The organism is Acidisarcina polymorpha (assembly GCF_003330725.1).
GTDB classification, from domain to species: Bacteria; Acidobacteriota; Terriglobia; order Terriglobales; family Acidobacteriaceae; genus Acidisarcina; species Acidisarcina polymorpha.
In genome coordinates this window covers 57,672-113,706 of sequence record NZ_CP030844.1, presented here as the reverse complement: position 1 = coordinate 113,706, position 56,035 = coordinate 57,672, and the positions used below count along the sequence as shown (strand labels likewise).

The window sequence follows — 56,035 nt, the reverse complement described above, 5'->3', positions numbered from 1 at the left end:
TCAGAAGAGAAAATCGTTCCGCTACCCGGGACCATGCACACGCGGTTTTGGAGCACATCACACCAAACGCGAACGCAGCGCAGAAGCACCAGCGCCACTGACACGTCAGCCCTGAACACGTAGCCAGAACTCACCCACGATGAAGGCGAAGTCTGGACCTTCATGATGGGGTCGCTACACCAAACGTCATAAACTGTACGCCAACGATCAAGCGGCTTTGTGTTTACAAATACTTACACCGAAGTCATGAAGTGCAGATGGACGCGGTTACACGAATTCTGAAGTCTTTTGGAATCAACGAAGTTTTTCCACTAACGTACGATTTTCTGCATTTGGTGTGGTGAGCCCTCTCAGAGCGCGATTGCCGATAATGTCTAGCTACAACTGTTTGTTGCTACTGATAGCGTCGTGTAGCTACAGGTCTTTGTTGCTACTGATAGCGTCGTGTAGCTACATGTCTTTGTTGCTACTGACAGCGTTGTGTAGCTACAGCTCTTTGTTGCTACTGGTAGCGGGGTGTAGCTACAACTTCTTGTTGCTACTGATAGCATGGTGTAGCATTATGTAGCTACCGAACGCCAAGTCGCGTTTTGTGGTTGGCTGAAGTAAAGGAGGCTGTGTGCCGGTAATCGTAACCGCAAGCTCAAAAGGCGGGGCGGGGAAGAGCACTTTGACGTTAGTTCTTGCCCAGGCACTCGATGCGATGGGTGCCTCGGTCACAATTATCGACGCCGACCCGAACCGGCCGATCCTACGATGGCGGTCCGGAAAATCGTCGTCCAAGATCGACGTTGTGGGCGACGTGACTGAGGGTAGCATCGTGCGGTGTATTCGGGAGCATAGCGCAGTTCGTCAATTCGTTCTGGTGGATTTGGAGGGAACCGCGAACCGGCTTGTGTCGCGAGCTATTACTCAGGCTGACTTGGTTCTGATTCCACTACAGGCAAGCGCTCTTGACTCGAATGAAGCGAGCCGCGCCGTGAACCTGATCCAGGAGGAAGAGGAGACCTTGGAAGGACGCCGAATCCCTTTCCGAATCATTATGACCAGAACCAATCCGTTGATTACGACAAAGATCGAGGGGGGAATCATCGACGCTCTTGCGAAAGCGGAGATCCCGATGATGCGCACGCGGCTGCATGAAAGGCAGGCTTACAAGGCCATCTTTGTGCGGCGAGAGTCTATCGGGGAACTCGACGATAGCATTAACGGTCTGCCAGCGGCCCTCGCGAATGCGGAGCGTCTGGCAGAGGAAGTCGTGGAATTGGTTGCGGTTGGGAGCTCGACAGCGGAACTTGGAGGAGGTAGAGATGGCGGAGAATGAGGGTGACGCGGTTGACGCGTACGGCTTTGGCCGGAGCAAAATCAGGGAGATGATTAAAGAGATTCGGCCGGCTGCACCCCCGGATGTGCCTAGGGATATGGCAGTCGTCGATGCGGCTGCGGAGAGTGCCGGTTTTGTAAGCAGAGAAGCAACTTTTGGGAGCGAGGGTCTCGGGTACCGGCCTTTGCGGGTTCAGCGGGTAGAGCCGAGAATACCCCTGAATATGCGGGTACCTATATCTATCGGTGAAGCCTTTCAGCGGTTTTGCGAGGAAAACCGCTATAGCTACCCGGAGGGTCTGGCTGAGGTGATGCGAAGAGCAGGGTTACCGTTGCGATGAGACTTTGAACGGTAATCGCCTGGGTGGAGACAAGAGTATGTTTTGGATTTCGTATCTCTTTACGGTAGTAATAGGCGGTTTCTGTGTACTGGTTTGGAAACTGTTGAGAGGATTGGCCAGATGGCTGTGATAGTTTGCATGACAGAGTCTCCCCCAGGGTCGCTTATGTGTCGGTGCGACTGTCGGCACTCTTCTCACGGGCTCTGTACACCAAACGTGTAGAGTCATCCGACCACGTGTGACACCGCCCGTCAATGCGCAAACGCTGGGAACTGTGATCGAAGAGTAGCGGACCCGCCACCGCATCACAGATGAGTCTTCATCTGTGAATGGCTCTGCAGGTTAAGGTGGCCGGACCAAAAGCCGGAAGCGTTTTGGGGAGTACTTCACACAAATGATCAAGACGTCGTCACAGAGGATCTCAACCTCAAGAATCAGACCTTACTGGCAATCTTGAACCACATCGCTCAGATAACGAGCGACACCTCGTGGGTCGTACCTCCCCCGCCCCCTCGTTGGCAAACGTGCCTCCGGATAAGCTTTTGGGGGATCTTACGATATCGCAGTGTACCGTCAGGAGCGCCGATACGAGCCCTATGTTGTTTGAACTGGCAGTATCTTAAGCCCGTAGCCGATGTCGGCGCTGGCCGGGCTAAGCAGTCATAGGCTTTCACCATGTCATAAAAGCATGACTCCTCTCCTCTCTTTCGAAACGACTCTATCTCTTAAACCGCATCACGGCTCCTTCGACGCCGAAGACAGATTCGGACTCAGACTCCGAAACATTGAACCTATACCCGTAGTCGTCGTCATGATGACGCCCCGACGTGGAAACCCTCCAACAGCTTTTCCTTCACTTCATCCAATTCCTGAATCATTGAAGCTAGTTCGGAGTGTCGCGTCCCTTGCAACTCAATGGTGATTCGCTTTAATGGGTAGGCGTGTTCTCTCCATGCCGTTTCGCTCATCGCGTTGTTTTTTCGCTCCTCTCACAAACAACGGTTACTTATCGTCACTGCTCGTTTCCGTGCGTGTCTTCATATGGCACACACTGCGGGTTCAGTGGTGACGCTCTCGCCCAATAGCGGGCTTTGCCGATTGTGCGCTGGATGTAAGCGTTCCTTCTGGCAGGATTGGGATCTCGAGAGAGATAGTTGTGGTCAAGAGCTCTGGCTATCTCGTATTCCGGCATGCCGAGCGAAAGAGCGGCGACGCAAAAGGAGATGTCGGCCGCAGCTGGACGTTCTCTATACCGAGGTGATTCGCGGAACTTTTGCAGAGACAAATGCGAGTACCTCACTGCGCCAGCTTTGCTTGGGGAAAAGGAGGTGCGGCGAGCCGCGAGCGCCGCGTGGCGGGCTTGCTCCTGAATTTGAAAGTCTCTGATTATTTCGATGCGAAACTGGGCTGCCCTGGTGTATTGGCGCCCTGAATGGGCGCGTAAGAGGACGAACGGAAAAAACCCGTTCGGCATTCGGTGCTTGGGTTTGCAATTGGTGAATCCAGGGAGGCGGCCAAAACGCCGCCAGTCCGCAGCGTTCGGGTCACCATGATAGCGGCGGGCCAGCGTCTGCGCGATGTAGCTCGAGAGTCTGGGCTCATATTCGGTGTCATGCTTGAGCCAGGCCTGGTAGTTGTTGGGGCTCGTCTCGACGACGGCGCAAGGCTCGTAGCCGTCAGCAGATAACCTGGCGAGGTGGTCGGGGGCGAGGTCATCGAGGACCGTGAACTGATGATGTCCCGCAGGTCGGATATAGATGTGTGATCCATGCGAGTTGTGCGCTTTCATCGTCGGAATTCGGGCGAGCACGGTCTCCGGGGTTAGATGGTTGAAACCTGGGAGCGCTCCTCTCTCACTCAGGATGCCAACATCGTAGGTGGGCGCGGAAAGAGCGTTGAGCATGTTGAGCACCGCGCGATGCGTCCGGTCGATGGGAGATGCGTGATGCGAGCTGTTTTTTATGGAAGTGTCGCCCTGCGGCATTGCTTTCCTCGGATGTGCATGGTACTTTTCACAGTGTACTGTGACTTGTGCATTTCACAGTGACACCAACTATAAGCGTGCCTGATGCTGGGCGGCAAGTGCGGACGGAAGCTCTATGGGTCACGAAGGGAACACGGAGGAAAGGCAGGGCCGGTTGCGAGACAAGCTCCGTGATGAACTTGGTCCGGTCATCGTCTCGTTGCTTGATCGATCCAGCGGTCTGGAAGACATCATCGTCAACGAAGATTCCCGAATTTGGGTAAAGAGGACAGGGTCGGCTTTCGAGCAGGTGGGTGAGTTGAAGATGGAGCAGGCGCGCGGCGCGATGATGACGATCGCCTCCATGCAGAAGACCACGGTAACCGAAACAAGGCCGGTCCTAGAAACGCAGTTGCCCATCTGGAGGTTTCGTTTCGCTGGGCTGATCGAACCGGTCGTTCCGTCGCCGTCTTTTGCGATCAGGATTAAACCGGATAGGAAGAGAAGCCTGGTGGATTTAGAGAATCAGGGAGTATTGAGCCGTCGCGATGATCCCCGAAATCGTCGAGCAAGCCAAGAAGATTTTCTTGCGGAGGTCTCGAATCTGGGACATCGGGAGGTGATTCAGAAAGCGATTCTGGCGCGGAAGAATATGTTGGTCGTGGGCGGAACGGGCGCGGGAAAGACAACGATCGCCAACGCGATTTTGGAAGAGATTGGGGTACTCACTCCGGGCGACCGCGTTTTGGTTATAGAGGACACGCAAGAGTTGATTCTGGATTCGGCGAACAGCTTGAGCATGTTGGCCACCACGGAGTTTGACCAATTGAAGTGCTTGAAGGTGGCGTTGCGATTGAAGCCGGACCGCATTGTGGTGGGTGAGGTGCGGGATGGGGCTGCGGCGCTGCCGCTTCTGAAGTCCTGGAATACCGGCCATCCCGGTGGCCTGTCGACGCTTCATGCGAATAGCGCGGCGGAAGCCTTGGTTCGTTTGGAAGACTTGGTGAGAGAAGCGACAGAGGCTCCTCAGCAGAGAATGATCGGCGCGGCGGTAGATATTGTGATTGCCGTTGTGAACGATCCGATAGAGGGCCGTAAGGTTCGGGAGATCGCGGTTGTGTCGGGATATGACAACAATCGCTATTCGGTAACGCATGTTTGAGAAAGGAGGTTGCAGCAGATCTACGCAGGACTATGACGCGAGGCAGCGGACAGGAATGGGCATCGACGAGTCTTGTGACTCAACTGATGAAGTTTTGTTTGTGGTCGCCAGTGTCGTATGCGTCGGTTACCTCGGTTTATGTGTGCTGGTTGTCAGACTGATTTGGAGAGCTTTTTGAGGAAGTAGGCGGTTCTGGTAGGTCCGTACAGAACTATAACCGTGAGCAGCGAACCGAGGTTCGCGCAAACTGAGTGCCAGAGCGCACTAGGAGGTAGGTAAAGGATGAATCGTATGGGTGCTTTGCTTGTGAACCGCCGGGCCATACTCCGGACAGGTTTGTTGATGTTCGCTGTCGCGGTGGTTTTCTCCACTGGGGCTTTTGCTGCGGAGAACGGAAACAATCTTCCGTGGGAAGGTCCGCTTACGACACTGGTCACATCCTTGACAGGTCCGGTCGCCTACGCGATTTCGGTGGTGGCGATCGTCGCGCTCGGAGCTACGCTGGCATTTCGCGGCGGAGAGATGGGCGAGAGCATGGCGGGGCTTCTGAAAGTAGGGATTGCGGTGTGCTGCGTTGTGTTCGCGGCACAGGTGATGGCCAGTTTCATTGGGCAAGCCGCAGAGATCGCGGGCGCGAATCCTGTAAGGGACCTGGGCTCGCAGATGATCGGAATTCTGCGGAGTTAAGCGGTCTATATGCCTAACGGAGGTTGGTCGATTTTAACCAGCCTCCATTCTTTTGTGAGGTGATATGCAGGAGCCGGAACACACAATCATGCGAACGTCGTTGAGCCGACCGCAGCAGCTTCTCGGAGGCGACCGGGAGATGGTCATCATGGCCGGCTTGTTGGCCGCTTTGATGGCTGTGTGCGTTATGACATTTACGTCCTTTCTTCTAGCGGTGCTTGGGTTTGGAGCCGCTGTAGCTTTGTTTGCCCGCATTGGAAAGGTCGATCCGCTGATGAGGAGGGTCTACTCGCGGCATTTGCAGTACAAGGATTTTTATCCCGCGAAGGGCTCGATTGTAATTTACGCCAAGCCTGCAAAACGTAGTTGGAGGTAAAGCATGTTCGGCGAGACAAGGAAACAGGCGCAGGGGCTGGGAGACCTGCTTTTGTGGTTCGGGTTGGTCGATGACGGCATCGTGTTGCAACGGGACGGCTCGCTTTTGGCGACGTGGGAATATCGTGGCCCGGATTTGCTCGCTGCGACTCACGCTGAGATGGCCGCGGTGGCAAAGCGGCTGAATCGTATCTTTCGGCTGGGAAGCGGCTGGATGATTCAGGTGGATGCGTTTCGGAGTTTTTCGAGCGGTTATGCGCCTGCAGGCGCTTTCCCGGATCATGTGACAGCGCTGATAGATCGAGAGCGAAGGGAACAGTTTGCGCAAGAGGGAGCGCATTTCGAGAATGAATATTTCCTAACTCTCTCCTATATGCCTCCCGTCGCCGCGGTTGAGAAGATCCGGGGGTTCATGGTGTCCGGAGGGCCGGACGGGGATGAGAGAGACCGCGCGGGGTCGAGGGCTGGCGATGAGGCAATTCGGTTCTTTAAGGCGAAGACTGGGCAGTTTGAAGATGTGTTTGCTTCTCAGTTTCCGGTCAATCGTCTGAAGACGAAGACGACTCCCTTTGGGGACGGCTATGAGCGTGTTGACGATGAGTTGCTTACTTTTTTGAGGAGATGTGTGACTGGTGTGAAAGCGCCGGTGTTGCAGCCGGAAATTCCGGTCTTTCTGAATGATCTGCTCGCGATGGAGGACTTTCGGGGTGGCATGGAGACGATGATGGGAGATCGCCATCTTCGTACGTTGTCGATCGACGGATTCCCGCGGTCCACTTATCCAGGTGCACTTTCGATCATCGATACGGTGGGGTGCGAGTATCGCTGGAACACAAGGGCGATCCTGATGGATCCCGCCGAAGCGCAAGGGTTGATTGGAAAGATTGGAAGGAAATGGCAGTTCCAGCAACGAGGGTTGAAGGACCAGATATTCAAATCGAAAGGAGGAGGTCAGGTAAATCAGTTCGCGATGACGATGGCGGCTGATTCCGATGGTGCGTTGGCCGAAGCGACCTCGGGCGAGGTGCAATTTTGCTATTTCTCTTCTTCGATTGTGTTGCAGCAAAAGGACAAACGTTTGCTAGAAAATCAGATCGGCGAGTTTCGAAAGGTTCTGGTGAATCGCGGCTTCGGGGTGCGGGTGGAGGACATTAACGCCGTCGATGCATTCCTTGGTACGCTGCCGGGGAACGGGGTTGCACAGGTGCGGCGGGTGATAGCGCACACCCGGAATTACGTCGACTTGATGCCGATTTCAGCGGTGTATGCCGGAGAGAAGGTCAATCCTTCGCCCTTGATGCCTCCAAATTCTCCACCTTTGCTTTTCGCGGCGACCCAAGGAGGAACGCCATATCGGTTCAATCTTCACGACAATGACGTTGCGCATACCCTAATCGTCGGGCCTACGGGCGCGGGGAAGTCGGTGCAATTGGCGCTTACGGTGGCGCAATGGTTTCGGTATCCGAAGGCGCGGGTCTTCGCCTTTGACAAGGGCCACTCTTTGTTCGCTCTGTGTACGGCGGCGGGTGGGCGTTTTTATGACATTGGGGAGGGTGGATTATCCTTCCAACCGCTGCGCGATATTGACGATGACGCAGAATTCGGGTGGGGGCAAGAGTGGGTAGAGACGGTGCTGCGGATGCAAGGCTTAGAGGTCGGCCCACGGGAACGGAACCTGGTACATAGCGCTTTGCGCCAGCTTGCGACTGCGCCGCGTGAGCGCCGGACACTGACGGAACTGGAAGCCAACCTTCAAGACGCCGACTTGAAAGCGGCTATCGAGCCGTATGTCATCGACGGCGCCTTGGGCGGGATGCTCGACTCAAAGAACGACGGCCTGAGAGATTCACGGTTCGTTGTTTGCGAGATGGAGACGCTTTTGAGCGGATCTTATGGCGAGGCGACGGTGATGGCGGTCCTTCTTTACTTGTTTCGGCGAATGGAAAGAATGCTGGATGGAAGCCCGACATTGGTGCCGATCGACGAAGCGTGGTTGTTTCTGAAGCATCCGGCCTGGCGCGACAAGATTCAAGATTGGTTGAAGACTCTGCGAAAGAAGAACGCGGCAGTCGTCTTGGCAACACAGAGCATCTCGGATGTTAAAGATTCTCCGATCGCAGCGACTATTCTGCAGAGTACCGCAACGAAGATCTACTTACCGAACAGTGAAGCTGGCAACGAGGGGATGCGGCAGTTCTATGAGTTTGCAGGGCTTAACAGTCGGGAGATCGAGCTTCTTCAGGGAGCGACGCCGAAAAGGGACTATTACGTCGTTCAGCGGCTTGGCCGGAGGATGATTTCGTTTCGTCTGGGTCCTGTCGCGTTGGCGTTCCTTGGAGTGTCCGGACAGCGCGACCGAAAGCGGATCGAGGAGCTGGTGGCCGAGCATGGATCCGACTGGGTTCGTGTATGGATGCTTGAACGCCGCGTAAGCAAAGGTTGGGTCGATTACTACAAAGGAGAGGTGACTTATGAATTGCAAATGGCTGTATAAGGCGACAGGCGCTTTCACGGCTGGCGCGCTGTTAGGAACGTCGGCCTTTTTCCCCTCGCGGGCTCACGCCGCTGCGGGTCTGTTCGCGACCGAGTACACGCAGATCCTCAATTATGTACAGCTCTTCGGGCAGTTGGAGAAGCAGGTTACGATGGTCGAAAATCAGTTGAAAGAGCTGACTAACATGGCTACGCAGGGCGTGACGATAACCGATCAATTGTTCGGCTCCGTGGTGAATGACATTAGCAGCCTGCGGCAGATCGTGAGCACTGGGCAATCGTTGGCGTACACCTTGACGAACATGGACGCGCAGTTCAAGGTTCGATTTCCAGGGTATGCTCCGTCGACAAACTATGGTCAGTCCTATCAGCAGTGGAGCCAGACGAGCCTCGATAGTATTCTTGGCGCTTTGAAGGCTGCCGGTCTGCAGAATACCCAGTTCGACAGCGAGGCAGCGACGTTGAATTCGCTCCAGGCGCAGAGCCAGAGCGCGGTAGGGCGGATGCAAGCGCTTGAGGTGGGTAATGAGATCGCGGACAACGAGGCCCAGCAGCTTCTGAAGCTGCGCCAACTCATGATGGCGGACATTCAGAGCAAGGCGGCCTTCCAGAGCGCGATGATCCAGCAACAGGCAACCGATCAAGCAAATTCGGACGCATTTTTCGCCCCGAACCAGGTGACCAGCGACGGAGTCAGTTTTTAGTAGTGGGGCGTTGATGACTTTTTCAGATATCTAACTGGGTTAGAGACTTAGCAGGCTGGAGTACTTATGTGTGGCAGTCCTTTACATGAATTGCTTCAATCGTTGTTCGGCCCTTTCGCTCTTTTGCTGGCAATAGTTGGCGTTGTTTCAACCGGGTTGTGTCTCTTGCTTGGCTGGAGAAAACTGGATAAATGGAACAGACAGCTAGTATGTGTGGTATTCGGCGAATTCTCGTGTTTTCTGATGCTTGAAATCATGAATATGCTTTTTAAGTGGGTTGTAATAGACAACAACTTCGGGGCGTTGTGCTAGGAGTGAAATGGGCAGGCCAAGGGTGTTCTTACGTTCGCTTAACTAGAAAAGGGGGAGTATGCGTATCTTGCGTGTGCATCTGGCGTTGGCGATGTGCGTAGTGGGAGTGGGCTGCCGCCATGTCGAGGGAAGTCCGATTGTGACGGCTTATCACCGTGCGGGCGGGGGAGATATCGATCGTTCAACTGTGGCTGGAATAGGGTCGTTTTTGTCCAGCCACGATCAGTTGAGGACCGAACTGACGCCATTGTGCGAGAAGCGGCGCGCGACCGCGCCCGGCGATTGGTCGACCACGGACGAAGGGAAGGTTTGCGATGCTAACGCGCAGGCCAATTTCTTCGGCAAGAATGCAGTGAAGTCGGACGGGAAGGCTTTTTAGGGTTTATCGGCGCGAAGGGGGACGATGGGCAAGCGGGCGTTGTTCTGGGGCGTGTGTCTGGCGATGGTGTGGACGGCGAGTGCCCACGCCCAGAGCCAAGTGGACATTGGAACGACGTTCGGGGAGATCCAGAACGCCGCCAACGCATGGATCCCTACGATGGTAAGGGAGGCGAGTTTCTTGTTTTACGCTTTGGCTTCTCTCGACTTCGCCTGGTCCGCGCCATCTTTTTTGCGCGAGGGGGATTTCATGGGATTGTTCTTGAGCCTTATCAAGAAGCTCCTGGTGATCTCCTTTTTCTACGCGGTTTTGATTAATGGGCAGGTGTGGATCCCGGCTATTGTGAATAGTTTCGCTGAGCTGGGCGCAAACTCGGCGGGAGTATCGCTTGTCCAAAATCCTTCAGACATTATGGCCCAGGGCATCAACCTGGTCGCGAAATTATTCGCGCAGATCAGTGCGGTGAATTTGGTCACCCAGCCACTCGGGGCTCTGACTACCGTTCTTGCGGCCTGCATTATTCTTCTGTCCTACGTCATTATCACGCTGCATTATGTCGTGACGAAGCTCGAAGCGGTGATTGTGATGAGCGCCGGGTACATATTCCTCGGGTTCGGGGGCAGCCGATGGACTGCGCCCTACTTTGAAAGGTACGTGTCACTCGCGGTGAGCACCGGAGTTCGGCTGATGCTGATCTACCTAATGCTGGGCGTGTACACGACCATTTCGGGAAACTGGGTCGCGGCGATGAACGGCTACTCCGGGGCGCAGCCCATTACGCAGATATTCCCTACGCTGATGTCGATGCTGTTGTTCGCGTTCGCGTCCTGGATGATCCCGAAGATGGCGGGTTCTATAGCGTCGGGCACATTGGGAACGGGAGCGGCCGATCTGGTCGGGATCGGCGCTGAAATTGGGAAGGGAGCTGCGTTAGGGGCCGCGACCGTGGCCGCGGCAGTAGCGACAGGAGGTGCGGGGGCCGTCGTCGAGGGAGCGATGGCGGCGACAGAGACGGCAGGAATGGCGGCTGAGGCGGGGGTCTCCTCTTCTGTTTCTGGGAGCGCTGCCTCTGGAGCGGCGGCGACGGCAGATTCTGCGGGCGCGTCCGGCGGGAGTGTCCCGGCTCCGCCACTGACATCCGTCGATGGCGGTGAGGCGGCAGTTTCAGCGCCGCCAGCACCTCCCGCGCGCGCGGAGTCGGGAGGAGGTTCATCCTCGAGCAGTTCAGGGACTCCTGCAGGGAACAAAGCCGATATCCAAATTCCGGACGATGGGAGCGGGCACGTTTCGTCTCCGAGAATTCAGATTGAGAGAGAGGAGTAAAGAGTGGCAAACGAGACGACGAGGGTTTTGACACCATACATTCGCGCCCGCCAGGAATGGGATGAGCGCTTTGGCGACCAAATCAAGAGCAGGAACAACTGGAGGCTGGCAGCTTTTCTTTCGATGGGAACGACGTTCTTCTGCGTCGTTGGGATGGTGGCGATTGGCTACCGCTCGAATACAGTGCCGTATGTGGTTGCTTTGGACGAAGTGGGGCGCTCGGTTCCCGTTATGCCGGCCAAACAAGTTGCGGTCAAGGATGTGCGCTTGCAGGAAGCTGTCGTGGCGAGGTGGGTGACAGACCTGCGGACGGTTGTGGCTGATCCGGTGGCGCAACGTCGTCTGATCGATGATGTGTACGCGCACACTGGGCAGTCTTCGGCCGCCTCCGGAGCGATCACCGATTTCTTTTCGAAGACTTCACCGTTTGAGCTCTTGAAGAAGCAGACGGTGGATATCTCAGTGGAGTCAATCGTGCAAGAGTCACCACGAAGCTATGAGGTGGTCTGGTCGGAAGTGACAAGGGACCTGTCCGGAAACTTTGTGGCGAGCAGGAAATTTAGGGCGTTTGTGACGGTCGTGACGCAGGAAGTGACAGATGCGCGTCAGGCCTTGGTCAATCCATTGGGACTCTACGTGACAAACCTCACGCTAGGGGAAGTGGTGAGTCCGAATGCGGGCAGCTCGGCTGGCACCGGACACGACAACTATGCGAACGGAGGGTCGCGATGATCGGAACATTCTTTTTGGCGGCGCAGATAGCGGTGACGGCGGGACAGGCGTCGTCATCGCCTGGTCTCGATCAACAGCATAAGCAGGAGTTATCACAGTATCCCCTCAAGAGCGCGGTGGGGGCGCTCTCTGCAACCGGAGGGTCAACGGCGGCAAAGCCAAACGCGAGCGCTCCGCTTGCCCCTATACCGCCGCTTCAGGTGCCTCCTTTAGTGAAGGCGTCTCCTCCATCGAGCCAAGGAACAGGTGCGCGAGCTAACGATAAGGGGAGCGCAGTCCCCCTGGGATGGAAGCCGCCTCACTCGGAGTTGACGGAAACCGCGTTGAAGGCCGCGGTGGTGTCGGAGAACTGGCAGAATACGTTGGCGTCGGCGACCGCAGGCTCCGACGGGAGGGTTCTCTATATTTTCGGACAAGGCATGCCTGTTTTGGTCTGCGCCCCGCTGCGAGTTTGTGCGGTGGAGTTGCAGGCGGGAGAGCACCTGCAGAGCCCTCCGCAGCTCGGTGATACACGGCGCTGGGAAATTACTCCTGTGATGTCGGGAGGCGGCTTGGATACGACTCCGCTTTTAGTGGTTAAGCCTGTTGAGCCTGGACTCGAGACTGATCTGATTATTCCGACCGATCGAAGGACGTACGTCATCAAGCTGATATCGGATTCGGAGCGCTTCGTTTCAAGGATGGCTTTTGAATATCCTAGCGACGTGAAGGAAAAGTGGGCCTCGTTTCAAGCTCAACAGGATGCCGCGAAGCATGAGGCGGAGATCCTCGCGGAGCAAGAGAAGGCCAAACAGGAAGCGAAAGACAAGGCGGCGGGTGTTGTGCCGCTGGCCGATAACGCGATCGACAATCTCTACTTCGACTATAAGGTGAGCGGAGATCCGGCCTATGCCCCTGAGCGGATTCTGGATGATGGTCAGCACACGTATTTGATCTATCCAGACGATCATCGCTTCCGCGAGCTGCCCACTCTGTTGATGGTGGTACATGGGAAGACGGAGCTATTAAATTTCCGCGTCGACGGTTCTCGATACATTGTCGATCGGCTATTCGACAAAGCGCTGCTTGTCGTCGGAGTGGGGAAAAAGCAAGCGAAAGTGACGATCACCAGAGGAGTCCCATATAGGCAGGGCAACGGCAACGATGGGGCGAAGAGGAGCTGACCTGTGGAGATGGAAGAGCAGAGAAAAGCTGTGGATCTGGAAGCACCTGAAGCGGATCCCACGCAGGAAGAGATACGAGCCAGGGCACAAACCGACAAGGTAGTAAACGGCGCGAACGGGGGTATGGCACCTCCGGCCAAACGCTTGAGGCGGTGGGCGATCTTCGCCGGATTACTCATCATAGCTGGGGTTTCTCTATATATGCGTCACGGGATGAGTAATCGCAGCAACAAGCAAAAGAAGGCAGAGGATACTTTAAAGGTCGGCACAGGCCCCGCGACGATCGTCGAGAAAGGACTGCTTTCCAATCAAGCGAGAAATGGCTTGGATACTGGGGAATCGCATCTTCCGGAGGGCATCGGCTCTCGATCCAGTATTGTAGCGGGCAGGGACGCTGGGGCGGGCTCTGCTACAGGAGTACCTCCGATCGAGTACAAGCAAACGCCGGTCGGGGTCGCGGCGGACGGTTCTCTTTCTTACGCGGAGCAGCGTCGTCTTGAAGAATACAAGCGGGAGCGGGAGGCGATGGAAGCGCCGACGGCGGCGAAAGGAGTCAACGTTAGCGAGGCGAAGACGGAGGAGCGGCAAGACGATCCGATGAAGACGCTGCAAAATGCGCTTATAAATACCCGCTTCGGGCAGGGCGCTGGATCGTCGAGCGGCAATCCACTGACTGCGCTTCAGGTGGCAGCGGGGACAAGCCCGGCGTCGGCCCAATTGTCTGAGCAGCGCAGCGATTTCGAGCGCCAGAACGATCAAAGGGACAAAGAAAACTTTTCGTCTCGGAAACAGGATGTGGAGTATTTACAACGCGACCGGACGGCAGCAAAAGGAGTTTTCGAAGTAAAAACGGGATGGCTGATTCCGGCGGTGCTGGAGCAGGAGCTTAATTCGGACTTGCCTGGCCTGATCCGAGCCCTCGTCCGGGAAAGTGTCTACGATTCGGTGAGTGGCAAATACATTTTGATCCCCGCAGGTAGCACCTTGATCGGCATCTACAACTCTCACGTGGGGTACGGGCAAAAGGCGCTGCAGGCGATCTGGCAGCGCGTGATCTTCCCGGACGGCAGCTCGATCTCGCTTGGAGGTTTCGAGGGGGACGACGCGCAAGGCGCGGCGGGTTTTCGAGACAAGGTGGATAATCATTGGGCCCGCTTAATTTCCGGAGCGCTATTGACTTCCGCCTTTGCGTCCGGAATACAGTTGAGCCAAGGCACGAAGTTCGTCGGTTTTTCAGACGCAGAGCCTCTCGCAAGAAATCGGCCAACAGGTTGGCCAGCAGGTCGGCCAGCTCGGGACCGAGGTAACGCGGAGGAACCTTAACATTCAACCTACCATTATCGTCCGGGCGGGTTACCGCTTTTTTGTGAGAGTCGAGAAGGATATGCTATTCGCGGGGCCATACGCACCAATGGTGGCCACCCCATGAGAAAGATATTTCTGGGTCGGATAGTTCTTGACGGTCAAAAAAAGGAAAGTAAACCGAGAGGGGCAACGGTGGACGCCGGAGAGCAAAGCGTTGACACTGAGGCTCCCGGAGGATTTAAAAGACGCGATCATTGCCGAATCGCATATGAGGGGCGACTTGGCCAAAGTACTTTTGTTCGCATTGCGTCATGTGAATCGCGGCGATATCCAGGTCTCAGATGCCCGCCGAGCGGATGGATTGGCTTTGGCTGCTCCCCAGATGATTTACATCGGGGCGAAGGCCAGGGGGGAACTGAAGCAGTGGGCGGAAGAGGAAGGCGTGAGCCTGAATTTGTTGATGATCGAAATCTTGACGATTTTTTTCCGCGATTTCCGGCGAAGCAAGCAGCTTCGCGATGAGCTTCGCTCGGAGATAAAGCTGCTCCGGGGAAAACCTATCCTTGAGTGACTTTTCTTAGGGCAGTCTCCAGCTCGTCGACAGTTTGAAAATATCCAGATTGCGGGTTTCGTCCGTCTTCAGGCTAAAGAGAGCTTCCAGCTCCCATAAAGCATTCTTAAACTCACATTGAAGGACCTGCGCTTTGGCGAAGGCGGTATCTTTCTGCCCAAGAGCTGTGGTCAATATGTCGGAAGCGCAAGCGGGCATGGTTGAATATCCTCGCCCCCTGTGGGGAAAGCAATGTTATGGTCGGCTGCGTGATTCCAAGCCATTTATGTGAAAAGTACCATCCAAATAACATTTTATGCAATGTACTATTCATAGCATGATTGTGTTTGGGCAGGCCCTTCGACGCGGGGGGCATGCAAATTTCGATTCGATCTCGAAAAACCGGAAATAAAGATAGCGGCCCGGATTTGTTTAGGCGCCACGCGCCTGATCCCCTCTTTCTGGGGGAGCCGTCCTGTATCTTTTGGACGGCGTGGGGGTCACCCACCGACAGCTTCCCGATTGGACAGTCGGTAGAGTTCCCGTAAATGCGAGACCGTGACTGGAATCTAGATGGAACGAAGATGGAATCGAGAAGGTCAAAGGTGGGCGGAAGGCATTCGTTCGTTGACGGTGAGGCTTCCGGATGATGTGCGGGCGGAGTTGCTCGAGGAGTCTCGGGTCAAGGGGGATCTCACTGCTTCTCTCAACGCTGGGTCATCAAGGATAAAAAAGGTCAGGAAAGGCCGCAGGAGCCTTTTGGATGCGCAAAATGGTTGTAGAGGGCACAGAGCGGTCAGGGGCCGCGCAGCGGCCTTGCTGGTAGCCTAGAGCGGTATTTGGTAGAGCAAAGTCAACGTGGTTCAAGAACCCCACCCTCATTAGGAAAGGTTTTTCCATCCGCCTTTTTGTTGCTTTTCCATCCGCCTTTTGGGTTATTGGGGCGAAGTTGATTTTTGTTCACAACCGGAAGTTGCTACTACAGGTTAGATATAGGTAAAGAAATACAGGTTTAAAAGCTACAGGAGGACGTATATCTCTTCTGAAATGAAAACGATACGGAGATATTGTCGACCATTTATGCGTGGAAAATCGGGGTTTGTCGACCAATTATGCGTAAAGAGGACAAGTTGTGTCGACCAGTTATGCGTAGGGACGTCGATCATTTATGCGTGGAAAACGCGATCTTCCACCTGGGGCGGTGCAAAGTTTCCGTGGTGTGTGGGTTAATGCGGACATGAGCTGGAGCTTGCGTCGACCATTTATGCGTAGACTACGGAGGGCGGAACTGGGACTTGCGTCGACTATTTATGCGTAGACTGCGGAGGGCGGAACTGACTTGCGTCGACCATTTATGCGTAGACTGCGGAGGGCGGAACTGACTTGCGTCGACCATTTATGCGTAGACTGCGGAGGGCGGAACTGACTTGCGTCGACCATTTATGCGTAGACTACGGAGGGCGAAACTGGACTTGCGTCGACCATTTATGCGTAGGTTGCGGAGGGTGAACTAGACTTGCGTCGACCATTTATGCGTAAGGGACTTAGGATGAGCTGGAGACGCTGGTGGGACTGGGGAAGAGATTAAGATACTCGCCGTCATCGCTTGCGTGAACATGCAAGGAAGGCCAATAAAACTTGATTTCTTCGAGCTGCGTCAGCGTCTTTTTCTTGAAGGCGTATCGACCGCTGCGGGTATTCGCGTAGCCGCATCCAAGCTGTTCATAAATGCTGTTCTCTCCGAAGAAGCGGATGGGAGTTTTTTTGTCGTTCGTCTTCATTCGATAGGTGAGCCAGAAATAGAGATCGAGGGCGAGGGGTGAATTCTGGATGCCGTTTACGATCCGCCAGTCGATCGGTACGGCTGCGCGGACTGTGGCCTGATAAAACCTATCGTCCAAAACGATCGTCGACTGCCATATCTCGTCGGGGTTTTTCCCGGTTTGCGGCTCCCACATGTCGATGGTGTCGGCGATGTTCATCATGCCGACCATTCGGCGAGTGCCGGTGGTTGTTCCTACTGTATCTTTTCCTTTTCTGATGATCGTGATGCTGGAAGTGAAGAGGCGATATGCTTGCTCTTTCATCCGGGTCACTGTGCCGTTCTTGCCGCCGGTCACGGCCATTCCGAGCTCATCCCGCAGGAAGGTGCTGAGATTGGTTCCGAGATGGATAGTCTTGGTCTTCTTCAAGACCGCTTGGCTGCTGACGTAAGCTAGAATGAGTCTCGGAAGAATGCCCCAGGGAACTCCTCCATCTTCTACCAATGAATTGATTCGGATGGTCAGGTCGCCGTTCTCACGTTTGTAGGAAGTTATTCCCTCGCCGGGATTGGAGTGAGGCAAGCCGAACTGCGCCAGCAGTCGCGCTATGTGGCCCATGCTGCCGATGTCCTGGGAGGGGAAGTCGAGAATGTCTTGACGAAGAGCGAGCCGTTTGTCGAGCTTGGTTGCCATCTCAGGGAAAAGCGAGTCTTGGCGTTTGATGTGCCGGGCCATTTTAGTCGCCGATTTCGGTTCCTTTCTGGCTGCGGTACTCCGCGATCCTGTATGCATTCATTGCCTCCTTTTCATTTGGGTAAGGCTACATCATTCGTAAACGTTTCATTTAGGAAATGTGAAGGTGGTGCGCCAGTTGGTGTTCGATGAGCACATAAGGATGGCGTCGAAAGGCTTGCCCTGCTTATTGACGAAGCCCTTGATGATGCCCGTTTCTCCCTTAGTACATAGGGTCTCAATCTGTTTGTCCGTCAACTTTTTCTTGGCGATGGTGCGGTTGATAGAAAAGGTGCAACCGTCTCGGTAGCGAGTACAGCTGAAGAACTCTCTGTCATTGGGACGGCGGAGCTGGCCGCTCTTGCACTTGGGACAAGGGATGCCGCTTTCGGCGGCTTCCGCGCCTCCTGTGGGCCTTTGCAAAGCTGGTTGCGGTTGGATATTGAGAGCGCCGAGTTCGGTCTTGAGACGGGTGTCAAGCGTCGAGACAACTGAAAGGTAACTTGTCTTGCCTGCGGCGATATCGTCAAGTTCCTGTTCCAACGATCGGGTGTAGTCATATTCCACGAAGGCGAAACGGCCAGTTAGAGAGTCGATGAGCAGTTTAGCGAGGTCTGTGGCCACGAGAATCTTCTTGCTGTCGTCCAGATAACCGCGGGCGATGATGTTCTTGAGAATCAAGGGGTAAGTTGATGGCCTACCGATGCCCTCGCTTTCTAGTTTCTTGATGAGGCTGGCTTGGGTGTAACCGTTGGGGGGTTTGGTCTGTTTATTGAGGACCGTGGTGCTCGTCGACGTGATGGAGGTGCCGATCGGCAAGGCGGGAACGTTACCGTTCTCGTCTCCTTGCGTTTCTCGTTCTTCGGCGGTGTGTTGGTCGGCCTCCTCTGCGGCGTCGATAGCGGTTAGAATGCGCCAGCCGGGGGCGGTGAGAGTGCGGCCGGTCGCTTTGAAGACGAAGATCTTGCCGCCGTGTTGGGCCTCAAGACGCAAAGTGTTGACGGAGTATTCGGCGTCGGCGAGTTGCGAGGCGACGGCGCGAGTCCAGATGAGCGAGTAAAGCTTCTTTTGATCGTCGCCCTCGCCGGCGTTGCGGTGCTCCAGGTGCGTCGGGCGTATGGCTTCATGGGCCTCCTGCGCGGTCTCTTTGGTTTTCCATGTCCGGGGGTTGGGCGGAAGGGGCCAATGATTGGCCGCCACGTGGTCTCTGATTTCGGAGAGGGCTTCTGTGGAGAGATTTTGGCTGTCTGTTCTGTGGTACGTGATAAGCCCTTGCTCGAAGAGTTTTTGGGCAAGCATCGCCGTGAGGTCGGGCTTGAAGTTGAGAGTGACGCTGGCGGCTTGCAGCAGAGTGGCTGTGGTGAAGGGGGCAGGCGGCGCCTGAGTGGCCGGCTTGGTGGCCGCGTCCGCAACGCGAAAGGTCCGGCAGGCGGCGGCTTGTCTCGCTAAGTCGCCATCAAAAACATATTTGCTACCGCTTTGCAGGAACGGTTGGGTATCCCATTGGGCTTTCCACTTTCCGTCCTCGAATATGGCCTCGGCCCCAAAGTGCTTTGTAACCGTGAAGTTCTCGATCTCACGCTGGCGGTCGACTACAAAGCGGACGGCAGGAGTTTGGACGCGGCCCGCGCTCAGGCCAGCTATCCCAGTCTGACGGGAAAGTATTGGCGATACCTGGTAGCCCACGAGCCGATCTGCGCCGCGCCGCGCTTCCTGGGCACGGACCAGGTTCATATCGATCTGACGGGGGCGTGTAAGTGCTGTTTTGATGACTGTTTCTGTAATGGCGTCGAAGGTGACGCGGTGGTAGCTTTTGAGGGCCAAGGCTTCTTTGAGATGCCACGCGATTGCCTCGCCTTCACGGTCGGGGTCGGTTGCGAGGTAGATGGCATTGGCACGGGCAGCGCGGGGTTTCAAGCCGTCTACGACATTTTTGCCTGTCGTCCCGGTCCGCTCGACGAAGTGGTATTCAAGTTTGTAGTCGGGTGGGGCGAGGCCGAGGCCCTTCGCTGGAAGATCGCGGATATGGCCGATGCTTGCGGCGACATCCCATCCGGAGCCAAGAAGAGCTTTGATTTTCTTGACCTTGTTCGGACTCTCTACAATCATTAAATTCATGTTCGACCCAAGATAGTTCTTTCTGGGGAAAGTGTATGTGAAAGGTGCATTGCATACAAGGGGCCAGAGAGGTCCTTAAAAGGGAGAGGCGAGGGGAAGATGAGACAATTTGCGACGCAGCTTCCGCAGAAGTCTGTCCAACGGGCTTTCGCTTGCCCTTGTGGACGGATGGATATCGTTGCGCGAGGTTTGTGCGCGGTATGTTACGCGCTGAAACGGAGGGACAAAGAGTATTTTGGGGGCCTTCGCGAGGAAGTGCTTCGCAGGGATGGACGATGCTGTCAGGTATGCGGCCGGCCAGGATTTTCGAGGCGATCGATAGTGGTACACCATCGAAAACCTCGACACTCGGTGGCCAGATGGATGATTGCGCTGTGCCCAGCATGTCATGCGATGGTGCATCGGCTTAGATTGGTGCGGAGACTAATGCCTGCTCTCCTTCTGACGCTATGGCGTGAGCAGCATCCGAACGGAGTGGAGCAACTGGCGTTAGATTTCAGCGGCAACAAGAGTGCTCTCACTGAGCGGACGCTTTTTTGAGGAAATGAAGCGAGTCAATGCAGAAGTGAGTGTGATTGGTTGCATAGCATTGCAATGTGTCCTAATTGGATTGGGATTTAGAAGAATGATCGAGCGTCGCTTTTCCACTTGCCGCCTGCCGATATACGGGTTTGCCGCCACTGAACTCGACTGGTATCTCCGTCACAGTTGAACTCTCAAACCGCAACGCAGTCTGAGGCGGTAGTTCGATCTGCCTTCCAAGCTGAAGAGTTCCAGTGCCTTTCACCCTGGTAGAGAGAGGGATGGTGCTTATCGGAACGTCTACAGCTTCGTTGTTCGACCCGTTGACCCGGACGGCCATGAGGCTAATGGTGAGCATAGGCAAACCATGCAGCTTACTTGCGGACTTGGCTTCGATGACGTGGCCGAGGACGGGTGTGCCTGCCGGAAGCAAGGGGTAGCCAGAGCAATAGACTGCAGAGCTAACAACCCCGTGGAACGTATCGCCCACTTTCGCTGTCTCAGTACTGACATAGTCGTCTAGTCGGATGGCGAGAATGGAGTGATTGGGAAGGCTGAGTGTTCTCGTCTCGCGGGGAAGGGGAGCGGGTGGCTCTTGAGTCAGCATCGAGCCGACAATAAGGTTATTGAGGACGGTTTTTACGCCTTCAAGTTGGTCCGTTTCGGTTGACGCGAGAATGCGCGCCGCGGAGTTGGGGACGCTCCCGGTTAGAGTGACCGTGCCGTTGTGCGCCGTCGCCTGGATAGTCGCGTCTTGAAAGGCAGCTTCGGCGAATAGCGTCTGATTGACCTTGGCGGCGAGAGCGTCATCACTGATGGACTGCGCGGCGAGAGGGGTTGTTATTGCAGTAGGCGCCGAGATAATGAAAGAGGCAGCGACTGCGAAGTGAAGACTGGAGAAACGAAGCGGCATCGAAAGGGAGTCTCCTTGGTTGAATTTGATGACAATGGCGTGGCTTAGGTGGTTATAAAAATAATCCCGGCAAATCGCGATCTAGGCTGCGACGGTGATGGAACAAATCTCCCCTTGATGTGCTGTGCCGGGCTCGATCATCGTCGGAGGCGAGCATGACAATTCGCCTGAAGTAGCCGCCCGAGCCTTCCGCTTCGGCGCTGCGTTCAGGGGCGAGCTCGGGACCTTCATCTTCTCGGGCAGCCCAGCTTAGGCTCAGGTTGTTCTTGCGGGCGAGCTGGTTGGCGAATTCATGAAGAGTGAGCGGAGTTCCGGTGTCGAATGGTTCAAGTTCGGCTATGTCGTGGATGAGGGTGGAAGCGCGTTCTGACCAGTCTTCGGGGGATTTCCCTTGCAAATAATTGACGGGTGGAAGCGTATCGAGAATGGCGCTGACTGAGCTTTCGACGTCGTTTCGGTAGCTAGGCGCACTGTGAGGTACGTCACCGAAAAGAGAAGAGTGGATGCGCTCGAGATGGCAGGAATCGAATCCTCCGACAAGAGGAGTGGTTTGGAGGATGACGAACTGGATTAGTGTGAGATCATCTTGCGCTGTGTGTGGATCGTCTGGGACGGCTGATGGCGGGCGCGGTGCGACGGCGTCCGCGTCGGTGTTATTGTCGAGGCGAGGACGAGAATGGTAACGTTCGTAAATCTCGTCGAGCGTCATCTCGCCGTTTTCGTAGGCGGAGAGATTTGCTAACAGAGCTGGCGACGGGTGTTGCCCCAAGAGATGAACTACGTTCATGCAGGAGGCTACCATCTGAAGGCGGAGATTTTGTTCGATGGGAAGTATCATGAGTCTCTCTTTCGGTGGGTTAAGTGCGCTCGAATCCTTGTTGTTGGTATGGTTGGCAGTCTGGCTGATTGCGGTCGTCAGTTATGGGGTTCCGATATGGTGGGTGATCGCGTTTTGCGGTCTGAGTTTTTGTGCGTTGACGTGGAGAATGGCGCATGTGGGTGCGTTGGCAAAAATTGGCTTGAAGCCAGCCGACGTAATGTTCTCGTGGATCGCTGTAGCTGCTGCGGTCGGAGTCTTCCTCGGCTTCTGGCTGTACGTGAAGATGTGGCATTTGCCTGTCTACGGACCGGTACCTCTTATTAGGTTCGTGTGGAGCGTGGGAGTAGCGCCCTTGAACGAGGAGCTGGTCTTTCGAGGACTGCTGTTTTCGTTTTTGGAGAAGCAACTGCTCCGGTTGGGTGACGGCGTTTTTGCTGGGATTGCAGCAGTTCTGATTGCCGGGCTTATATTCGGCGTCATGCATAGTCGTAGCGGCGTCTATCTAGCGTTCACGGTGACGGCGGGATGCGTCTACGGACTGCTCCGATGGCGGAGCGGCAGCGTTTTGCCGGCGGTGATCTGCCACGCTTGTTTGAATGTTTTGGTTCTGAGCGCCTTCAGGCGAGGGTGAAGGTACCGAGGATTGGTGAGCGCGTAAGGCGGCCAGGAGATGGGACACGTAACCGTTATCGATGCCGAGTTCAGAATCGCCGGTATTGTAGCGGGAGAGCGCGTGAAGTAGAGCGATACGGCCTTCCCCTCTACGCCTGGCTTCGAGGGCATAATCCTCTTCGAGAATCGACCAGCCAACTTTGAGGTTCGTGCATGGATCTAGCAGCCTGGCTGGTTCGATTCCTCGCGCGCGAGCCTTTTTGCTGCTCACTTGCATCAAGCCGATGTCAACAAAGATGTGGTAGTCGGCGAAGAAGGACAACCACTGTCGGGCTTCAATAGCGGTAGCGGGTTGTCGGGCCAAACGGAGGGTTCCGGAGGGCAGGCCCCAGATACGCAGGAGATGCTTCGGGAAATCTATTTGAAGGGCATTGGGATTACCGGATGATTCTGTATGTATAAGCGGCAAGAGAGTTGAAGGCTGGGCCTCTGGGACGCACTCGGCGCGGATGCGCTCGATGTCGAGGGCCTGTGAGACAGCCGCGCCTGCAGAGCCGACACTCAAGAGGAGCACGAGTATCAGTTTCACTGGTTAACGGCCTCATAAAGCGGAAGGGACCAAAGATCGGCCCAGCTTTGAGCGTTGTTGTGTTGGATGGCGGGCACGGCGGTCCCGTTCGCCCAGCGGATATTGGATGGAGCGATTAAGGCAACTGGATCGCGGGCGAGGGTTTTTAGAACGATCCACGGAATGTCTTGCTCGTAGCAGGTAAGGATGCCGACGGTGTGGCCCCAAAGACGGATCGCGGAGGGATACGAGAGACGAAGCGGAAAGCCGTGAGTCGTGTCGAAGGGGAACCACATGCCGATCGGGATGGGTAGGCGTTGGACGTACGAGAGATGCTCTGAGTAGCCTCGGGAAAGCAGGATGTTGACGTTGGCGTCGGTGTTGGGGATTGGCGCAGTGGTGCCGATCAAGAGCGCGGTTTGAGTTTTTGCGAGCTGCGCGAAGAGCACGGACCAGCGTTTTTCATAAGTGGGTATCCAAACAGGAATGACAGATTCGGGCAGGATTACGATGCTTTTGGGGTGCTCTTGCGCGATCCTCTGCAATTCGAGGTCTTCAGTTGGAAGCACGGATAGAGATCGGAGGTCTCCGATTGGTAGGTCGAAATGCGTTCGTGCCGCATAGATGCGCGGATCTAGCACCGGTGGCTTGAAGGTCAAATGCGTGACGAGGGTGCACCCGGCGAGAAAAGAGAGCGCCAGGAGAACGTTCTTTTCGCGCGTCAGGAATATAACAATTGGCAATATTGCGATACCGATCCAGCGAGAACCGGGGAACCACATTCCGCAGGCATTGAGGGGATTGAGCGGATTGAAGAAGCCCAGCGGCGGCGACGTAGTAACGAGCACAATTCCTACGGTTGACAGGCCTTGATGCCGGGGATGGAAGAGGACTGTCCAGGGCAGAGCATTGAGAAAAGCTAACGATGCCCAGAGCACAATTGCCGTAGGGTGGGGGGGTCCCGCCCAATGATAGTTGTTTGCGGCAGAAAGCAGGCTGCGGGAGGCCAACCCGTAGTACGCGAGGGCGCTAAGAGTATCGATTCGGCAACGAGAGGCGAGGTAGAGGAGCGGGTAGAGAAACATGCCGTAGGCGGCAAGGCGGTCGCCAGTTCCGACGGCAGCTCCAAGGGCTGCACCACCGAACAACAACAGGACCGTGCATATGCGGGAATCGAGTCGCGGCGACCTCATAAGGAGGGGAGGAGAACCAGGTATGGTGAAGGCGGTTGTCATTTGCTCCCCGGATAGTGACGTTCGACGAGAAGGGGCGATAGCCACTGGCGAACAGATCGTATGGGTATGGGGCCGAAGTATCGGGAATCGAAGCTGCGCGGGCTGAAGTTGCTGACGGCCCAGAGTTCGCCGGGCACGACACGATACGACCCTTGCGGATAGGGGCGCAATAATTGGCCCTGCGAATCGCGCGTTATCGGCGCTGTCTTTGGGATCAAGGCACCGTTCACGGAGACCCCTGCGTCTGAGGTGGTTACAAGGTCTCCTGGCCAAGCGATGACCGGTTTGATGAGAGGCGCGAAGCCGTCCGGGCAAGAACGCATTGGCTCCCTGTAATTGGGCTCGCCCTTCATGGCCGGCCAGCGTATATCGGGGCAAAAGAAAACATAGATGTTGTGCGCATGAGCATCGATCTGTCGTTGGGAGACCTCCGAGTACCAGCCGAGCGGCGAGGAGTGCGTAAAGTTGAAGACGAGGCCGAACGCCAAGGTGCCGAGCAGAGACACTGCCGCGGTTCCGCCAAAAAGAATGGCGGCATAATGAAGGCTTCGATTGATACGAGAGGGAAAAGACACGCTTCTAAACAGGCCATTCATTGATGCTCTCCGTTAAGAACGCCGGGGTTTGTTTACTGTCGTTAGTTTGGCGAATTACGTTCTGGTGAATAGTCCGTTGCGCTTCGCGACTGGGGCGAGCTATGAGGAAAGCGCGAATGACATGGATCTCGAAGATGGTCGTATTTGAGGAGGCATCCGAGGCGGGAATCCTGCGAATGAGCTGCCCTGTGATATGGATGTTGTCGCCTTTGTCGAATGTCTTGGCGGTCGCCTGGCTGTCTCCGAAGAAGGTGAGAGGAATGAATTGCCGGTGCTCGACAGTCTTGCCTCTCGTGTCGTACTGCCAGCTTTGGGCCAGCCGTGCGCGGACGAACTGCCGCCCACCCGTCTCATCGACTGACGGTTTATCGGTTAGGTTGCCGGCCAGAATCACCTGGTTAAGAATTTCCATTATGTTGCCTCCTGCTGTATGGGAAGGGCGGCGGTCGCCGCCGCTACGATTGACTTGATGTTCACGCCGGGTGACTCGACCGGTTTAAAAGGGCGGCTTCGATCTTCGGCGGTTTGGAAGACGGGCGGCGATAGCTGGGTTCGCGCCAGCAAAGTGTCGTTGAGAAAGTAAAGGCTCTGGACGCCATAGATGGGCGCGACGCCGTTGATAAAGATCAACATGTCGCCAGGAGCAGTGATTTTGCTGTTTGGGTCGTTCGAGGCCTTCTGGGGTGGCTTGATTCTGCGGATTTCGTCGACAGTGATGAGCGGGCGAGATACTTGCTCGACGCTGCGAAAGATGTGTTTCAGGTAGAAGTCGGTGCGCGCTCCGCTGTAGTTAACCGTCTCTTTCTCGACTGTCATGTTCCCGCTTAACTCGGAGAGGTTTTTGCAGGTCTGGAGATTGTCGGTTTGGAAGGCCGCTTTGATGTAGCAGTTATCGGTGATCGATTCGTTCGGTCCGTATTCCTCGACGATCTGTGTGAGTGTCTGGGCTATAAGGTAGGGCTTGATTTTGTATCCGGCCATTAAGCTCATGGCGGACGCGAGGTTCGGTATTTTTTTCAACTCGGGAAACTCGTCAAGCATAAGAAGCAAGTGTTTTCGATTGGAGTCGAGTTGTTCCATGAGGCGGTTGAAAATGAGCTGGAGCATGAGGCGAACGAGGGGGCGCAGCCGGTCTCGATCCGGTTGCGGGACCTTAAAATAAAGGCTCATGGGCTTTTCGCCATACACGAGGTCGCGGATCTGGAAGTCGGAGTGCGAGACAGTCTTCATCACGATAGGGTCGTCATAGATAGTCATGGGAGTGACCACGCTCGATTGAATACTCGATGCCTCGCGGTCGGCCCGATTGAGCTGGCGTTGGACTGCCTTGCCTACAAAGGGATGGGTGTAGGTCAGCCGTCCATTCAAGTCCAGCCAGCGCAAGCGAGGGTTTGTCTTCCCGCCTGGCATGTGAATGGTGTTTTGCATCGTCGTGAGAACGCTCTTAAAATCCTCTCCGGGAGACGAGTAGAGGGCGAGTACATCGGGCAAGGTGACCTCTCGTGGAGTTTCGAGATTCCGGTATAGGTAGCCGAGATGGACAATGCCGGCGGAAACGAGGTCGACGGCTGCATCTTCAAAGTGTTTGTACATCGTCTCGTCGTTGCCGTGACGGACGACCGCGTTTGCGATGGTTTGCACGTCCGAAATCTCATAGTCGGTCTCCCAGCGGATTTCGGAGAGGGGGTTGTAGCAGCAACTCTCAGCGGGAAGAGTAGGAGCGAATTTCAGGACGCGCTGGCCGATCGCTGCTCTGAAGCCGGAAGTCTTGTCCCAGTTTTCTCCCTTGAGATCGTAGACAAAAACGCTTTGCCGCCATTGGCAAAGCGTCGGGATGATTGCGGAGACGCCTTTGCCGCTGCGACTGGGAGCAAAGAGCAAGACTGGTTCGGCTCCGGAGTGGATCAGATAATGGACCTGATTGGTTTTTGGATTCCGCCACCCACCGATGTAGACGCCATCTTGAGCGTCGAAAAGGCCCAATTTTTTAATGTCGTCTTGAGTGGCCCAAGCGGCGGAGCCGTGAATGTTCTGGAGGCTATCAGTACTTCTCCTGTCACGGAGGAGAGAAAGTACCCAATACCCAAGATAGGCTGCGAAGATCCCGCCGACAAAAGTGATACCGAAGGCTTCCCAAATCTCGCGGCGGACAACGGAGCCGATGAAACGGCTGCCTGCGTATTTTTTCCAGAGAACTAAACCAGCGTAGGGAGGGAAGATGCCGATGCCTTGATGCCATCCGAGCGGCTGGCCCATCTCGAGCGGGTTGCCGAGAGTGAAGGCGAGCCACTCGGTAGCCGCCCATGCGACCGTGGCAAATGCGAGCAGGGCTCCAAAAAGCGAGCTAAGATTGATACCGCCCTGCCATCGGGGGCGGGAGGGAAGTACGTAACCGGGAGGTGCTTGACGCGTCTTGCTCATTTCGTAGATATCCCTTTTCACTAAATTGTGAAGTGTACATTTCACACCAACTATAACCCTAATTTGTTTTGCCGCTCATAAAGCGCGGTCTCGGGGGCGGCTGCGGGCGCGTTCGGAGAGGGCCTTGCGAAATTGGCCCATCCATCCCTTCTCGAGCTCCGGCTTGGCAAGCTCCCGCAAATCGATTTTTCGCAGAACGACATCTAAGGCCTTCTTGTCGGTGAGCACGGTTTGGTCGGCACCGAGAGAGACGGCGTAGAGCCGTTCGGGCGAGCTCTTGAGGAAATCGATGGACACGAGATTGCCCGGCCTGAGGTCTCCGCGCTCCCAGGCGGCGCGCAACGTGCTGTCGTGGCGAATGATTTGAATGCGGCCGTCGATGGTTTCGAAGATTGTCTGCATGGCCCCTGTCCGTTCATCCTCGCTGTTCAGGAGCACGCGGCCAATAAACTTGCGGGATCCCGAGAGAAACTCCATTGGCGCATGGGGATCGCTGATGGCGACGCCGGAGCGGAAGAGAGTCCTGGCGCGATCTTGGAGGTCTTTCATCTGCGTCAGTTGAGCCACGAAGTCGGTGCGAAGAAGCCAGAGTTCGCTCGTCTCCTGCCGGGCGAGACCGATGGTTTTCAGATAGTTGAGGCGTCTCTGCTCCTCAACATTGTTGGTTCTCAAAAGGCGTTGGAATGCGCCATCGGAGGAGTGGTCCCGGACGCGACGGGCCAACGACCGGTCGAGGCTAGTCACACGGGCCGTTGTTAGTTCGCCCGTCTTCTGACGCTCAATGTCGGCGATGGTCCTTGGTCCTAGTTGGTGGGTAAGGTCAAGGCGCACCGCTTCCCGAAGTCCTTGCCGTATAACAGTGCGCGGAAGGTCGAGCGGTTTGCCATCTGGGCTACGACCCCGGATTACCAAGTGAGCATGAGCGTGGTCCGTGTTGCGATGCACTATTCCAGCCCACTCTACCGGATGTCCCGTCTCGCGTTCGATTGCGGAAATAACGGTCTTCGCCGTCCGCTCGAAGTCGACGCCTGAATCTTCCGGAGAAACAATAATCTTCCATATTCGAGCATCTCCGTCGCGCTGCCACCGGTCGGCGATCGCGGCAAGAGACTCTTCCTTGGCAACGCCCAATCGGTCTTTAGAGGGATCGTGTTCGCGACCATGTTCAGTTTCGACGGGCCGAGTAGCGCTCTCTCGCTCCAGATAGGCGCCATGGGCCTTCCAGGATCGAGGGCTCTTTGAAGTCTTGTAACGGACGTTGACGACAGCTCGCCGCATATAGTTGGAAAGGCGGGATGATCCGCCTTGGCCGCCTACCCTTCCTGGGGCACGAGGAGACCGGCTAACCAGGCGCACAAGACGAAACAGATTCTTGGCTGCTGCGGACGATCGGACACGAGGTGTAGTGTTAACAGCACGCTGCCTGCCGGGGCGCAGCCGTACTGACCGCTCTCTTTCGGAGCTCTTTGGTTTCGTCGTGGCTGGAATTTTGCCAAGGGGCTTAGACATCTCCGGTTTCCGCCGAAGGCGTCATGTCCTCGTGTCGGGATGCGGGATCCCCCGTAAGAAGGCTTTCGTTTTCATACACGCGTTCTTCGCGGCGCCGCTGAAACTGCCTGGCCGCGCTCAAATTGATTTGCTCATACAGACGTTTGCCTCGAACACGCGCGCTGCTCAAGAGGCCTGTCGGGATCTCCGGCATAGCCGTGAGCATGTACTTAACGTAGGTATCGAAGAACGACAGTTGCAACTGCGTTAGCGTCTCCACGGCCCTCAGCCGCCGCACCATTGTGGTCGAAAAGTCTTCGAGGATCGAATAGAGCATTGCCTCCTGAGCTTCAAGAGGAGCCGTCTCTGTGCGAACGAGGTGGCGGAAAACATCTGTCGCGCTCTTAGCTTGCAATTCTTTGCGAAGTTGTTCGAGCCGCTTCGTGTCTGCCTGATTCAGCCGAATATAGAAACGCGTTAATTCTTGAGCCTTTTTCGCCATGCCGACGACTGTAACTCATGTGCATTGTACTTTTCAAATTCGAGCGGCCGTGACTTTCCTATATGAGGCCGTGAGCGGCGCATCTAACTTGTTAAAGGTCCACGGAGATAGAAGGAAATAGGTCACAAAAGCGGCAGCGGCTTTATGTTCCACTACCTCTCTCTCCTCAAAGACGAAGGCTCAGAGAGCCTACCTCGTGGCCGCCAGAAGCCGCGGAAAGTAGCGGGTGACACTTAGTGATACGTTCTCAGACTCCGAGGCACATTGTGACAGAGAGTGACACTACGACGACACATAAAGACACTTGGGGACACAATAGAGGCCTTGCCAGATCACCACGCTCTGTGGAATACTCCCGAATGTGCATAGTACATTTCACAGCAATGCTCCCCCCGAAGTGACTGCCCTCGTAGAGCTGTTTGAGCGGCGCTGCGGAGCACAGTGGACCAGCGCTCGTCCTCTCAAGGGGCTCGCGCCCCAATTATGGGCGGCACATGCGCTAGGCCTAACGTGGAAGGAAATTTGGATGGAGCTCGTGAACCACGGCTATCGAGGTCAGTACCACCAATTTGCGCGAATGACTCGGAGGCTCTTCGTCCACGGCGTGGCGAAAGCACAAACGAGGACCTCACCCCCTCCTGTCTCTTCTTTGGCTGATAGCTTGGCAACGGCGAGGTTATCTCGGGCAGAAGGGCATGTTGCGGAAGAAAGTATGGACTGGCGAGCCCAGCGGGAAAGCATTCGGGCCAAGGCTCGGGGGGATGCGGAGTTGTATCGTCAAGCGGAGGAAGAGCGAAAAAAGAAGGTTTTCACTCTCCCGGAATTTATAGGCCGCCAGGAGTCATAATCGGGGGGGGGGCGAGGGGGTTGCTTCCAATCTGGAGGCCACCATTTATTGTGAAGCGTACTTTTCACATTTTACTAGCAGCGGGGAACTGTCGATGGCGGAAAAGAAGAGCGGTGCGGCAAGTGCGATAGGGGTGGCGGAGGGGTTAGACATAAAACCGAAGCGGGTAGTGTTTCCGATGGCCGGCAAAGGGGGGGTAGGGAAGACAACCGTAATGGCGACCCTTGCCGAATGGTATCAATCCCTGGGGCTCAGGATCGAGATGTTCGATATGGACCCGGAGAACAAGACGGAGGGTTCGCTTAAAGCCTTTTTCCCGTCGGCGCAGAAGATGCCGGCGATGGAAGAGCGGGCTTATGACCGGCTTCTCGGGGTCTCGATGGAGGCTGACGCGGATGTGATTCTGGCCGACATGGGCGCGGCGCAGGGTCATCGAATGATTCCGTGGTTCGAGGAGTTCTATACGGTGATGCAGGGTTCCGGCATACCGCTTCGCTGGACTGCGATCGGGGTGGTGGATGAGGACATCGCGTCGGCCCGTTCCGTACTGGAGTGGGCGCTGGAACTGCAAGGCACAGTTGATTACGTCGTCGTTGAGAATTTCGCGGCTTCGGGAAGCGTCTCCGGATGGCGTAACGCCAAGCTGACGGCTGAAGTTGCGGCGTTCAGGGAGGCGTTCAATCCTGCCGAGATTCGCTTCGATGCGAGGCGGGAGGATCTTCAGCAACTGATGCGTACACGCTGCGTAACGCTGGGGGATGTAGGCGACCGCAAAACGGACATCGCGGAACTGCGGCGGGCCGAGATGATGCTGCGCGCGCGGACATATCGCTTTCGGGCATTTGCCGAATTCTCGAAGGCGCAGGAGGTGTTGCTGCCATGAGCGCAATCGAAAACGGAACATCCGCGACATCTGTAAAAGGTTTGTGGATTCGAGACCTGGTTGCCTACGCGTTTCCAGAAGGCGAAGAGCGGGAGCGGTTTCTAGTCGACTTGGTAGACCATTTTGCCAAGATCGATCCTGACGATCCTGAATGGCTGCGATATAAGCTGACTGTCGTCGAGTGCAGGGCCCTCGAGAGGATGGGGGAGGGGCTGGCCCAGGCGACGGAGGAGATGGGCAAGATGCGCGGCTCGTTTCGAGAGATCGCGGATTTTTCGGCGCTTCAACTGAGGAGGAATATTACGGACGCGGGCGCGTCCACTCGGGAACTGCTGGAAGATGTACAAGCAAGCATGAGGAATGCGATCGCCGGCGAAAGCATCATGAAGAGCTACACCGATGAGACGAGACAACGGTTTTCAGCGGTTATCAAAGAGATTATAGAAACGTCGCTTGAACGCGCCCTGACGCAGGCGCAGGTCCATATGGATGTCTGGGTGAAAACCGAGCTTGATCGGTCGGTGCGAGAGGCCAGACTTGTCTTGACCGGAGTGACTCGCGATTTCCGGGTGAAGCTTTTTGGCGGGTGGGGGAGATTGCTGTTCGGGTGCATAGCTATTGGCGTTTTGGTTAGCGGCGGCCTGCTATGGCTCGGGATGTTTTTGGCGAAGCATGGCGTTATTTAGGTGATGCTGCGGGAAGATCGTGCTCTTGGGAGCGGCAAGGAATGAGTTGGGCTGCATTGAAGGAAATAGTTACGGGGCTTTTGGGCATTGGCTGGTCGGCGTATTTGCTGACGCGGGCCGCAAGGGCTGAGACGAGGCGAATAGGGAGGTAGATAAGGGTGACAAAGCGAGCGTCTTTTGGCCGTGGGAGGGAGGAATGTGGATGGAGAGGATTGATGGTTGGGGTCAAACGAGGAAGCGGCGCCGTCTGATTCGGCATTGGATGGAGACGACTCCTGAATCAACGGCACTGGATCGTGGCACTTTGCAAGGATTGTTAGCAAGTGTCATGACTGCGTTCATCCTCTTCATGGCAGTGACCCTTTCAGCTAGCCGCGCACACGCGAGTGAATCGTCGATCGCGGAAACGTTGAAGGCTCAGTATCCTCTAACGAAGGTCGGCGTGACGATGTTGAAGTTTGACTATAACCGGATCACTCAGCCGGGGGCAGTGTTGACTGTTCGAGTTCCGGGGATTTATGCCGATGTGGCCAACACGACACAGGCGATTGTGAACACTTCGATAGTGGACGGCCAAGCCATTCAGCAGAAGGGATTCTTGGCGTCCCTCAGCGATACGCATGAATCGCGCACTTTGACTCCTGGCGAAACGGTCTACGTCACCAAGCTAGACGTAAAGGGGGATCAGGTTCGTTTCGAGCTCCTAACCGTAAATGTGACCACGCTGGGCTCTGGAATTGGGACTCGATATCGGGCCGAGGTAACATTCCATATCCCGAACCTCGACACCTTAAAGGCCGATGAAGTCCAAAAGACCATCGATGCCGTGATCGCCGATTCTGCGACTGCAAACGCGGTCGAAAGTAAGACAATCAAGGTCGGGATGAGCACAGAAGAGGTAAAGAAGGTGCTGGGCAACCCCGAGAAGATCGTGGATCTGGGCGAGAAGCAGATTTACATCTACAAGGACATGAAGGTGATCTTCAAGGATTCGCAGGTCTCCGACGTGGAGTAGCTTCCGGGAGTGTCTTAATTGGAGTTTTCGGGTTGGTTGGGTGACAAAGAAAAACTCCGGCCTTCGCAGCCGGAGTTTTTTCAACCAGAGTTTATATTTAGTGGCGGCCCGCTTCAAGGACTGCAACGCGTTCAGACAGGGCGGAGACAAGCCGCATCGATTCAAGCTCGCTCTTGGCGTTGGCCTCACCGATCGCTGACATGATCGCCTTGTACTGAGCTTCAGCTTTCCCGCTCTGAGCTTCCATTTGTCGGGTCATAGCTGCAAGCTGATCTTGAAGGGCTTTGTACTCGGTTTCGCGCTGCTTCTCGGCAGCAGCGGCCTTAACCTGCAATTCGCGCACTCCGGGGGCGATCACGTCTTGAATGAGCTTCTGGAGTGTTTCTAGAATGTTGTCGGACATAGTCGTCTTCTCCTTGTGATTGTAGCCTTGTTTGGCTTGATTAATTGCATTTTTCGTCCCGGTCTTTCGGGAGTGCTCCGGTCAGTGGGACGGAGCGGTAAAGGCGACGAGAACGCAGCGCACGGCGGTTCCTGCGCTGCGGAAGGTGTCGGCGGCCAATTCCTCCCATAAACCGCCGCGAGCGGTTACCAGTGGCTTTAGAACGTCGTTTTGACGCGGCCCATTGGCGCAGAGTGCAACGATACGGCCTCCGGGCTTCAGCATCTTCAGCGCATGGGTAATGTGCTTGATATCGGCGGCATTAACGAACGGGGAATCCCGACGGGATTTCCAAAGAGTGTGGGAAGATTCTCTCTTGTAGTGCAAGCATTTTCGGTGGGGATGGAATGGATTTTCAAGGCATGGTGGGTCTTTCCCTCCGATGCCTGTCTGGGCCGAGCGAGGATATCCCCGCTCGGCTGTTGGTTCATCGTCGGGATGAGCCCACCAAGTTATCCCTCGGCATGGTTGCTTCCCAGCAGAGCCCGCTTCCGTTTCACTTGATGAGGCGATTGTAGCGTTTATATGGTCAGCAGATGCGGGAAGAGCTTGCTTCCGTCGTAGGGAGTTTGGCTGCCGAAGATGCCGTAGATGGCGTGAAGCAGTTTGCGAGCGACCGCGATCAGTGCCTGCAGTTTGCGTTTGTGCCGCGCAAGCAAGGCTTCATAGAACGCCTTTAGATGTGGGTCCCAACGCACTGCGGCCAGAGCCGGCATATAAAGCGCCCGGCGCAGGTGGCGACTGCCAGCGCGACTGATGCGCGATGGTTTATGCACCGAAGTGCCAGAGTCTTGGTGTACCGGATCGAGCCCGCTGCGCGCGACCCATTGACGCACCTTCATGTCTGGGGCCAGCAGGACCAGTTCGCCCAGGATCTGCAACGCGCTGACGGCCGCGATGCCCGGAACGCTTGTTAACAGCCTGAAACGCTGGCTCAAGTGGGCATCAGCGGCGATCAACGTCAGGGCCTCACGGCGCAGCTTCACGATGCGCCGGTCAACTCCGGCCAGCGAACGCTTCAGGTCCGCGATCACACAGCGCGGCGTGGCTAACGATCTTTCGGCGGCGTGCAGGCGATTACCTTCCCGCCTTTGCTGGACCACCAACGCCTCCAGATGCCGGCTGATGGCGCGCAGAGCGAGGGCGCTTTGACTGGGCTTTTGCCAGGCTGCAAAGGGCATGCGCAGACTGAACTCTGCCAGCACCTGAGCATCTGCTGAGTCCGTTTTGGACCGGCGAAGTGTCCGCGCAAAGTCGTGAACCCTTTTTGGGTTCAGCACCGCTACCTCCACAAACTCGGTCGCATCCAGGGCCAAGGCCAGGTCCATCGAATAAATGCCGGTGGCCTCCAGCGATACCCGCACCGGCGCCTTCATCTTTCCCAGCCAGTTGAGCAGCGCCTTGTGTCCCGCAACGGTGTTGGCAAACTCGCGTTGCACCCACGGATGGTCCACCTCCATCACTGCAATCGCCAGAGTTTCCGCGCCTATATCAATACCGCAAAACAACTTCTTCACTTGGCGATCTGGGTATTTCTCGGTTGAAACTGCGGGCTTACCAAGAGCAACGATCTGCTTGCTCATAGACCTCCTTCGGCACTAGGATGGGCTTCAGCAGCCGTCCCTGTCCGCGTCCACGGGCTTCCTCTTTCTGCTGACCTTGAACATGCAGGCTCCAAAGGCCTCCGATTCTCCACAGCATAAAAAGAGAGGGACGGCGGCCGATCTTCGCATCAGGCTCAGCAAGGCTGGCCTCGGGTGGGAACGGCCTCTCCGCCGAAACGTAACCTATCGTCACGCCTCTGAACGCAACATACAAGGGTGGGAAGCCGGCTTCATGGCTTTCCATGCTTTCCATACTCTGTCATTTCCATGGCCTGCACTCCGCGCGGCAAACGACGCGCATTCGGCGGCTCCTGCTCGCGCCCGATCACCTAGAACTCCATCTCGTCGATCGATGGCCTTGATCGATATGCCGCCACCGAGCGCAATTTGCCGGACTCGCCCGAAGATGCTCATCGGAACTCATCACTTGTTAATGAGTGGATTGGCGATTTGTACTAAACCCGCTTCGCGGGTAGGTCGAAGCGTATTACCATTTGGCAGGACAATTGCGAAGTGAATACCGCCGCCGCTGCGATCAGAACGCTTCCAAACGAGTCAAGGTCAGTGCGAAATAGCAACGCATTGAATCCCCATAAAGCAATTGTCCTGCCAAATCCCCTCACGGTTTAGTACAAATCGCCGTACCCACAATGCTCCACCTCGGCAGCGTCGGTGGCCGCGCACTTCTGTACGTGGAGCACTGTCGATACGGCGCTAGAGATTTGTCACCAGCTGACGTAGCGACGCAGTTGAACGCGGTCTGTGCACAATTCTCTCGTCATTTCCGAAAACCCCGATTTATCGGAGGTGTGCACGATCATGGAATGCCTTGTGATCCGCCGAATGGTCCCGCTGCGCTAGTTGGCGAGGGATATAGCTGGTTTGCCAGCCAATCTCTGGCTAATGTGTTCGCCCAGCCGATCTGCAAAGCTGCCGGTACTTCCTAGAGTGGTATTGAGCAGCACAACGGCGGCGTAATCTGCCTTGGGATTGAAGAATGCGTAGGAGCTGTATCCACCGGTGGCTCCATTGTGCCAATAGTCTCCAGTTTTATCTACAAAGAGCCACGCGAGAGCGATGCGCGTTCCAGGCATCGCATCTGCTCGAAGCTGATGCGACTGGACGAGAGCTGCAGACAGCGTGGCCCCAGCAGAAGAACCGGCAACGCGCGTGAGCTTTTCAGGATGCAGGTTTGCCTCCAGATAGGTAAGCATGTCAGCCGCAGTCGAGCGGATTGCTCCGGCTCCCGCTAGGGCATCCAGATCCCAGGCGTGTGCGGGGTGATGATGTTCGTCATGACCTTCAACGAAGCGGATCTGTTGCGCGGGGGAGAGGGATACGGTTGTGTCTTTCAGCCCCAGCGGATCAATTACCTCTTTCTTTAGAAGGGCTGGATATGACAGGCCACTATGAACCGACAGCGCCTGGCCAAGCAGACCGAAGCCGAGGTTGCTGTAAAGAAAACCGGCGTCCACAGGCTTTGCCACACCGTGCTGAGCCACAAATGCGTATAGATTGGGTGCGCCGTAGTCGGCATAGGGATTGCTTGGATCGGCGGGCTTGAAGTTGTCCGGTATGCGCGGAAGGCCGGAATGCTGCGTGGCCAGATCGAGCAGCGTTATTTCATTTCCGGCGGGCTTGGCAACCGTACCCGGCGGCAGCAGTTCGCGCACCGGCTCATCGAACTTTACCTTGCCCTGTTCCACCATCTGCGAGAGCACAAGGCCGGTGAAGGTCTTGGTGATGGAGCCGATTTCGAAGATCGAATCCTGCTTGGCGGCGCCGTAACTGAAGACACGCCTGACACCGTGTTCGACAACAGCAATGGATATCCCGACGCCGGTCCCAGGCGCAAGTTCTCCACTTTTGAGCGCTTCGGCCAAATCGCGGTCCAGCACGGATTGCAAATCGGCTGCCGCAACCGGGGCGAGTGCCGCATCGTAGGTGGGTGCAGCAATGGGCGCGGCGGCTATCGCGACAGATCGCCGGGTAAAGTTCAGCGGCAACGGGCTGCCCTGGCTCCAGACACCCGAGAGAATGTTGCCATCGGCTGAAAGCGTGCCTTTCCAGTTTCCATGGACAGCCGGAACATCGAATGAAAAGTCGTTGGCTGAGAGGACGACCTTTGCGCATTCCAGGCCCATGGCGTGTTGGTCGAGGCTATCCATGGCGCAGAACTCGCGACCAGCGGTATCGCTCTTTACACTAAGTTGAAGACGAAGAGGCGTGCTTCCAACTTGCAGCGTCCCCAGCCAGATACCATCGACCGGCGAGGGTTTGGCCGCTGCCACAAAGTTGTCGCGCGCGAAGTTCAAGGGCGTCGGACTTCCTTGGTCCCATGTTCCGGAGAGCGACGCACCATCGTTGGCCACGGTTCCCTTCCATGAGCCGTGGACCGCCGGGACTGTAAAGCTCATGGCTTCACCATCCAGACGGAAGTCAGCGCAGGAAATACCGTTGGCTCCTTGATCGGGGCTGTCGAGAGTGCCAGTGACCAACCCTGAAGAGTCCACTTTCAGATGCAGCCTGACGTGCAGGGGACCGAGGGTTCCCAAGTAGTCTCCAGCAATGTTCGGCTTGGCTTGCGCTCGGGCTCTGAATGGCATTGTCGCGATTATGCAAACACCAAGGAGCACGAAGAACGTGACTGCTTTTTGACGATGAGAGAAAAATCGAGGTCTGAGTCTTAACATAGGCGCTCACCACTTTCCGGATGACTGCGGAGTGCGGTCATCTCATCGATCTGAACTTGAAGCCTATCGGCCCCCCGCTGATTCAGCTTCCAGACAGCAAAGAAAACCACGCCTACCAGGGCCACCACGATACCGTAGCCCATGACTAGATGACCCATGCCCACAGGGTGGGCAGTCCACTGATTTATCGCCGTTCCAACCATGATGACTGCAAGGCCGGGAACGAGCGGCAGCAGATACCATGACCCGACACCGCGCAATGCGTCACGCTGACGTTCGAGCGTTTGGCGGTGGAACTCGATGCATGTGCTCAAACCCAAGTCGCCCGGCGCCGGACGGACCGATGCTCGTCGATGAGCTGAAACATCACGTAAAGTGCGCCGGCAATGGCCAGTCCCGAACCCAAGCGAAAAAGCGGCGCTGGGAGCTTCCACTCGCAAAAACCGAAGGCGACTACAACAAGTATTCCGCCAGCATATTCCCTGATATTTCGCCGAAATATCCTGTGCTCGAATTTCTGCATCTTGCGGCGAATATCTTCGGGAGAGATGCTCGGGGGCTGGGTAGGCTGGCTTTGCCAAAGGCTCCGAATATCGGGCGAAGAACTTTCATTGGTCATGATTGCCTCCTGCTTGAAAGCGGCGAGTGAGAATGTTTTTCAGGCGATGGATCTTTGTGGCGACGTTGCCGCTGGAGATGCCCGTCACCTCCGCGATTCCGGCAGCGTCTACGCCTTCGAGATAAAGTAGGACCACTTGCCGATCGAGTGGTTTTAGCTCGCGAATCAATACCATGAGCCGCGCAAGGGCGATCTGTCGATCGGCGATGTTGGCGGCACCGCCAGGCGCACCCGAACACTCTTCGGAAGGGAGGCTTGCAGACTTGGTTTTGACAAACAACGTGGTTTGTTACTATTTGTGGTACGAGAACGCTACTTTATCCAAACCATGATAACCATCTAGGTAACCTGTGTAGTGGAGTGTCGTGATTCTGGGAGCGTGCAAAAGTCGTAGGGACGGCTACGAAATATTGTGAATATGCTTTATGTAACCCAACAGATGGGTTCGGAGTGTGCGATGAAAAACGTTTTTCGTCCGTTCGTTGTTGTGCGTCGAGCTGCTTTAGCAGTGGCGTTGTGGTGCGCGGTGGTGCCTAGTTGGGCAACGGTAACGCCGAATGCTGTTGGAGGTGGCGCTCCTAGACCGGTGAAAGGTGAGAATACGATGAAAACCAGTCAGGCTGTGATCAATCAGGCTGCGATTATGGTGGAGACATTCTTATGGGTGCTGGGATTCTGATCAGCCGTTAAGAGGTGGGGAGGATCATGAAGTGGAGAGCGGGTTGAAGACTCTTGATTATGTACTGTGGGCAGCGTGTTGTTTTGGGCACATGGTGCTTCTGTTTACGCTGTTAACCCGAGGCGGAGCCAGGACCTTTCGAGTTTTCACCGCGCGCATATTTTATTTGCTTCTGAGAGACATCGCTCTGTATGTGATTCATCGCAATGGGTCGGCTGGAGAATATGCCCGCTGGTACTGGCTGCTGGCGGGTGGGGACTATGTTTTGCAGATCGGAGTCGTGTTGGAACTCGCTAGGGTCGTGATGCGATCGACACAAATATGGTTTGAGAAGGGGCTGAGACAGTATTTTGTTTATGCTGGCGCGGCAATACTCGCAGCCGGTGTCGTGGCACAAGCGATCTCACCGCCGAATCAGGCGGGGCTTGATCTCTGGTCGATCCGTGCGGACATTTTTATGTCGATGGTCACATGCGAGGTGTTTGTTGCGATGTCAGCGGCGGCAAATCGTCTGCGCCGGCCCTGGAGTAGAGGGGCAATGGCAATTGGGCAAGGTCTGTCCGTGTGGGCTCTTGTCGTGCTGACAGGACAAAGCCTGCAGCTCGCGATGGGATGGCCTGCGGAACTGCCCGTGTTTGATCAGATCGGGAGATTTGTTTATCTGGGAACCTTGATATTTTGGACAGTCACATTTGCTCGGCGGAGGGCGACCCAAACATTTGATCCAGATGAGGTGGCACCCACTACGACCGAACTCCGGGAATTATTTTACGCGAAGAGGAATTAGCTCCTGTGACGATCGTGGTAGTGGTTCTTTTGGTTATAGTAGGACTCCTCTCTATAGGAGTAGTTGCGACACAGATGAGGGCGGCGCGCTATTCATCAATGGGGTGGAAGGATGTAATGGATGATCTACGTCAGGTTCCCAACATCAGAGTTGTTGGCGAGGAGTGCCTGCGGGCCGCAGACGCGCCGGATCATCCCCGGTCTGAGGACGAGTACTTAAGCCTGGTATGGGGGGGCGGACGGCCTGACGGATATGCGCCACAACCTGGACGTGATGCTCGCGCTGGCGGCTCGCGCCGAGGCATGGAAGCTGGAAGGGGCGGCTGAATCAGCGGAGTTGATAGGACGCGACGCGCACAAGATCAAGGAGGCTATGATTGGCGTGGCGGTCGGTCGCACGATAGGGTACGGAAAGCGTCGTACTGGCGCGAGCATCGCGGAGATCTGCGGTCGATACTGGGTTATGTTTCAGAGGCTTGTCGAGATGTATGAGCGAGGGCAGGCCATACGCGCGGAGTATTTGAGACAGAAAGTAGGGCAGTCTAGTTCGGTGGAGTGGAAGGTGAAGCCGAGGAGAGCCGACTCGGAAGAGGCGCGTTCGTCGTGACGAAGGATATCAGCAATTCTGAACCCTCAACGTCGAACAAGGACACCGTTCGTTTGCGACCGCGATTCGTTCCCGAGGCAGATGCGGAGATTCGAGAACGAATTTGTCGGCGTGGGGAACTGGTGAAATTAATTGTGCTTATTTTGAAAACCGTTGATTTAACGACGGTGCCTATTTTGCAACTTACATCAGAGATACGGAGCATAGCGCAGACGACTGTGGATCTCCCACGCGAGCTGCACCGGCGGCTGGAGAAGGCCGCCTTATCGAGGGGGACTTCGATGAACGCGATGGTGAATAGTGCCGTGGTGGCGTTCGGGAAAAAGAAGAGCATCCGCCGGGATGATTAGCGGTTCATAGAGGGGTATATACCTCTCTATGTTTGTATGTCATGGAAACTGTGTGCAATTTGCGAGCATCCAATGCCGAAAACCGTGGGGTATATACCCCACGGTTTGTGGTCGAGGGGCAGTTCACAACTTTGTCAAAGGAGCGGAGAAGGATGGAGGCGAGGACTGGAGTAAAGCGTTTAAGTTCAGATAGCTTTCGGCCGAATGCAGAATTGCCACTAGGGGGGCGATCCCACCGGGTCTCGGTGAAGGTTACAGCTAGCGGCCTGGACATCGAATTGTGCGGGGGCAAAGAGGTTCTTTTCATTTCGTGGCTGGAACTTTACGAGAGCGCCATTGCATGTGAGAGGAAGCAGGCGCGGGAAGAGTTGCGAATGGTGAAGTGGTGCGAGCGGAAGTACGGGAGCAAGCCGCCGTGGGCAAACAAGGTCAAAGAATGGCTTTTGAGGACCACTCTCGCTGGCGAGGAGAGCGCCTAAAAGCAGAGGGAAGAATGGCTCTTGTGAGCCACTCTTCCTCTCGGGGACGCCCCTTAGAAGGGGGCGTCCTCGGCATCTGGGGCTGCATCATCAGGTTCGTCAATGACTGCGGGCTGGTTGTAGTCGATCTTGCGGAGGGAGTTGGCTCGGATGCTTAGGGCGAAGTGGTCGACCTCATCGACCTTGTAGCGGCGCGGGATCAGTTTGCCTTCGACGATCACCGGGTCGCCCTTTTTCAGGGTGGCGGCGAACTTGGTCATCGGCCCCCAGACCTCGATGTTGAACCAATCTGTCCTCTGGTGGGTCGAGCCGTTCTTCTCCCACTTCTCGTGAACGGCGATGGAGAAATTGACGACCTGCTGGTTGTTGACGGTCTTGATTTCGGCGTCTTTGCCGAGATTGCCTTCGAGGTGGGCGTTGTTCTTGAAGCTGTGCATGATAAGTCTCCTTTTCGGTTTGTCTCGGTCCGCTTGGGACATACTGCCCGGAGGGACATGGGGTGGTGCGAACTCCCAAGCCCAAGAAAACTTTTCTACGGAGAGGGGCCCGAGCTTATGTAATGGTCCGCCGCTCGCTACACTCTGAAGTTGCGTTCAGGAGGAGACCGTTATGGCTATTCGTACCGTTGGAATCGATGTTGCAAAATCCGTCTTTCACCTCGTCGCTCTTAATGAGAAGGGCTCCGTGGTAGTGAAGAAGAAGTTCTCGCGACCTCAGTTGCTGGTGTACACGGCGAACCTGAGGGCGGAGGTGATTGGGATGGAGGCTTGCTCCGGATCACACTATCTGGCTCGCATTCTTGCCAGCCAAGGCCACGATGTCAGGCTCATGCCGGCGGAGTACGTGCGCCCGTATGTGAAGTCGAACAAGAACGACTTCATCGATGCAGAGGCGATTGCTGAGGCGGTGTTGCGGCCTACCATGCGCTTCGTTCCAATGAAGACGGAAGAGCAGCTCGATCTGCAGGCGCTTCACCGCGTGCGCGAGCGTTGGATTCAACGCAGGGTGGCGCTCACCAATCAGATCCGTGGATTTCTGCTTGAACGCGGTCTTCCGATACGGGTTGGATCCGAACATCTTCGAAAGAATTTGCCGGCGGTCTTGGAGGATGCGGAGAATGGACTGAGCGACCGTTCACGCACGATTCTGTCAGCACTCCGAGAAGAGTGGGAAGAGCTAGAGGCAAAGATTGGCAATGTGACGGAGGAGATCGGCCGTATCTCCCGATCGAACGAATCGTGCAAACGTTTGACGGGTATTCCCGGGATCGGCCCGATCATCTCCACCGCTCTTGTCGCAGCAGTGGGCAATGCAGCAGCTTTCCGGACAGGCCGTGATATGGCCTCTTGGCTGGGGCTTGTTCCGCGGCAGCACTCCTCAGGTGGTAAGGCGAAGTTGCTGGGTATAAGCAAGCGGGGAAATCAGTACTTGCGGAAAATGCTGGTTGAGGGCGCTCGAGCCGCATTCGCACGACTAAACCGATCTCAGCATAGCTTCGGTCCCTGGATGGACGAGCTTGCAGTAAGGAAGCATTCCAATGTGGCTGTTGTGGCACTGGCCAACAAGCTGGCTCGTATCGCATGGGCCATTCTGACAACCGGTCAGCAGTACCGTCCCGCTGCGTAGAAGTGGTGGAAATGATGCAAATCGCTAGCGCGATTCACACATTCCCACCACACGGCTGCTACTGTATTTAATTTTCCCCTCGGTATTGCGCGCAGAAGAACTGATGAGAGAACAGGTCAAACCGGCCCGCTCGTAACCTGTCCCAAGGCAAGGCATTTTAATGCCGGCGAGCTTGTAAGGTAGAGAGGGGCGCGGAGTACATCATGGCCAGAAGCGAAAGCTTCACCTATAGGCCGAATACATTGCCGCAGGCCACTTCATCTCATCTGGGCTTTATGCTTGCAATTAGGCGGCGGACCATACATTGCCTCGGGAGAGGAGGCCGTCGAGCGAGCTCGAAGAACGAGCGTAAAATTTTTCGCCGTGGCGCAGCGGCGTGAGCTGTTCTTACACCCCATGATGGCCAAGTGGAACGGGACGGAAAAGGTGGTCATGCTCCCAGTTGAAAGTGCCTATCTCGATACAGCAGCCTCGGACAGCATAGAAATCTGCGTCAACATAGGTTGCCTGGCTTTGGGGAATGGCTGTTGAAGTGGGTTAAAGGCCGCACCGTTTGGTTGTAAGGTTCTACCGAGGTGGATGCGCCGAATGGCCCTCGGCCCGTTTGAAGAAGGGCGACCCGGTGATCGTCCAAGGTCAGCAATATTCGCCGCGTTGGATCGCCCACTTCACCCCTAAGCATCCATGCCTGAATAGCTGAGGAGTGCGACAACGGTTTCGTCGTCTTGGAGTGAAAGTACTCACTACACCACCCCGAGCGAGGTTCGATGAGTGCCTCGGGCTGTTGTCGTCATTTAAGAAAATCTCGTCAAACGTTTTCCGAAAAGCGCTTGTGAGGACGAATTAATTCGTATGCGCTATCGCCTTTGCCTGTTTCCTTACCCATAGGAGCCAAGCGTCTTGGTCGCCATGCAGTTGCTCGTTCACAGGAGCAAGAGCAGCCCAGTTCACAGTGAACTCGGAGGATTCTTTCGCCCTCTTCAAAAAGAGCAAATACTCTCCTCCTCTCTTATAGGAATTTGCGAAACAGCTTCCTCCGCGCCCGCCGGGACGTACAAAGGTGTAAGGAACTACACGCTCGTTGAAGTCATCTCGCTGGACGAGGTAACCGTGCAATGTGAGAGCGCGAAGCGCGCTGCCATGAACTACCTCGATTACTCTGAATGACACGGTGGAATCAGGTACCCCGGTAGTCTATACGTTTGGGTTGGCAGGAGGGCTCTGGTAGTCGATCGCGACAGCCCGCACAATCATGTCAGCCCCGGACACCAGTTCTTCTGGAGTTTCCAGACGCGAGACAGAACACGCGTAGATCGTGGAAGGGAGCAGAGTGGCGAACAGCGCAATGTAGCGAAATCTCGATATCACGACCCAAGATCCTCCCGGACGAGCATCATTCCTGCTTACAGGATGCGCTCGAGTTAGGTCTCACGTTGCGTTTACCGCCTGCATGGCAAACATCGAGCCTGGAAGACGGTGCAAGGTACTCCAGATGCGAAACGGATCCAATGACCTATTAGTACCAGCAAAGGCCGTTGTCTTCAGTTGATGCCAAATCGCAATGCGCTCTTCCACAGCGGGCGGAGGCGGTCATAGGAAGAGCGGCAGCTGCTCGCTCGCTGCCGGGTGGAGTTCCCGCCAGAGCCGCCGGAGAAGCTCGGGCACATCGCGAAAGAGCACCTGGGTGCGTTCGACCAAGGCAACGCAAACCCCTACCTAAGGAGCTGCTCTCGGCGCGGAAATCTCAACGGCTGCCGGGCGAACCAAACCGAGCTGGTTCGTAGTCGCCTCGAATGATCGGATGATTGCGCCGGAACAAGAACGCGTCACAGCAAAGCGTATGAACGCCACAACCCTTACATTACCGACAAGTCATGTACCGATGCTTTCTCGGCCTCAAGAGGTGTCTGACTTCATTTTCCAAGCGGCTTCCGGACAATCAAAGTCCCGTATTGGCGCTGAAGTAGCTATGTAGAACTCGTGGTTCTGACAACTTGTCGGAATCACGAACCTTCGAACACGAAGTGCCGGCGGCATTCGCCGCCAGCCTTCAAAACTCAGCCTGTATCGGAAGGCTTCGTCCTCGTAGATTTGCTCAGCCTTTGATAAGCGATCCTCGCAGGAATGCTTAACGTAATCTTTGTACCAGAGACTGAATGGCTTTCAATCTTGAATCGACCCTTGAGTTGCTTTGCTCGCTCGCGCATACTAGCAAGCCCCCAATGCTGGGGGCGCCCGTGCTCTGCTACGGTCGCATCCATACCAGAGCCGTCATCGGAGATTAGCAGCTTCAATCCCAGCCACCCCCAGGCAATGGTTACCAGCACCCTTTTCGCGCCGGCATGGCGCAAGGCATTCAAGATCGCCTCTTTCGCAATTGCGCTTATGTCTTCATGGGCTGCAGGTTTAAGGCGGTGAGGTCTACCAGTCGAGCGAAGCATCAAATCAGCATTCCCGATGTCACTTATTTCTTGAAAGAAGTCTCGTAGGCAGCCTTCAAGATTTTCGTGCCCAGAATCAGGGGTCCGGAGCCCGACGACTGTGAGCCTCGCCTCTTCAATGACCTTTTCCATGCCTTCCAGTACGAATGCCAACCTGTTTTTCAGAGGAGACTCGGTTGGAATCTGTTTCTCCGCGACATGAAGGTGCATCAGCGAACTTATGAATCCCTGTAGAAGAGTATCGTGAACGTCGCGTGCGATCCGCGTTCGCTCACTAAGACGTTCATCCGCGAGGAGGTTCGCCTGTGCCAGAAGGAAAGTCGTACGCGTGTAATACACGAACACCACTAAAAGAGTGAGGGCTCCTGCTAAGATCACTTTCACCGACCAACGCTGCCAAATGCCAGGCTCAATGACGACTCGGACCGTGCTCTCCTCTGAATTCCAGGAATTTGACTCATTGGAGGCAATCAATCGGAACGTGTATTTACCGGGCGCTAGATTGGTATACGTTGCCTCCCGTTCATTGACAACATCGATCCAAGTCTTGTCGAAGTCATCAAGACGATAGCGAAAACGAATTCGTGACGGAGCGTGCAGGTCCAGGCCAGTAAAAGAGAAATTGAGCCGCTTGACGCCGGGGGGCACGTCTGCGCTACTACGATCCAAGAGCGCACCATCGGCGCTGACTTCTTCTACATGAGGAATAACAATCGGAATAGGTGTTGGGTGGGTTGCGATCATCGCCAGTTCATGCGCGGTTGTAATCCACACCTGCCCACTACTGTCAGTGACCAACGAGCGGGAGCGGTGAACACCTTCGTTTGACTGCAGTCCATCTTCGTTTCCATACGTTCGGAAGGAAGAGCCCTTCGACGTCAATAACTCCGCAGGGACGGTGCTCATGACGGCCCGATCGCTTTCGATCCAGAGTCTTCCGGTCGTGTCCAAGCTCAAGCCTAAAATCCTCGGCTGTGATCCCGTTCCGATCAGGGCGGGATGTTCATCATGATCGTCAGCAAGAAACAGCCCATGCGAGGTCCCGATCCAAAGGCCACGGGATGGATCTTCGAAGAGTGAAAGCACATCTTTTCCGGCAGGCTGCGTTCCTGGGAATAGGGGCAAGCATCGAAGATCTTCCATTTGGCACACCCCCCTTGATGTGCCGATCCATACTTGGCCCTGGCGGCCGAGCTCAATAGCCGAGACGTCATTGGCGGGCAATCCGTCTTTCTCGTCGACATGTGCGAACAGGCCTTTCGAGAATCGATTTAGCCCTCCTGTCAGAGTGCCTGCCCACACCGTCCCATCGAACGACACACGCACTGTATACACACTGTTCTGCGAGAGTCCGTCAACCGTCGTCCAGGTTTTGCTTTCGATGGAACCAGGGCCGATATGTAGCCTCGTCAACCCGCCGTTTCGTCTTCCAACCCAAATATCGTCTCCGTTACCGTCTATGGAGTACACCTCATCCTTCGACATGCCGTCGTTGAGCACAGAGTGTGCGATCCCATGTTCCATCCAGTAAAGACCATGGCGAACATCTGCAAACCATACGCGGCCATTCTGACCTACATATATAGGACCGAAACTCTCCCCAAGAGTGGAGTCATTCAGTCTGACCGGGACGATCGGAGTGTTCTTCAGTCGTTCCAAAGTGGAACCACTACCAAACCAGATATCTCCCTCTCTATCTTGCAATAGCGTTGTCACAGGGACGCGCTCGGAACTCGGACCTGCTCGAACCCACGCAGCCCCAACAGAGTTGGATCTCAGCAAGCCCCGCGCGGTTCCGATCCACAAGTTCTTTTCCCGGTCCTCCATGATCGTTAGCACCTGAAGATGTTGCATTTCATGATTCCCAAATGAACGGGGAATCAGGTTGTGACCATCCCAGTAGGCGAGCCCATCATCCGTTCCCACCCAAACGTGACCACCAGTATCAGGAAGCAGACAGTTGATTTTTTGATTTACCTCGGGACCGCCTACCGCCGACAGTTTCCCGTTCGACCAAGACAAAAGGCCTCGATCCGTTCCAATCCAAAGCCTCCGGTCGCTCGCCTCGGAGATCGAGATCAGCAGGGTATGTAGGTGAATAGAGAGCTGATCCACATGATTCTGTGTCAGTCGCACCACGCTCTTAAGCGTTTCCGTGGCATAGATCCCAGACGTCTGGTCGGCCGCCATGGCGACTATAGCGAGGAACCTTTTGTCGAGAGAAACAGGAGGGCCGATTTCGTCCCGCCTCACCTTCCGGATGCGCGTATCTGCGGCTCGCACCCAGAGGATGCCGTCCCTGTCGACCGCAAGACCGAGGATCTGAGGTAACGGATGATTCTGAGCGGTAAGTATCGGCACAAAACGCAAACCGTCAAAACGGAAAAGGCCTTCTGCCGTTCCAATCCAGAGATAACCGTCGCGGGTCTGCGCGAGCGCCTGAATCCGGCCGGACGAAAGCCCCTTATCCGGTCCCCATTCGGCGCGCACGTACTGCTGTAAACCCGTACCAGCGCCCTGTGCACAGGCCAATACAGACCACGAGAGAGCGATCAGCGCAACAAGGTGGATCTGGCTTCGAGTGTTCGATCTCTTAGGGAAAAAACTCAAAACGTTTCACCACCACTTCGGCGTCGTGCGTTGGAGGAGAAGGTGCATAACCATAGTTACAAAGATTGATAAAGACATGCGTGTCGTTTGGTATTGGCATGCCCGTGTTAAAAGGCCATGATTCAAGCGGCTGTTTCAGAGGTATTTGGTCTCGCGAAATTGTAAATTCGCCCTGATCGGCGCGCCACTTCATGTTGAGCTGCAGCGGACCTGGAGGCACATTGAAATGGTAGAAATTCGCGGGAACGAAGGATGGTTGGATACTGAACTCGGCGTTCGTGTTTGAAGCCACACCACGTCGCGTAAGGCGGATAGCCAACTCCCGATGGTCACCGTCCAAGGGCCGATCGAAGTAAGTGAATGCACTGAACATGACAGCCGGCTCAAGCTGGGCTACGTCACTGATGTTAAAGGTATAGGTCCCATACCCGAACGAACGAATGCTATTGACTTCAGAACAAACCCAGCCATGAGAGTTTCGGATGAGACGCATGTGCAGAGTTCCGGCATCGTCCACGAAGACATTATCGGAACTGTACTCGTTGGTCTTCGATGCCCTATCTCCGGGAACGGTGCGCACCTTCCACTGCAGGCCGCTGAAACGCAGAGTTGTCTCGTGGGACGGATCGTCAGGTGTTGGAATTTCGATTCCGCCGCCTCCGGCCACGGCGATGGCGTCGATTGTCTTTCCGAGGGTCGGAAGAGCGTCCAGGTACTGCGACGGCTGGCTATCCTCCTTACTCAGGATGGCCGCATATTCACTCCCAAGGTGGATCTGCGCTCTCCATGAGCCATCTTCTGAGATTTCTGTATGCGCTGCAGACTCAAAGGGCTGCACCCACCAACGACTATCTGCAAACGCGTACAGTACGATATGCCGCCCGCGGTATCTTCCCAGCACCTTGCCGCGAATGAGTCCACTGGTTCCGATGCCGCCGGAACTGGCAGGCGGAACTTCCAGGAAAATGATGGACGAAGACCGAGTGCATCCGCTCAGCAGGGTAAAGATCGCTACCCAGAGACAGTAGGCGATGATCGTGGGCTTGAGTGTCCCGACACGCCTTGTCATCGACATTGACGACATCATTGTTCAAGTATTCCGCGCTTCAGTGCAATGACCACGGCGTGGGTGCGATCGCCGGCCCCGAGTTTGGAGAGAATACTCTGCACATGACCCTTGACCGTATGTACTGAGAGATCGAGGTCATCGGCAATGATCTTATTGGAGTTACCAGTAGCAATGGAATGCAACACATCCAACTCGCGAATGGTCAGGGAATCTTCTCCTGCGTGTTCGGCCATTGTGGCTGCGATCTCTGAGGGTATCTTCCGATGGCCAGCGTGAACCAGGCGAATCGTGTCGATCAGATCCGCGCGCATCATGCTCTTCAACAGATAGCCACTCGCTCCGGCTTTGAATGCCTGCAAGGCTAATACGTCTCCCCCGAACGTGGTGAGCACAATGATCCGAGCTCCTGGAGCATCCGACCGAATTGCGCTGATCGCCTCAATGCCGGTGCCCTTTGAAAGTCGGAGATCCATCAGGGTGATATCGGGTCGGTGCTGCCGGTACGCTGCAATCGCTTCATGAGCATCCGCAGCTTCAGCAACAATTTCCATGCCTGGCTCAGCATTGATCACGCTGGCAATACCGGCGCGTAGCAGCGGGTGATCATCAACCGCCAACACTCTGATAGTTCGCGTCATCGGCATAGTCCATCTCCGGGCGTGCTGATCGTAACTTGAGAATACTCTCCGCGCTCCTATATTGCCCCCGCCAAAAGAGCCGCTTCTTCAGTTTTCCTTTTGCAGTGAGAACGCTGCGGTTGGAAATACTGCGATACCTGCGCTTTTCAGCTTGCTTCGAAGAACGATTCGGGGGAGCCGAAAGAACTGGAGAACAACCCTTCCATCGTGGCTGTTGCCGGGATATGGCGGGCGCGTAGCTTAGTCCTAGCAATCGGAGTACGGAGAGAAAGCATGACCAGCATCCAGCGTCCTCATCTATTTTCGCCAATCCAACTCGGAGCTTTGTCCTTGAAGCATCGCGTGATCATGGCACCGCTCACTCGTTCCCGGTCGATCCAGCCAGACTCTGTGCCCGGTGGTCTCATGAAGGCGTACTACGAACAGCGGGCGTCCGATGGCGGGCTAATTATCTCTGAGGCTACAAACATTTCTCTTACAAGCCGCGGCTGGCTGGGTGCCCCGGGGCTTTACACAGCCGAACAGGTCAAGGGATGGAGCAAGATCGTCGCCGACGTCCGCGCGAAGGGCGGCCATATGTTTGCCCAACTCTGGCATACGGGTCGCTCGTCGCATACCGCGATGACTGGTGGAGCAATGCCGGTCTCTGCCTCCGTAGACCCAAGCTATTGGGAACATCCGAATCACCTGGTGTCGATCCCTGGAGGATGGGCGCAGTCCACGCCACATCGTGCTTTGACGGTCACAGAGATTGACTGCGTTGTGCAGGACTACAGAAACGCTGCGCAGCGAGCAATGGACGCTGATTTCGAAGGTGTAGAGTTGCACGCGGCCAACGGATACTTAGTCGATCAGTTCCTGCAGAATGGCAGTAACAAGCGAACGGATGATTACGGCGGTTCGATTGTGAATCGCAGCCGCTTCCTCTTTGAGATTCTCGCGGCCTTGATCTCCGTTTGGGGCCCAGATCGTGTGGCCGTGCGCCTCGGTCCAAACGGTACGTGGAATGGAATGTCCGACAGCGACCCCGATGCGCTGTTCTCCTATATCGCGGAGAAGCTCAACGACTATAACCTTGCTTACCTTCATATCATCGAGCCTCGCATTGGCGGCAGTGATTTGATCCATGCAGGCCAGGGAGCCGTGGCCTCCGAGAAACTTCGCCGCATCTTCAGAGGGAAACTGATCGCGGCCGGCGGATTCGAACCAGATACCGCAGAACAGATCGTCGCTTCCGGAACGTTAGACGCGGTGGCGTTTGGGCGTTACTTCGTATCTAATCCGGATCTTCCGCTCCGCATACGTGAAGGCTTGCCACTCTCCGAATACGACCGCGGAACCTTTTACACCTTTGACGAACACGGGTACTCGGACTATCTAGCCTATAGCGCCGTCCTTTCGGCATAACGAACAACGGCAGGACACCGCCATCACAACGAATCGGAGATTGCAATGAGCAAAAATGTGAACATCATGCTGGTACATGGCGCTTGGGCTGACGGCTCATGCTGGAGCAAGGTCATCCTCTTACTCGAGGCTAAGGGCTACAACGTGACAGCCGCGCAGATTCCGTTACAGTCCCTCACAGGTGACATCGAGGTTACCCGCCGGCTTCTAACCGCGAACAATGGCCCAACTGTTCTCGTGGGCCACTCCTACGGCGGCGCAGTGATTACCGGGGCCGCGACTGCCACACCACAGGTAAAGGCCCTCGTCTATATAACGGCCTTCGGTCTCGATGAAGGGGAAAGCCTTGAATCCCTGAGCAAGCAGGGCCCGCCCTCGCCGGGCTCCGCAGCCATAGAGCCAGACGACAAGGGCTTTCTCTGGATTAACCGGGACAAGTTCCACACTGCCTTTGCCGGCGGCGCGACAGATGACGAGGCCTCGATTATGGCAGCTGTCCAGAAGCCTCTCAGCTTCGCTGCTTTTGGCGGCCTGGAAAGCGCTCCTGCATGGAAGACCCTCCCTTCCTGGTATCTCACCTGCAGTGAGGATCAGATGATCCCTCCGCCCGCTCAGGAATTCCTGGCAAAGCGAATGAACGCGACTGTTCGGTCAGTGGCTTCAAGCCATTGCCCGTTCATGTCGCACCCAAAAGAAGTCGCAGACATCATAGCTCTCGCTGCTGAATCGATTACGGTATAAAGGCTCGATCGGCTGCGGCAACACCTTGTGGAACGTCACCGCGGTCGCTCCGCTCAATCCAACCACATCGACTAGAAAGTTCGGTATGCCCGTCAATGAGCAGCCATACCCTGGAGATCTTCATGCTCAAAAAGACACGCATTCTCGTCATGGGGGCAACCGGTCAAGTCGGCGGCGCCGTACTCTCCGAGTTGGCAGGACAGCCGACAGTCGACGTCGTCGCCGCCGCGCGCAAGGTGGAGAAAGCAGATCACCTCGGAGTTCCAGTCGTCTACCTCGATCTCGACAAATTCGAGACCTTTGCGCCAGCGCTTCAAGGCGTCGACAGCATCTTCATGGCAACCGGATACACGGTGGACATGCTGCGGCAGAGCAAGGACCTCGTCAATGCCGCGAAACGAGCCGGTGTCACTTATATCGTTCACCTCGGCGCATGCGGGGACGATGATACGCAGGTTGCGCACTACGGTTGGCATCAGTTCATCGAACGTTACATCGAGTGGTCCGGTATCCGGTTCACCCATCTACGCCCAGAGATCTTCATGCAGAATCTGCTCGGTTACGGCGGTGAGAGCTACGTCAACAATGGAGTTATCAAGCATTACGTCGGCGCAGCCCGGCTTAGCTGGGTTGATTGTGAGGATGTAGCGGCGGTCGCTGCAGCCTGCCTACTCGATCCGGACACGCAGGCGGGTCGCACATACCGCCTGGGATATGAGGCGAAAACGTACTACGAACTTGCGGAAGCCTTTGCCGAGGCTCTGGGTAAGCCATTCTCATACGAGCCTCAACCACCCGCGGACTTCCTGCGTAACGTCCTGGCTGCTGGAGCGGAGCCCGCGTACATGAAGTGTGTCTTCGACAGCTACACCGACTTGACCAACGGTAAAGACATTGGCGCGGACGAGACTTTCGACAACTTTCATGCCATAACGGGACGGCAACCAAAAACTATTGCGCAATTCGCGATCAAGCACGCCGCTCGCTTTCAGTATTGAGTTCTGAGAACACCGCGCGGCGGTCTACGAATCAACGTGTCGAATCGAGGCATTCTGTGTTTAGCCAAAAACCAATTGGAGTCGGACTGGTAGGCGTTGGGAACTGGGGGAGGTACGGACACATTCCAGCGCTACGACTACTCCCTGAGTACAAAATCGTTGCGGTCTCCAGCCGAAGCAAATCGAAGGCTCAAGAGACAGCAGATGCGTTTGGAATCGAACACGCCGTCGGTAGCGTTGAAGAACTGGCTCATCTATTAGACGTAGATCTTGTCGTCGTACTTCCGCCGGCCCCGGAGCACGCGCTTGCGGTAAAGTCCGCAATCGCGGCAGGCAAAGATGTTTATTGCGAGTGGCCGTTGACCACGAACACCCGCGACTCTGAAGAACTTCTGTCGATGGTCCAGGCCGCTGGCGGCCGCCATGTCGTTGGATTGCAGAGAACTATCGGTGCAAGTACTCAGTACCTTCGAGACATTCTTGTTCAGGGATACGTGGGGCGCCTCAGGTCAGTCAGGATGCATGTGAGCATGGCTTCCTTCGGTCCGGCCCGATCAGCAGGCTTGGAATGGACGGTCGATAAGAGCAACTTCTCTCATGTTCTCTCCATCTATGGCGGCCACTTCATGGACATGTTGTTCCATGTTGTTGGTCAACCGAGTACCGTGAGTTCCATTGTCGCGACGCAGTTTCCAGACCTGACATTGAGCAGGACGGGACAGACATTCCACAATGAGACGCCCGATTGTGTCATGGCTATCGGCACCTTGAAAGGTGGAGCTCTGTTCGAGATCCAGATCGAAGGGGGCAAACTTCATCCATCTGGATTGCAGATTGACATCACGGGCACATGTGGGGATTTAAGAGTTACAAATGCCAAATCGTTTGGGACGAAACAAGACAACCTGCTCGAAGGCTCCCAGGGCGAAGATGGCGAGTGGCATGTTCTCCCGACTCCACGGCGCTACCAGACAATTCCTGATTCTTCATTAGACGTGAGTGTGCAGGATCTTGCACAGCTCTATGCGGCGTTCGCAAAGGACTGCGCTTCGGGAACAAGCGATGCGCGTAACTTCTCTGATGCCGTCGCCATGCATCGTGTCATAGACGCGATCAATAGCGCCTCTTTACTTCACCGCACAGTATCCACGGAGGTCTAACGATGGACTCAACTCAGAGCAGCAAAAACAAAGCGACAGTCCTCAAAGCGTTTGACACGCTTTTCAACCTACGAGACTACTCCACCGCTGAGACGTTTTGGTCGCCAGGATACGTTCAGCACAGTGCCTATATCGCACAAGGTCGAAAAGGGCTCTTTGAGCTCACCAAGGGCCTGCCCTCATCGGCGCGTTACGAGAACGCTTTGGCAGTGGCGGACGGCGACTTCGTGATTCTGCATGGCCGGTTCTCCGGTCATGGCCTTCCCCGGAATTGGATCGTTGCTGACATCGTTCGATTGCGCGATGGAGTTCTGGTTGAACACTGGGATGTCATCCAGGATGAAGTCACCGAGGCCGAATCGAAGAGCGGTCTTCCAATGTTTGGCGAATCGTTCGCGGTTGCTTAGCCGATCTCAATTGCAGCGGCGCAACGCGGGGGATGAGACAGGAGAAACAGATGTTAAAGAGCGCTACAGACGAAACTTCGCACGAAGGAAGTAAGGGATTTCTTCTGCAACCGATCCTGTTCGGTGATCTGGAGCTACGAAATCGGGTCGTGATGGCCCCGCTAACAAGAATGCGGACGCCCACACCCGGCGCCGTTCCCAACGATCTGATGCGGGAGTATTACGAACAGCGAGCGAGTGCTGGTCTGATCATCAGCGAAGGGACGTTCGTCAGTGATCAAGCGCGTGGCTGGTTCGGAGCACCAGGGATATACACCGAGGAACAACGCAAGGGATGGCTCACGATTACCGACGCCGTGCACCGCGCGGGCGGCCACATGATCGTGCAGCTCTGGCATCAGGGGTCAGTCTCCAGTCGCGCACTCGTCGGCCACGGTTACTCCCCCCTAGGACCGTCCGCGGTCAATCCGGAGCAACTGGTTCACACCGGCTATGGCAATACGGAGATGACGCAGGTCCCAACTGCCATGACTCTTGATGACATTCGGCAGACGATTGCGGACTTCAGGCATGCATCAAAGGTTGCCCGCGACGCCGGCTTCGACGGTGTCCAGATCCAGGGCGGATTTGTTTACCTGTTTCAGCAATTCATGCAGGAGAACCTGAATCTTCGAACAGACAACTACGGTGGTTCCATCGAGAACCGGGCCCGTCTTCTTTTCGAAGCATTGGAAGCGGTTCTTGAGGTCTGGCCAAGCTCCAGGGTCGGAGTAAAGGCCGGAACCATGATGCCCGAGCGCGGAGGATTCCGTTCCTCGTCATCGACGCTGCCCACGGCGGAATACGTGTATCGCAGACTGAACGACTACGACCTGTCCCATGTCATGTTGATGCGCCAGCTTGCAGACCTCTCCGACACTCCGATCGAACCACTGCAGAGGGACGGCGTGCTTCACCACTTTCGGAAATTGTACTCAGGCACATTGATACTCAACGTCGACATCAGCCCCAAGCGCGGTGAGCAACTTCTCCGCGACAAACTGGGAGAGATGATTGCTTTCGGCCGCGAATACATCGCCAATCCAGACCTGGTCGAGCGGATACGCAGAAGCTCTAAATTGAATCCTCAGAGACCGGAAGGGTACTACGGAGCAACGGCCGCTGGGTATACCGACTACCCCACAATCGACGAGATTGAGACCACTCAAGGGGAGGTGCAGTATGCCCGACTTTGATCCAGTTGGAACGATCGAGTTCTTTCGGGAGCGCCACCGGGTGGAATCGGCGACAACGGCTAAGGTTCTTCATGCGATTCCTGCTGACATGCTTTCCTACCGTACCCATCCTAATTCGCCAACCGCAGGAACAACGGCTTGGACGATCGTTCGCTGCCTTGAGATTTCAAATCATCTCACGAGCTCCGACAGCACAGAAGTGCCGCGCACAAATCATCCTGATCATGTAGCGCTCCTGGCAGAGTTCCATCACTCTGCGGAGCGACTCCAACAGCAACTTGTCGCGATAGACCCAACCGATTGGCTTAAAGAGCGAAAGGTGACCTCTAGCGGCATTGTCATTCTCACGCAACCACTTGGGCAGATCCTCTGGTTGTTTCTCTTCGATGGCATCCATCACCGAGGACAGCTATCCACCTACCTCAGGCCGATGGGTGCTGCAGTTCCTTCCATCTACGGTCCGTCCGCAGATACAACCGCATAGTTAGCAGAGCAGGAGCACAACATGAATCTCAACGGCAACACGATCTTCATCACAGGCGGCGGTTCCGGGATCGGCAGAGCTTTAGCGGAAGCGCTTCACAAGCTCGGCAACAAGGTAATCATTTCGGGCCGTCGCGCCGGACACCTCGCAGAGACCACCGAAGCTAATCCTGGGATGGAATCCATAGAGCTTGATGTGTCATACCCGGAGAGCATTCGCCGAGCCGCGGAAGTGCTCGTTGTGAAGTATCCGGCCCTCAATGTCCTCATCAATAATGCCGGCATCATGGAGATCGATGATGCTTCGACGCTTATCGATGACGATCTCATCTCCCGCACGATTACGACGAACCTGATGGGGCCGATCCGCCTTACCGGTGCGCTTGTTGAGCACATGAAGAAGCAGGAGTCTGCCACGATCCTGATCG

At 55.7% G+C, this 56,035-nt stretch carries 55 protein-coding genes and 2 pseudogenes (1 of these 57 running past the window's edge); 33 read left to right on the top strand and 24 right to left on the bottom strand.

The features are described 5' to 3' along the window. Positions 1–619: 619 nt before the first annotated feature. Both ACPOL_RS33010 and ACPOL_RS33005 read left to right on the top strand, forming a co-directional pair. Complete coding sequence (locus tag ACPOL_RS33010; protein ID WP_114211579.1) at positions 620–1,324, top strand: ParA family protein; 705 nt, start codon at positions 620–622, stop codon at positions 1,322–1,324. Then, positions 1,311–1,664 (top strand): hypothetical protein, encoded by a 354-nt coding sequence (locus ACPOL_RS33005; protein WP_114211578.1) that lies wholly within the window; start codon positions 1,311–1,313, stop codon positions 1,662–1,664. The genes ACPOL_RS33010 and ACPOL_RS33005 overlap by 14 nt, the downstream gene beginning before the upstream one ends. Positions 1,665–2,676: 1,012 nt before the next feature. Here the strand turns inward: ACPOL_RS33005 and ACPOL_RS33000 are convergent. Further along, positions 2,677–3,648 (bottom strand): RepB family DNA primase, encoded by a 972-nt coding sequence (locus tag ACPOL_RS33000; protein ID WP_236657654.1) that lies wholly within the window; start codon positions 3,646–3,648, stop codon positions 2,677–2,679. 115 nt (positions 3,649–3,763) lie between these two features. Between ACPOL_RS33000 and ACPOL_RS32995 the strand changes: the two genes are divergently transcribed. The 12 genes from ACPOL_RS32995 (at position 3,764) to ACPOL_RS32935 (ending at position 14,833) form a co-directional block, all read left to right on the top strand. Next, positions 3,764–4,789, top strand: coding sequence for an ATPase, T2SS/T4P/T4SS family (locus ACPOL_RS32995; protein ID WP_114211577.1), 1,026 nt, complete (start codon positions 3,764–3,766; stop codon positions 4,787–4,789). A gap of 291 nt (positions 4,790–5,080) precedes the next feature. Next, on the top strand, positions 5,081–5,476 hold the full coding sequence (locus tag ACPOL_RS32990; protein ID WP_161557724.1) for a TrbC/VirB2 family type IV secretion system protein: 396 nt from the start codon (positions 5,081–5,083) through the stop codon (positions 5,474–5,476). Positions 5,477–5,564: 88 nt separating this feature from the next. Continuing rightward, positions 5,565–5,852, top strand: coding sequence for a conjugal transfer protein TrbD (gene trbD, locus ACPOL_RS32985; protein WP_161557723.1), 288 nt, complete (start codon positions 5,565–5,567; stop codon positions 5,850–5,852). A 3-nt stretch (positions 5,853–5,855) separates the two neighbouring features. Then, positions 5,856–8,345, top strand: coding sequence for a VirB4 family type IV secretion/conjugal transfer ATPase (locus tag ACPOL_RS32980; protein ID WP_114211574.1), 2,490 nt, complete (start codon positions 5,856–5,858; stop codon positions 8,343–8,345). Next, positions 8,323–9,048: a P-type conjugative transfer protein TrbJ gene (trbJ, locus tag ACPOL_RS32975; protein ID WP_114211573.1), complete on the top strand. Its 726-nt coding sequence runs from the start codon at positions 8,323–8,325 to the stop codon at positions 9,046–9,048. The genes ACPOL_RS32980 and trbJ overlap by 23 nt, the downstream gene beginning before the upstream one ends. A 370-nt stretch (positions 9,049–9,418) precedes the next feature. After that, the gene (locus ACPOL_RS32965; RefSeq protein WP_114211571.1) at positions 9,419–9,739 is read left to right on the top strand and encodes a hypothetical protein; all 321 of its coding nucleotides are present in this window, start codon (positions 9,419–9,421) and stop codon (positions 9,737–9,739) included. Between the two features lie 24 nt (positions 9,740–9,763). Next, on the top strand, positions 9,764–11,062 hold the full coding sequence (gene trbL / locus ACPOL_RS32960) for a P-type conjugative transfer protein TrbL (RefSeq protein WP_114211570.1): 1,299 nt from the start codon (positions 9,764–9,766) through the stop codon (positions 11,060–11,062). Positions 11,063–11,065: 3 nt separating this feature from the next. After that, positions 11,066–11,794, top strand: coding sequence for a VirB8/TrbF family protein (locus ACPOL_RS32955; RefSeq protein ID WP_114211569.1), 729 nt, complete (start codon positions 11,066–11,068; stop codon positions 11,792–11,794). Further along, positions 11,791–12,957: a P-type conjugative transfer protein TrbG gene (trbG, locus tag ACPOL_RS32950; RefSeq protein ID WP_114211568.1), complete on the top strand. Its 1,167-nt coding sequence runs from the start codon at positions 11,791–11,793 to the stop codon at positions 12,955–12,957. Before ACPOL_RS32955 ends, trbG begins: the two co-directional genes overlap by 4 nt. 9 nt (positions 12,958–12,966) lie before the next feature. Next, a complete protein-coding gene (locus ACPOL_RS32945; RefSeq protein WP_114211567.1) occupies positions 12,967–14,280 on the top strand; it encodes a TrbI/VirB10 family protein in 1,314 nt (437 codons plus the stop codon). After that, the gene (locus ACPOL_RS35655; protein WP_114211588.1) at positions 14,216–14,386 is read left to right on the top strand and encodes a TrbI/VirB10 family protein; all 171 of its coding nucleotides are present in this window, start codon (positions 14,216–14,218) and stop codon (positions 14,384–14,386) included. Before ACPOL_RS32945 ends, ACPOL_RS35655 begins: the two co-directional genes overlap by 65 nt. Positions 14,387–14,476: 90 nt before the next feature. Continuing rightward, positions 14,477–14,833: a hypothetical protein gene (locus ACPOL_RS32935; RefSeq protein ID WP_150133243.1), complete on the top strand. Its 357-nt coding sequence runs from the start codon at positions 14,477–14,479 to the stop codon at positions 14,831–14,833. 1,523 nt (positions 14,834–16,356) lie between these two features. On the opposite strand, the gene ACPOL_RS32920 is transcribed toward ACPOL_RS32935, so the two are convergent. Together ACPOL_RS32920 and topA are read right to left on the bottom strand one after the other, a co-directional pair. Beyond that, positions 16,357–17,367, bottom strand: a complete 1,011-nt coding sequence (locus tag ACPOL_RS32920) for a replication protein RepA (protein WP_114211563.1) — start codon at positions 17,365–17,367, stop codon at positions 16,357–16,359. Positions 17,368–17,415: 48 nt separating this feature from the next. Continuing rightward, the gene (gene topA / locus ACPOL_RS32915) at positions 17,416–19,416 is read right to left on the bottom strand and encodes a type I DNA topoisomerase (protein WP_161557722.1); all 2,001 of its coding nucleotides are present in this window, start codon (positions 19,414–19,416) and stop codon (positions 17,416–17,418) included. A gap of 108 nt (positions 19,417–19,524) precedes the next feature. Between topA and ACPOL_RS35840 the strand changes: the two are divergent. Further along, a pseudogene (locus tag ACPOL_RS35840) lies at positions 19,525–19,818 on the top strand (HNH endonuclease); the annotation flags it as partial. 208 nt (positions 19,819–20,026) lie between these two features. On the opposite strand, the gene ACPOL_RS32905 reads toward ACPOL_RS35840, so the two are convergent. Beyond that, positions 20,027–20,860 (bottom strand): BON domain-containing protein, encoded by an 834-nt coding sequence (locus ACPOL_RS32905; RefSeq protein WP_114211561.1) that lies wholly within the window; start codon positions 20,858–20,860, stop codon positions 20,027–20,029. Positions 20,861–20,912: 52 nt separating this feature from the next. Then, a complete protein-coding gene (locus ACPOL_RS32900; RefSeq protein WP_114211560.1) occupies positions 20,913–21,698 on the bottom strand; it encodes a hypothetical protein in 786 nt (261 codons plus the stop codon). Here ACPOL_RS32900 and ACPOL_RS35365 point away from each other — a divergent pair. Next, positions 21,697–22,311 (top strand): CPBP family intramembrane glutamic endopeptidase, encoded by a 615-nt coding sequence (locus ACPOL_RS35365; protein ID WP_161557721.1) that lies wholly within the window; start codon positions 21,697–21,699, stop codon positions 22,309–22,311. The two genes, ACPOL_RS32900 and ACPOL_RS35365, sit on opposite strands and share 2 nt — an antisense overlap. Before the next feature lie 75 nt (positions 22,312–22,386). Here the strand turns inward: ACPOL_RS35365 and ACPOL_RS36775 are convergent. The 7 genes and pseudogenes from ACPOL_RS36775 to ACPOL_RS32860 all read right to left on the bottom strand — a co-directional run. Beyond that, positions 22,387–22,866: pseudogene (locus ACPOL_RS36775) on the bottom strand (transglycosylase SLT domain-containing protein); the annotation flags it as partial. Positions 22,867–22,877: 11 nt separating this feature from the next. Then, positions 22,878–24,095: a carbon-nitrogen hydrolase family protein gene (locus ACPOL_RS32885; RefSeq protein ID WP_114211557.1), complete on the bottom strand. Its 1,218-nt coding sequence runs from the start codon at positions 24,093–24,095 to the stop codon at positions 22,878–22,880. Continuing rightward, a complete protein-coding gene (gene traF, locus ACPOL_RS32880; RefSeq protein ID WP_114211556.1) occupies positions 24,092–24,691 on the bottom strand; it encodes a conjugative transfer signal peptidase TraF in 600 nt (199 codons plus the stop codon). Before traF ends, ACPOL_RS32885 begins: the two co-directional genes overlap by 4 nt. Beyond that, entirely contained in the window at positions 24,675–25,103 is a 429-nt protein-coding gene (locus ACPOL_RS32875; RefSeq protein ID WP_114211555.1) for a single-stranded DNA-binding protein, read from the bottom strand. Before ACPOL_RS32875 ends, traF begins: the two co-directional genes overlap by 17 nt. After that, a complete protein-coding gene (locus ACPOL_RS32870) occupies positions 25,103–27,112 on the bottom strand; it encodes a type IV secretory system conjugative DNA transfer family protein (protein ID WP_114211554.1) in 2,010 nt (669 codons plus the stop codon). The genes ACPOL_RS32875 and ACPOL_RS32870 overlap by 1 nt, the downstream gene beginning before the upstream one ends. Before the next feature lie 75 nt (positions 27,113–27,187). Then, entirely contained in the window at positions 27,188–28,621 is a 1,434-nt protein-coding gene (locus ACPOL_RS32865; protein WP_114211553.1) for a DUF3363 domain-containing protein, read from the bottom strand. Then, the gene (locus tag ACPOL_RS32860; protein WP_114211552.1) at positions 28,614–29,102 is read right to left on the bottom strand and encodes a hypothetical protein; all 489 of its coding nucleotides are present in this window, start codon (positions 29,100–29,102) and stop codon (positions 28,614–28,616) included. The genes ACPOL_RS32865 and ACPOL_RS32860 overlap by 8 nt, the downstream gene beginning before the upstream one ends. Positions 29,103–30,043: 941 nt before the next feature. Between ACPOL_RS32860 and ACPOL_RS32850 the strand changes: the two genes are divergently transcribed. The 3 genes from ACPOL_RS32850 (at position 30,044) to ACPOL_RS32840 (ending at position 32,533) form a co-directional block, all read left to right on the top strand. Further along, positions 30,044–30,832, top strand: a complete 789-nt coding sequence (locus tag ACPOL_RS32850) for a nucleotide-binding protein (protein WP_114211550.1) — start codon at positions 30,044–30,046, stop codon at positions 30,830–30,832. Next, positions 30,829–31,518 carry a hypothetical protein gene (locus ACPOL_RS32845; protein ID WP_114211549.1) on the top strand — a complete coding sequence of 230 codons (690 nt, stop codon included), beginning with the start codon at positions 30,829–30,831 and terminating at the stop codon, positions 31,516–31,518. Before ACPOL_RS32850 ends, ACPOL_RS32845 begins: the two co-directional genes overlap by 4 nt. 202 nt (positions 31,519–31,720) lie before the next feature. Beyond that, positions 31,721–32,533, top strand: coding sequence for a hypothetical protein (locus ACPOL_RS32840; protein ID WP_236657653.1), 813 nt, complete (start codon positions 31,721–31,723; stop codon positions 32,531–32,533). A gap of 97 nt (positions 32,534–32,630) precedes the next feature. On the opposite strand, the gene ACPOL_RS32835 is transcribed toward ACPOL_RS32840, so the two are convergent. From ACPOL_RS32835 to ACPOL_RS35360, 7 genes are all read right to left on the bottom strand, one after another. After that, positions 32,631–32,936, bottom strand: a complete 306-nt coding sequence (locus ACPOL_RS32835; RefSeq protein ID WP_114211547.1) for a hypothetical protein — start codon at positions 32,934–32,936, stop codon at positions 32,631–32,633. Between the two features lie 81 nt (positions 32,937–33,017). Then, positions 33,018–33,302, bottom strand: a complete 285-nt coding sequence (locus ACPOL_RS32830; protein ID WP_114211546.1) for a hypothetical protein — start codon at positions 33,300–33,302, stop codon at positions 33,018–33,020. Between the two features lie 194 nt (positions 33,303–33,496). After that, on the bottom strand, positions 33,497–34,558 hold the full coding sequence (locus ACPOL_RS32825; RefSeq protein ID WP_114205765.1) for an IS110 family RNA-guided transposase: 1,062 nt from the start codon (positions 34,556–34,558) through the stop codon (positions 33,497–33,499). An 878-nt stretch (positions 34,559–35,436) separates the two neighbouring features. After that, entirely contained in the window at positions 35,437–37,134 is a 1,698-nt protein-coding gene (locus ACPOL_RS32815) for a serine hydrolase domain-containing protein (RefSeq protein ID WP_161557720.1), read from the bottom strand. A gap of 131 nt (positions 37,135–37,265) precedes the next feature. After that, positions 37,266–37,586, bottom strand: a complete 321-nt coding sequence (locus ACPOL_RS32810; RefSeq protein WP_114211543.1) for a hypothetical protein — start codon at positions 37,584–37,586, stop codon at positions 37,266–37,268. Then, positions 37,583–37,891: a hypothetical protein gene (locus tag ACPOL_RS32805; RefSeq protein ID WP_114211542.1), complete on the bottom strand. Its 309-nt coding sequence runs from the start codon at positions 37,889–37,891 to the stop codon at positions 37,583–37,585. Before ACPOL_RS32805 ends, ACPOL_RS32810 begins: the two co-directional genes overlap by 4 nt. Further along, positions 37,881–38,171 carry an RNA polymerase sigma factor gene (locus ACPOL_RS35360; RefSeq protein WP_236657652.1) on the bottom strand — a complete coding sequence of 97 codons (291 nt, stop codon included), beginning with the start codon at positions 38,169–38,171 and terminating at the stop codon, positions 37,881–37,883. Before ACPOL_RS35360 ends, ACPOL_RS32805 begins: the two co-directional genes overlap by 11 nt. A 177-nt stretch (positions 38,172–38,348) precedes the next feature. Between ACPOL_RS35360 and ACPOL_RS32795 the strand changes: the two genes are divergently transcribed. The 5 genes from ACPOL_RS32795 to ACPOL_RS32775 all read left to right on the top strand — a co-directional run bounded on the left by ACPOL_RS32795 (position 38,349) and on the right by ACPOL_RS32775 (position 40,792). After that, positions 38,349–38,570 carry a hypothetical protein gene (locus ACPOL_RS32795; RefSeq protein WP_150133241.1) on the top strand — a complete coding sequence of 74 codons (222 nt, stop codon included), beginning with the start codon at positions 38,349–38,351 and terminating at the stop codon, positions 38,568–38,570. Between the two features lie 43 nt (positions 38,571–38,613). Then, the gene (locus tag ACPOL_RS32790; protein WP_114211540.1) at positions 38,614–39,357 is read left to right on the top strand and encodes a hypothetical protein; all 744 of its coding nucleotides are present in this window, start codon (positions 38,614–38,616) and stop codon (positions 39,355–39,357) included. Positions 39,358–39,609: 252 nt separating this feature from the next. Beyond that, on the top strand, positions 39,610–39,963 hold the full coding sequence (locus ACPOL_RS32785) for a hypothetical protein (RefSeq protein WP_114211539.1): 354 nt from the start codon (positions 39,610–39,612) through the stop codon (positions 39,961–39,963). 122 nt (positions 39,964–40,085) lie between these two features. Continuing rightward, positions 40,086–40,313 (top strand): hypothetical protein, encoded by a 228-nt coding sequence (locus ACPOL_RS33345; RefSeq protein WP_150133240.1) that lies wholly within the window; start codon positions 40,086–40,088, stop codon positions 40,311–40,313. A 245-nt stretch (positions 40,314–40,558) separates the two neighbouring features. After that, the gene (locus ACPOL_RS32775) at positions 40,559–40,792 is read left to right on the top strand and encodes a hypothetical protein (protein WP_236657651.1); all 234 of its coding nucleotides are present in this window, start codon (positions 40,559–40,561) and stop codon (positions 40,790–40,792) included. Positions 40,793–40,845: 53 nt separating this feature from the next. Here the strand turns inward: ACPOL_RS32775 and ACPOL_RS32770 are convergent, their stop codons facing one another. Continuing rightward, entirely contained in the window at positions 40,846–41,229 is a 384-nt protein-coding gene (locus ACPOL_RS32770) for a single-stranded DNA-binding protein (RefSeq protein ID WP_161557719.1), read from the bottom strand. 172 nt (positions 41,230–41,401) lie between these two features. Here ACPOL_RS32770 and ACPOL_RS32765 point away from each other — a divergent pair, with 172 nt between their 5' ends. Then, positions 41,402–42,418 carry an IS110 family RNA-guided transposase gene (locus ACPOL_RS32765; protein ID WP_114207353.1) on the top strand — a complete coding sequence of 339 codons (1,017 nt, stop codon included), beginning with the start codon at positions 41,402–41,404 and terminating at the stop codon, positions 42,416–42,418. A gap of 1,194 nt (positions 42,419–43,612) precedes the next feature. On the opposite strand, the gene ACPOL_RS33895 is transcribed toward ACPOL_RS32765, so the two are convergent. The 4 genes from ACPOL_RS33895 to ACPOL_RS32745 form a co-directional block, all read right to left on the bottom strand. Then, on the bottom strand, positions 43,613–43,786 hold the full coding sequence (locus tag ACPOL_RS33895; protein ID WP_161557718.1) for a hypothetical protein: 174 nt from the start codon (positions 43,784–43,786) through the stop codon (positions 43,613–43,615). Positions 43,787–44,475: 689 nt separating this feature from the next. Then, positions 44,476–47,469 carry a sensor histidine kinase gene (locus tag ACPOL_RS32755; RefSeq protein WP_114211534.1) on the bottom strand — a complete coding sequence of 998 codons (2,994 nt, stop codon included), beginning with the start codon at positions 47,467–47,469 and terminating at the stop codon, positions 44,476–44,478. Next, positions 47,453–48,544, bottom strand: coding sequence for a LamG domain-containing protein (locus ACPOL_RS32750; RefSeq protein ID WP_150133239.1), 1,092 nt, complete (start codon positions 48,542–48,544; stop codon positions 47,453–47,455). Before ACPOL_RS32750 ends, ACPOL_RS32755 begins: the two co-directional genes overlap by 17 nt. 8 nt (positions 48,545–48,552) lie before the next feature. Continuing rightward, entirely contained in the window at positions 48,553–49,176 is a 624-nt protein-coding gene (locus ACPOL_RS32745) for a response regulator (RefSeq protein WP_414633416.1), read from the bottom strand. Between the two features lie 273 nt (positions 49,177–49,449). On the opposite strand from ACPOL_RS32745, the gene ACPOL_RS32740 reads away from it, so the two are divergent. From ACPOL_RS32740 to ACPOL_RS32705, 8 genes are all read left to right on the top strand, one after another. Next, a complete protein-coding gene (locus tag ACPOL_RS32740) occupies positions 49,450–50,583 on the top strand; it encodes an alkene reductase (protein ID WP_114211531.1) in 1,134 nt (377 codons plus the stop codon). A 45-nt stretch (positions 50,584–50,628) separates the two neighbouring features. After that, positions 50,629–51,324 carry an alpha/beta fold hydrolase gene (locus ACPOL_RS32735; protein ID WP_114211530.1) on the top strand — a complete coding sequence of 232 codons (696 nt, stop codon included), beginning with the start codon at positions 50,629–50,631 and terminating at the stop codon, positions 51,322–51,324. A 122-nt stretch (positions 51,325–51,446) separates the two neighbouring features. Then, positions 51,447–52,322, top strand: coding sequence for an NmrA family NAD(P)-binding protein (locus tag ACPOL_RS32730; protein ID WP_114211585.1), 876 nt, complete (start codon positions 51,447–51,449; stop codon positions 52,320–52,322). A 56-nt stretch (positions 52,323–52,378) separates the two neighbouring features. After that, positions 52,379–53,482 carry a Gfo/Idh/MocA family protein gene (locus ACPOL_RS32725; RefSeq protein ID WP_114211529.1) on the top strand — a complete coding sequence of 368 codons (1,104 nt, stop codon included), beginning with the start codon at positions 52,379–52,381 and terminating at the stop codon, positions 53,480–53,482. A 2-nt stretch (positions 53,483–53,484) separates the two neighbouring features. Then, positions 53,485–53,889, top strand: a complete 405-nt coding sequence (locus tag ACPOL_RS32720; protein WP_114211528.1) for a nuclear transport factor 2 family protein — start codon at positions 53,485–53,487, stop codon at positions 53,887–53,889. 50 nt (positions 53,890–53,939) lie between these two features. Then, on the top strand, positions 53,940–55,124 hold the full coding sequence (locus ACPOL_RS32715) for an alkene reductase (protein WP_161557717.1): 1,185 nt from the start codon (positions 53,940–53,942) through the stop codon (positions 55,122–55,124). Then, positions 55,111–55,608 carry a DinB family protein gene (locus ACPOL_RS32710; protein WP_114211526.1) on the top strand — a complete coding sequence of 166 codons (498 nt, stop codon included), beginning with the start codon at positions 55,111–55,113 and terminating at the stop codon, positions 55,606–55,608. Before ACPOL_RS32715 ends, ACPOL_RS32710 begins: the two co-directional genes overlap by 14 nt. A 21-nt stretch (positions 55,609–55,629) precedes the next feature. Further along, positions 55,630–56,035: the 5' portion of an SDR family oxidoreductase gene (locus ACPOL_RS32705; RefSeq protein ID WP_114211525.1), read on the top strand. It continues 353 nt past the right edge of the window; the window shows 406 of its 759 coding nt (coding positions 1–406); its start codon is at positions 55,630–55,632; the stop codon falls past the right edge of the window.

Bases quoted from the DNA above. Each gene is read 5' to 3' on its own strand.
- ACPOL_RS33000 (WP_236657654.1), bottom strand. From the start codon at position 3,648: ATGCCGCAGGGCGACACTTCCATAAAAAACAGCTCGCATCACGCATCT.
- ACPOL_RS32730 (WP_114211585.1), top strand. From the start codon at position 51,447: ATGCTCAAAAAGACACGCATTCTCGTCATGGGGGCAACCGGTCAAGTC.
- ACPOL_RS33005 (WP_114211578.1), top strand. From the start codon at position 1,311: ATGGCGGAGAATGAGGGTGACGCGGTTGACGCGTACGGCTTTGGCCGG.
- ACPOL_RS32765 (WP_114207353.1), top strand. From the start codon at position 41,402: ATGGCTATTCGTACCGTTGGAATCGATGTTGCAAAATCCGTCTTTCAC.
- ACPOL_RS35365 (WP_161557721.1), top strand. From the start codon at position 21,697: ATGAGTCTCTCTTTCGGTGGGTTAAGTGCGCTCGAATCCTTGTTGTTG.
- trbG (WP_114211568.1), top strand. From the start codon at position 11,791: ATGATCGGAACATTCTTTTTGGCGGCGCAGATAGCGGTGACGGCGGGA.
- ACPOL_RS32885 (WP_114211557.1), bottom strand. From the start codon at position 24,095: ATGACAACCGCCTTCACCATACCTGGTTCTCCTCCCCTCCTTATGAGG.
- ACPOL_RS32980 (WP_114211574.1), top strand. From the start codon at position 5,856: ATGTTCGGCGAGACAAGGAAACAGGCGCAGGGGCTGGGAGACCTGCTT.
- ACPOL_RS32750 (WP_150133239.1), bottom strand. From the start codon at position 48,544: ATGTCGATGACAAGGCGTGTCGGGACACTCAAGCCCACGATCATCGCC.
- ACPOL_RS32860 (WP_114211552.1), bottom strand. From the start codon at position 29,102: ATGGCGAAAAAGGCTCAAGAATTAACGCGTTTCTATATTCGGCTGAAT.
- ACPOL_RS32835 (WP_114211547.1), bottom strand. From the start codon at position 32,936: ATGTCCGACAACATTCTAGAAACACTCCAGAAGCTCATTCAAGACGTG.
- ACPOL_RS32715 (WP_161557717.1), top strand. From the start codon at position 53,940: ATGTTAAAGAGCGCTACAGACGAAACTTCGCACGAAGGAAGTAAGGGA.
- trbD (WP_161557723.1), top strand. From the start codon at position 5,565: ATGCGAACGTCGTTGAGCCGACCGCAGCAGCTTCTCGGAGGCGACCGG.
- ACPOL_RS32905 (WP_114211561.1), bottom strand. From the start codon at position 20,860: ATGCCGCTTCGTTTCTCCAGTCTTCACTTCGCAGTCGCTGCCTCTTTC.
- ACPOL_RS32720 (WP_114211528.1), top strand. From the start codon at position 53,485: ATGGACTCAACTCAGAGCAGCAAAAACAAAGCGACAGTCCTCAAAGCG.
- ACPOL_RS32840 (WP_236657653.1), top strand. From the start codon at position 31,721: ATGGAGAGGATTGATGGTTGGGGTCAAACGAGGAAGCGGCGCCGTCTG.
- ACPOL_RS32710 (WP_114211526.1), top strand. From the start codon at position 55,111: ATGCCCGACTTTGATCCAGTTGGAACGATCGAGTTCTTTCGGGAGCGC.
- traF (WP_114211556.1), bottom strand. From the start codon at position 24,691: ATGAATGGCCTGTTTAGAAGCGTGTCTTTTCCCTCTCGTATCAATCGA.
- ACPOL_RS32795 (WP_150133241.1), top strand. From the start codon at position 38,349: ATGAAAAACGTTTTTCGTCCGTTCGTTGTTGTGCGTCGAGCTGCTTTA.
- ACPOL_RS32920 (WP_114211563.1), bottom strand. From the start codon at position 17,367: ATGCATACAGGATCGCGGAGTACCGCAGCCAGAAAGGAACCGAAATCG.
- ACPOL_RS32735 (WP_114211530.1), top strand. From the start codon at position 50,629: ATGAGCAAAAATGTGAACATCATGCTGGTACATGGCGCTTGGGCTGAC.
- ACPOL_RS32900 (WP_114211560.1), bottom strand. From the start codon at position 21,698: ATGATACTTCCCATCGAACAAAATCTCCGCCTTCAGATGGTAGCCTCC.
- ACPOL_RS32845 (WP_114211549.1), top strand. From the start codon at position 30,829: ATGAGCGCAATCGAAAACGGAACATCCGCGACATCTGTAAAAGGTTTG.
- topA (WP_161557722.1), bottom strand. From the start codon at position 19,416: ATGATTGTAGAGAGTCCGAACAAGGTCAAGAAAATCAAAGCTCTTCTT.
- ACPOL_RS32965 (WP_114211571.1), top strand. From the start codon at position 9,419: ATGCGTATCTTGCGTGTGCATCTGGCGTTGGCGATGTGCGTAGTGGGA.
- ACPOL_RS32745 (WP_414633416.1), bottom strand. From the start codon at position 49,176: ATGACGCGAACTATCAGAGTGTTGGCGGTTGATGATCACCCGCTGCTA.
- ACPOL_RS32850 (WP_114211550.1), top strand. From the start codon at position 30,044: ATGGCGGAAAAGAAGAGCGGTGCGGCAAGTGCGATAGGGGTGGCGGAG.
- ACPOL_RS32805 (WP_114211542.1), bottom strand. From the start codon at position 37,891: ATGACCAATGAAAGTTCTTCGCCCGATATTCGGAGCCTTTGGCAAAGC.
- ACPOL_RS32770 (WP_161557719.1), bottom strand. From the start codon at position 41,229: ATGCACAGCTTCAAGAACAACGCCCACCTCGAAGGCAATCTCGGCAAA.
- ACPOL_RS32825 (WP_114205765.1), bottom strand. From the start codon at position 34,558: ATGAGCAAGCAGATCGTTGCTCTTGGTAAGCCCGCAGTTTCAACCGAG.
- trbL (WP_114211570.1), top strand. From the start codon at position 9,764: ATGGGCAAGCGGGCGTTGTTCTGGGGCGTGTGTCTGGCGATGGTGTGG.
- ACPOL_RS32865 (WP_114211553.1), bottom strand. From the start codon at position 28,621: ATGTCTAAGCCCCTTGGCAAAATTCCAGCCACGACGAAACCAAAGAGC.
- ACPOL_RS32875 (WP_114211555.1), bottom strand. From the start codon at position 25,103: ATGGAAATTCTTAACCAGGTGATTCTGGCCGGCAACCTAACCGATAAA.
- trbJ (WP_114211573.1), top strand. From the start codon at position 8,323: ATGAATTGCAAATGGCTGTATAAGGCGACAGGCGCTTTCACGGCTGGC.
- ACPOL_RS32785 (WP_114211539.1), top strand. From the start codon at position 39,610: ATGCGCCACAACCTGGACGTGATGCTCGCGCTGGCGGCTCGCGCCGAG.
- ACPOL_RS32945 (WP_114211567.1), top strand. From the start codon at position 12,967: ATGGAAGAGCAGAGAAAAGCTGTGGATCTGGAAGCACCTGAAGCGGAT.
- ACPOL_RS32740 (WP_114211531.1), top strand. From the start codon at position 49,450: ATGACCAGCATCCAGCGTCCTCATCTATTTTCGCCAATCCAACTCGGA.
- ACPOL_RS32870 (WP_114211554.1), bottom strand. From the start codon at position 27,112: ATGAGCAAGACGCGTCAAGCACCTCCCGGTTACGTACTTCCCTCCCGC.
- ACPOL_RS32995 (WP_114211577.1), top strand. From the start codon at position 3,764: ATGGGTCACGAAGGGAACACGGAGGAAAGGCAGGGCCGGTTGCGAGAC.
- ACPOL_RS32990 (WP_161557724.1), top strand. From the start codon at position 5,081: ATGGGTGCTTTGCTTGTGAACCGCCGGGCCATACTCCGGACAGGTTTG.